The following is a 57671-nucleotide window of genomic DNA, read 5'->3' on the forward strand; positions in this document are numbered from 1 at the left end:
GTGACGATGTCGCGGGCTCGCCGGTGGATCGGGACGAGGTGCTGTCCCAGGCGCCCGCCGCGTCCAGCGGGCAGTTCGAAGTGCCGCCGGTACTCGGCGAGGAAGCCTGAGCCGGCTGTGCCCCGCTCAGCGACTGCCCGATGACCTCGGCTCACGCCATCGCCTCCGAAGTGCGCGTCGGCACCCGCCGGGCAACGGACGTGCTCGAAGACTTCCTCGGCCGCATCGAGGCCCACGACGGCGACGTACACGCCTTCAACACGGTGACGGCCGATCAGGCTCGCGCCGCTGCGGCGGCCATCGATGCAGCAGTCGACCAGGGCCGCGACCCGGGACCGCTGGCGGGCGTCCCCGTCGCCTTCAAAGACAACATGTGCACGCGCGGCGTCGCTACCACCTGCTCGTCGCGGATGCTCGAAGGCTGGCAGCCTCCCTACGACGCCACGGTCGTGCAGGCCATGACGGCCGCCGGTGCCGTGATGATCGGCAAGACCAATCTCGACGAGTTCGCCATGGGCAGCTCCACCGAGCACTCTGCCTTCGGCCCCACGCGCAATCCCTACGACCTCGGCCGGGTGCCGGGCGGCTCCAGCGGCGGCTCGGCCGCGGCGGTGGCCGCTGGCTTCGCGCCCCTGGCGCTGGGCTCCGATACCGGCGGCTCGATCCGCCAGCCTGCATCGCTGTGCGGCATTGTGGGCATCAAGCCCACCTACGGCCGCGTCAGCCGCTACGGGCTCGTGGCCTTCGCCAGCTCGTTCGACCAGATCGGCCCGTTCGCAACCGACGTCGCAGATGCTGCGCTCGCACTCGGGGTGATCAGCGGCCACGATCCCGCCGACAGCACGTCGATCCCCGCAGCCGTGCCCGACTTCGCGGCTGCGCTGGGACGCAGCGTCGAGGACTTGCGCGTGGGTGTCATCAGCGAGCTGACCGGGAGCGGCCGCAATGGTGCTGTGACCGGCGGCCCAGCGCCCCGAGACGCCGCGGGCGACGTGCTGGACGGGATCGACGCGGACGTGACCGAGCGGGTACTCGAGGCGGCAGACGCGCTGGCCGACGCCGGGGCGACCGTCGGCAGGGTCTCGGTGCCTGCGGTTACCTACGGCCTCACCGCGTACTACCTCATCGCGCCGGCGGAGGCCTCGAGCAACCTGGCGCGTTACGACGGCACTCGTTACGGGCTGCGGGTGGACGGCGCTGATGTCGAGGAGATGAACCGCCTGACCCGCCGGGCCGGCTTCGGCGACGAGGTCAAAGCACGCATCATGCTGGGCACGTTCGCCCTCAGCGCCGGCTACTACGACGCCTACTACGGCAAAGCCCAGCGAGTCCGCATGCTGACCCGGCGAGACTTCGACGCCGCTTACGCCGATTTCGACGTGCTGCTGTCGCCCACCTCGCCCTGCGTGGCGTTCCGCTTCGGTGAGCGCGCTGACCCGATGACCATGTACCGGTGCGACACTTGCACCATCCCGTCGAATCTCTCGGGCGACCCGGCCATGTCGGTGCCGTTCGGAACCGGCGCAGAGGGCCTGCCGGTGGGCGTGCAGGTCATGGCCCCCGCCCTGGGCGAAAAGACGATGCTGACGGTGGCCGCTGCACTGGAGCGCGCAGCGCCGCCGCTGCCGAAGCCACCGCTGGCCGAGAGCTCATCGGGCGGCGCAGCATGACAGCGGGCTGGGAGACTGTGGTCGGGCTCGAAGTCCATGTCGAGCTGGCGACCGACACGAAGCTGTTCTCCGCTGCTCCCAGCCGCTTCGGCGACGAGCCGAACACCAACGTCACGCCGGTCTGCTTGGGTCTGCCCGGCTCGCTGCCCGTGCTGAATCGCCGCGCCGTCGAATTGGCCATGGCGGTGGGCCTCGCGCTCAACTGCGAGATCCGGCCGTCGGTGTTTCACCGCAAGAACTACTTCTACCCCGACATGCCAAAGGACTACCAAGTCAGCCAGTACGACCAGCCGATCTGCTCCGACGGCTGGCTCGACGTCCCTGGCGGCAGCCGTGTCGGGATCGAGCGGGCGCACCTGGAAGAGGACGCCGGCAAGACGACGCACCTGGGAGGCGCGGACGGTCGCATCCACGGGGCCGTGGGCGCGCTCGTCGACTACAACCGGGCGGGCACACCGCTGCTGGAGATCGTCTCGCGGCCCGACATCGACTCGGCGGCCGAGGCCAGCGCGTACGTCGAGGAGCTGCGGGCGATCCTGTTGGCGCTCGGCGCATCCGATGCACGGCTGGAAGAGGGCTCGATGCGCGTCGACGCGAACATCAGCGTGCGGCCCGCCGGCTCGGGCGAACTGCGCACCCGCTGCGAGGTCAAGAACCTCAACTCGCTGCGGTCGCTGCGAAACGCCATCGACTACGAGGCCCAGCGCCACATCGAGCTGTATGCCGCGGGCGATGCCCCTATCCAGGAAACGCGCCACTGGTCTGAAGACGGGCGCACGCACTCGCTGCGCTCCAAGGAAGAGGCCGACGACTACCGGTACTTCCCCGAGCCCGACCTCGTGCCGCTGGTGCCCGGCGACGAGTGGATCGCCCAGGTCCGCGCCGCCATGCCCGAACTGCCGGCATCACAGCGGGCACGCCTGCACGAATGCGGCGCAGGGGCCGAAGATGCCCAGGTCATCGTGGGCCGCGGCCTGGCACCGGTGGTGCTGGGCGCTGTGGCCGCCGGTGCTGACGCACGACGGACGGTCACCCACGCAGTGCAGAACCTGGCGCTCGACGGCGCTGAGCTGCTCGATCCCGACGGGCTGGCCTCGCTGGTCCACCTGGAGACCTCGGGTCAGCTCACCGCCACCCAAGCCAAGACCGTCTTGGTGGAGATGTGCACTCGCTCCGTCGCCGCCGTGCACGCTGCCCCGGCCAAGGCTGACGACCCATCCGATTCGGCCAGCGCTGCTGCTCGCGCCCTCGACCCGGCTGCCATAGCAGCGGAACTGGGCTTCGAGGCCATGGCCGACGATGAGCTGGAAGCGCTGGTCGATCAGGCGATCGCGGACAATCCCGAAGCGTGGGAGAAGTTCCGCGCCGGTGAGGCCAAGGTGGCAGGCGTGTTCGTGGGGGCAGTGATGAAGGCCACCCGCGGCCAAGCCGACGGCAAGGCCGTCAACCAGTATCTCGCGCTTCGACGCGACGCGTGAGCCCTCCGTCAGCTTCAAACCCCTAGGCATCGGCCATGTCCCGCCGCACGACGACGATTCGGGCGGCTTCGTTGTCGCGATTGAGACGGAACAACGATGACGGCGGCACATCAGCTGGCAGAGCCACATTCTTCACCAAGCCGCCGACAACAAGACTGTCCGGCCGGTTTCGGCCATGGCCGGCGATTCGACAAGCACGGCGGGCAGACAGCGGGGACGCGCTGTGGACGGTAATCGACGCACTCACCAGGCCCCCGGGCCCGACCGACTTCGACTGACCCGCTCCAAGGCTCGAAGGGTCGCGGACGCAGCCTTGAGGATCTTTAGCCGTCCACCACAGCGATCTCGCGGACGAGGCTTGTGCCGCTGCCGGGCTGGCTCTCCCATTCCCATTCCTCGTGCAACTCCAGCGGGCCGTCATCTGACACGACGATGCGGCTGCGGCAGTGCCCGTTGGCCGTGGTGCCGCTCGTGGTCACGTGCGAGTAACGGAAGTCCAAGCCGTCGCCGTCGCGCCGCCCGACGAGATGACCGAGCCGCACAGTGCCACCCGCATAGCGGGCCCACACGACTCCGTCGGGCTCCTCGTGGTACTCAAAGCGAGTATCCGAACCCACATCGCCCGCAGGATCATTCGAGACACCGGCGAAGATGCGCCCCTCGAGACTCGGTGCAGTACCCATCAGCTCAAGCTGCCCACCGACCAACCCCCGGTAGGTCGGTTGATGCCGGTAGAGGTCCGCGTCCGGTCACCGCCGCGCGTGCCGAGAATCCCTTGGCGTTCCATCACCACGAGCGTGGGATCTTGATGGTGATCTCGGGCACGATGGTTGGCGCGCGACACGGCAGTGCCGACGTTGGCGCTGAGTCCTGCCGCTTAGGCGGCGGCGGTGGCCTCGATCTCGAACATCAGTGGAGGGATCGCGAGCCGTGTGACACCGACCAAGGTCATCGGAGGGGCAGCGTTGATTGGACCAAATCGGCTGCCGAGGACGTCGAAGTTCTGAAGGGACTCGTCCACGTCCGTGGAGTAGATGGTGAGCCGTGTGACGTTGGCGAGGCCCATGTCGGCGGCGCTCAGGACAGCTTCGAGATTGTCGAGCGAGAGCATCATCTGGCCCCGCATATCCCCGGCGTGTTGCGGGTTGCCTTCGGCATCGACCGAGGTCTGGCCTGCGCAGACCAGCTGTCTGCTGGCGCCTTCGATGATCTCGGCCTGGTTGTAGCCGAAGTTCAGCGACCAAGGCCATGGGTTGACTGGTGTTCTGTTCACGCGGCGGACGATAGTCGGGTGCCCATGCATCGATAGGGATCATTTCGTCCTTGAGATCGTCGTTGCATTCCTAGACTCGTTGCAATAATGGACTCTAGTCCGATAATCTCCGGTTGGTGAAAGATCGAGAGTTGGCGGAGCAGGTTCGGGCATTCAACCGGGTCTACACCGAGGCAATCGGGTCGCTCGCGGATCGCCATGAAGGCCTCGACGTCACCCTGGCCCAATCGCGAGTGCTCTACACGGTCAACTCGCTCAATGGCGCCCAGGTCAACCAGATTGCCGAACGACTCGACTTGGATCTCGCGTACACAAGTCGCCTCCTCGGCACACTCGAGGATGAGCAGCTGCTACAGCGGACGATCTCGTCGCAGGACCGACGCCAACGAGACGTCGCTCTCACAGCGAAGGGAAGCCAGCTGCTCGACGAGATCGAGCGACGCTCCAATCAGCGGGCGCTCGACATGGTCGGTCACCTCACACCTAGGCAGGTAACTCGTCTGATCAAGGCGATGGACACCATCGCCTCACTCATCTCAAGAAGAGAAAGTGCCGATGGCCAACCAGATTGAACACTTCCCACCCGAGATCGCAGCACTGCCAGACTTTGAGGGCGCCTTCGACGCCTACCGGCTGACCGCTGATGGCTGCGAGGTGCTGTTCGCCACCTACCCAGCCGGGACGTCCATCGTGACGCACACACATTCGACGAACAACGTCGGCGTCATTACCAAGGGCGCGCTGCTTCTCACCATCGGCGGCCAGACAACCAGGCACGGCGTCGGCGAGTGGTACCACGTCCCCGCCGGAGTCGAGCACGCGGCCCGCTTCGACACCGACAGCGCCGAGATCGAATTCTGGTTCAACACATGACGTCGCCCTGTGACGGGGGCTCCCGCTGCAACCCCGCTATCCATGGTTTCCCTTGGAGGATGCGCCAATAGGCGACCATGCAGCGGTCGTTGTGGTGTCTCGCGTTTGACAGCGAGTGCATTCGCTCGTCAACGACCGAGAGAGGCTGTGGGGATCGTGACACGCGCTGTGGACCCAGAGGTGTCAGATGCGATCCGGGCGGCTCTGGAGCCATTGGTGCCGTTGTCTGATCACAGCCATCCGCTGGGCCGCCGCAAATCTGGCCACCGCACGCCTCATCGACCACCGCAATCGCTGGCAGTGCAACGCACCAACACACCTGCCCGCTCTGGTCCTACTGCGCGAGCGGTGGGCCGTCGGGTTGCCCACGGCGGTCGTATCCTCGCGCGCAGTCTCCGCCAGCGGAGTCTCAGTGATCTGAGGACACAGATGGCCGACATCGCTACCGACGAAATTGCCGATGCGGGCGAGCTGCCGAGTGGTGCTGAGTTCATTCGCTGCGCGCTACAGGTAAACCCGCACCACTACGGCGCGAGCTACCGCAGCGCCCCCAGCGACGGTGACTCCGCGAGCTATGCATCGAAGCTCATCGCCAGTGCACTCGAGCTTGAGATTGGCGCGATTGCAATCACGGATCACAACAGTGTCCGGGATATAGCCGCATTCCAAGCAGCTGCCATTGAATCCGACCTGACGGTGCTCCCCGGATTCGAGATCGAGTCGACAGACGGCATCCACGTCCTTTGCATCTATGACGCAGACACGGACACTGCTCAACTTGAACGCTTCTTGGGTGAGTTCGGCATACGCGAAACGGAACCTTCGAGCGAACCGTGCAGCAAGGACTTTTCGACAATCCTCGCCACAGTGCCCAGTCAGGGCGGAATCGCTGTGGCGGCGCATGCCATCGGCTCGAAGGGTCTCTTTCAAGCCCTCCAAAAGAACGCCCGAGCATTGGCGTGGAGAAACGAGCATCTGCTGGCGATACAGATTCCATCATCCATTGACGAACTCCAAGAGGGGCCACGCGCGATCGTTCGAAACCATGCGCCGGAGTACCAGCGGGCCTACATGGCTGGCAAGCAGCAAGCGATCGCCGTGGTCAACGCGAAGGATGTCGCCCGCATCGAGGACCTGAACGACCCGGGCGCTACGACCCTGATCAAGTTCTCCGGTCGGCCAGGGGTCGAGGGTCTTCGCCAGGCCTTTCTGGACCCAGACTCGCGGATACGCCTAAACACGGATGAGCAACCAGAAGAGCATTCGGAGTTGGTGGCCATCACTTGGGAGGGAGGCGGGTTCCTAGATGGCGGTGCCATCCACTTCAATCCGAATCTCAATGTCCTCATCGGCGGACGGGGCACCGGCAAGTCCACAGTGATCGAGAGTATCCGCTACGTGCTGGATCTGGAGCCAGTGGGCGACGAGGCGCGCAATGCGCATCGAGACATTGTGCGCCAGGTTCTCCGGAGCGGTACCAAGGTCACTCTCGTGGTGCGCTCGTTGCACCCTGCTGAGCGCAGTTACCGCATTGAACGCACAGTGCCCAATCCTGCCATCGTCCGGAATGAGCTCGGGGAGATATCGAACCTGCTCCCCGCAGACGTCTTGCCCCGTGCCGAGGTTTATGGGCAGCACGAGATATCCGAGCTCACCCGGAGCCGGCCCAAGCTGACGCGCCTTCTTCACCGCTTCGTGCGCACCGATGCTGATGCGGACGCACACAAGACGAGCATTCTGCGCGAGCTTCAGTCCTCTCGCAAATCCCTGCTCGACACGCAGGCCGAGATCGAAGACATCCAAGAACGCCTCGCGGCACTCCCTCAGCTCCAAGAAACGCTGGAGCGCTTTCAAGAGGCCGGTCTCGAAGAACGCCTTCGCGACCAGAGTCTGCTGGTTCGAGAGTCACAGATAGTTGAGTCAATACCTGAGCGTTTGCAGCCGCTGCGCGATTCGGTAGCGACACTGCGTCAAGAGCTTCCGCTGGACCGCGCCTTTCTCTCTAAGAAGGCGTTGGCTGATCTGCCCGGCGGCTCGATTCTCGATGGTGCCAACGAGGTGTTGCAGGAGTTGAGCAACGCTCTTGAGGATGCGACCCGCCGAATTGAAAGTGCCTTGAAGACAGCCGACGACCGCATCGAAGCGATCTCGTCGAGATGGATGGAACACAAGTCCGTGATAGATGCGGAGTATCAGGCGATATTGCGTGACCTGCAAAAGTCCGCGATCGACGGCGAAGAGTTCATCCGGTTGCGCGGCAACATCGAAGGCCTTCGGCCACTCGAGGATCGGCAGGTCGCCCTATCGAAGCTGCACGCTGAAGCGCGTCAGCGTCGGCGCAATCTGCTCGACGATTGGGAAGGCGTTAAGGCCAGCCAGTTCCGTGACCTGTCCCGCGCCGCAAAGCGCGTGAACAAGAAGCTGCGCGGCTTTGTCAAGGTAGAGGTCAGGGCGGCGGGCGACCGAGATCCTCTAGCGGACTTGCTCAGGGATGAGGTCGGTGGCCGATTGACGGAGGCGATCAGGCAGCTTGAGTCGATGGATCAGTTGTCGTTGCCAGATTTCGTTGCACGATGCCGAAATGGCGCTGCCGAATTGGTCACGCACTACGGCCTCACGAGAACGCAAGCCGAGAATTTGGCTCGTGCTGGCGAGAGCACCTTCATGAAGATTGAGGAACTAGAGCTACCGCCGACGACGGATCTCTTTCTGAATACATCCGGTGATCAGCGCGACGAGGTCTGGCAATCGCTTGACCAGCTGTCGAAGGGCCAGAAGGCCACCGCAGTCCTGTTGTTGTTGCTGCTGGATTCCGATGCTCCGCTAATTGTCGATCAGCCCGAGGATGACCTCGATAACCGCTTCATCAGCGAGGTGATCGTCGAGAAAATGCGAGAGAGCAAGCGGCGGCGCCAATTCGTCTTCTCCACTCACAACGCGAATATCCCGGTGCTCGGCGACGCAGAACTCATTTTGGGCCTCGATGCAACTGGCGAGGCCGACGATGTGGAAGATGTTGGTCATGCGTTCATCGACCCCGAGCACATGGGATCCATTGACTCCTCACCAGTTCGGACGCTGGTTGAGGAGATCCTCGAGGGGGGCAAGGACGCCTTCGAGCGCCGTCGCCGCAAGTACGGCTTTTGAGCGTGGACGATGAACCGGACGGACTTGCTACAGCTGATTGCAGGCGGCGAGAACTCACGCGTCGAATTCAAACGGGACGATATTCCGCCTGAGCGAATGGCCTCGAGGCTTGCGGGGCTCCTGAATCTCGATGGTGGACATGTGCTCCTTGGGATTGAGGATGACAGATCGATCTCGGGACTGTCTCGAGCGACTGTGAAGGCAGAAGAGTGGGTCATGCAGGTCGCAAGCGATCACCTTCAACCCTCGGTCATTCCAACGTGGGAGGTTGTCGAGCCCCAGGACGGCCTCGCGGTCGGCATCGTGACTGTGCCTGCCAACGCGCCCGACAAGCCATACAAGGCCAAACAAGGCTCGCACTGGGTTACCAAGGTTCGTGTCGGCACGACAACGCGCGATGCGACGCGAGAAGAAGAACAGCGGTTGTACCAGCAGTCCGGTGGTCTGCGGTATGGCCTGAAGCCGGTGCCAGGAACCTCGCTCGAAGATCTCGACACACGGAGGCTGCAGGACTACTTCGCACGTGTTCTGTCTGACAGTGACCATCCTGTGCCTGGCTCAGAGCCGTGGGCCCAACTGCTCTGCAACCTTGAGTTGGCCACTAAGTCACATGGGCAGACCCTCGCGACGGTGGACGGCATGCTGCTTTTTGGGCTACGTGTCGGCCGGTTTCTTCCTCAATCCGGAATTCGGGCTGTGTGCTACGACGGACCCGCACCTGACTATGCAGTTCGAGCAGATGAGAAGATCACCGGTTCGCTAGTTCCTCTGCGGAGTGAGGAAGGAACGCTGTTGGAGACAGGCGTCGTCGACCGGGCATGGGACTTTGTGCGACGAAACACTGGGGTCTCGGCAGCATTGCAGGGTGCCCAGAGTGTCCAGCGGTGGGATTACCCGGAGTCAGCGCTTCGTGAGGTTCTCGTGAATTCCGTGGTTCACCGCGACTACAGCATCTTGGGCACGGACATTATGTTGAGCATTTTTTCCGACCGTCTCGAAGTTCAGAGCCCTGGCCGACTTCCGAACACGGTGACTGTCAGTGGCATGCGGGCGGGCGCACGCTACGCGCGCAATCAAGTTCTCGTGAATTTCATGCGCGACTACCGCTACGTCGATGCCCGCGGCATGGGGATACGTAACAAGGTCATGCCCGTCATGGCATCGCACAACGGCTCCGAGCCGGATCTGATTGAAGAAGAGCACCGATTCACGGTGTGTCTCTGGAAGTAGCGGGGCGCTCAGTCCTCGCCGGTACGCAACCAGGCGTCGCCCCGGAAGCGGATCCACTGCGGCGCTGCTCGGAAGAACATGAACAGGGTGAGCGCCACCCACAGCCAGCCGATGCCCAGATCCAGGATGCGCACCGCGCCGCCGACGATCGCGAAGCCCGCCGCGGCACCGGCCATCGCCCGTGCCAGGAAGCCCAAGTCGCCCGCGCCGATGAAGATGCCGTCGAAGGCGAAAGCTGCGGCATTGACGGGCTGCGCGACGGCCACGAACAGCAGGATGAAGCCGCTGAGCGCGACGACAGCAGGGTCGTTGCTGAAGATCGACGCCAGCGGTCCGCGCAGCAGCACGAGAAACAGCCCGAACACAGCGCTGAGCTGGATGCTCATGCCGATCATGCGGACGCTGGCCGCGCGAGCCACGTCGGGGCGGCTGGCACCGAGTTCCTTGGCCACCATGGCCTGACCCGCGATCGCCACTGCGTCGAGGGCGAGCGAGAAGAACGACCAGATCTGTACGCCGACTTCGTGCGATGCCACCTCGGTGGTGCCGATACGGGAAGCGAACACTGCAGCCAGCACGAACGCGCCCCGCAGCGACGCCGTGCGCACGAACATCTGGGCGCCGACACGGGCGTAACGCCACGCCGCGGCCCCAACGAGCCGCAGCCTCGCGCCGACCGCCCGAACGTGACGATGGACAGCGACAGCGAAGGCCAGTGCGGCACCCCACTGCGCGATGACCGTCGACCATGCCGCGCCGGCGATGCCCATGTCGAGCTCGAATACCAGAACGAGCTCGATTCCCAGGTTCCCTGCCGCTGAAGCCACCGCGATCACGAGGGGTGTGACCGTGTCCTGGGTGCCCCGCAGGTAGCCCGTGGCCGCCATGCCCGCCAGCAACGCGGTAAAGCCGATGAGGCTGATCCTCAGGTACGTAAGCGCGTGATCAGCGACTTCGGGGGTCGGGTCGAACACGCCGACGAGATAGCCCGAGCCGGCCCACATGCCCAGGCTGAACACCACGCCCAACCCGATCGACAGCCACATGCCGGCGATGCCCTGTTCGGCTGCTCGACGCAGCGATCCGGCGCCCACCAGCCGGCCGACGAGGCCGGTTGTGCCGTAGGCGAGGAAGATCAGAATTGCGTGAGCACTGAGCAGGATGGCGGAGGCGATCGCAAGCCCGGCGAGTTCGGGCGTGCCGAGCCTCCCGACGATCGCCCTGTCGGTGAGCACATACAGCGGCTCGGCGATCAGCGCCCCGAACGCCGGCACCGCGAGCAGCAGGATCTCACGGTCGTAGACCGTGCGTCGAAACACGGCTACGTCCCGGATCCGGCAGGTGCTGCGTGCGTCATCCGGTCAGGCGCCACACGCCGATTTCCATGTCGATCACGTAGAGCTCGCCCGCTGCGTCGACCGCGAACCCGACCGGTCGGGGCGTGCTCACGCCTAGGTGCCAGACGTCGTCGGGCTGCGTGTCGGGCGCCACCTCCGCTGCGTAGATGTCGCCGCCGCACAGATCGGCGAAGACATAGCGGCCGGCCAACCAGTCGAGTTGGCCGCCCCGGTAGACGTGGCCCCCGATGACGGCGCACAGACCCCGCCCATGCCGGTACTCCAGATCGGGCGGCCGGTGGTTGGCGAGCTCGTCGCCCACGAATCGCCGGCTGCCTTCGTAGGCATTCCAGCCCAGGTTGGCGCCGCCCTCATCGAGGCCGAGCATCGTGACTTCTTCCATGCACTGCTGTCCGACATCGGAGATCCACAGAGTGCTGGTCGCCTCGTCGAGCGACATGCGGAACGGGTTGCGCGCCCCGTAGGCCCAGATGTGCGGATCGCTGCCGGGTCCGAGGTCGGGGTTGCCGGGCGCCGGTATCAAGCGCCAGTCGCCTGGATCGGCGCTGTTGCCTCCTTCGACGGCGAATCGCAGCACAGCCCCGAGCGGGGTGGCGAGATTCTGACCGTGATGGCGCGGATCGCCGAGGCCGCCGCCGTCACCGAACGACACGTAGAGCAGCCCATCCGGATCGAACAGCAGGTCACCGCCGTTGTGCTGTGCATTGGTCTGCTTCACCTCCAGCACATCGGCGTACAGGTTCTCCAGCGTCGTTCGATCCGCGCTCGGCGTGAGCACGGTGAGCACGCTCGACCCGTGGCGGTCGGTGCGGTTGATCCACAGCCGCCCGTCGGGGCCCAGCGTCATGCCCACCAAGCCTTGGTCGTGCTCGGCCGCCGTGTTCGAGGAGAAATCGGCAACGGGTTCCGCGCTGATGACCGCACCGAAGTCGCGGCCGGCTTGCGCTGCGAAGTTGGGTGCAAATCGCCAGATGCGTCCCCTGCGATCGCCCACGAAACCGCCGCCTGCTGCACCGGCGCTGTCGAAGACCATCACCGTCGCCTCAGCCAGATCGATATACGGCACCAGCGTCACGGAACGCCCGGGTGCCGCCTCTCTCAGCGGTGTTGCGCTCAATTCGGTCAGCCCCTGCGGACAGGGTGTGTTTGATGCGATGTACTCGGGCGTCTGCGTCAGCGGCAAGGTGGTCGCAGGCTCGCTTGTCGCAGCGCTGCCCGCGCCGTCTGGACTGCCGATGGCGGGGCTGGCGCCCTCGTCGATCCCGATGTCAGAACACCCCACTGCCAGCGCCCCGGCAGCGATGGCCGCAGCGCAGGTGGCAATGCTGAACAGCCGTCCACCCCGCACCCGGCCAATGTACGCCCGCCCACCGGCGCCGCCTCTGAGGTTGTGGCCGCCGGAACGGCACGACAGAATGTGCCGGTGAGCGCGTCAGCACGCCGAACCGGCTGCCCGGCCGAGCCTGCGAGGCGCGGCGCGACAGGAGGGGTACTCATCTAGGCGAGCCGTTTCGTCCGCGCTCGCCCTGCCTCCCGCTCGGGGGGCTTTTTTGTTTCAGGAGAATCTTCATGGAGCTCACAGGCGCTCAGGCACTGATGCGAAGCCTGGAGATGAGTGGCGTCGAAGTCATGTTCGGCCTGCCCGGCGGGGCAATCCTCCCGGTCTACGACCCCGTGCTCGACTCACCGATCCGCCACGTCCTCGTGCGCCATGAACAAGGCGCCGGCCATATGGCGCAGGGCTACGCGCACGTCACGGGCAAGCCGGGCGTGGCGATGGTCACGAGCGGGCCTGCAGCCACGAACATCGTGACACCGCTGTGCGACGCCTTCATGGACTCGATCCCGATGGTTGTCGTGACCGGCCAGGTCGCCATGTCGGCCATCGGCTCCGACGCCTTCCAGGAGTGCGACACCACCGGCATCACCATGGCGGTGACCAAGCACAACTACCTCGTGACCGACCCGGCCGACATCCCGCGCATCGTGGCCGAGGCATTTCACATCGCCACGACCGGGCGTCCGGGCCCGGTGCTGATCGACCTGCCCAAGGACGTCAGCAACGCGACGATGGACTGGTACTGGCCAGACGGCGTCGACCTGCCCGGCTACCGGCCCCGCCGCGAGATCGACCCGGCCGCCATTGCCGAAGCTGCCCGGCTCATCCGCACGGCGGAGCGTCCGGTCATCTACGCCGGCGGGGGACTGCTGAAGGCCCGAGCAGCGGAAGCGCTGCGGGAGCTCGCCGAGATGTGCGAGATCCACGTGGTGACCACCTTGATGGCGCGCGGCGTGTTCCCCGACCGCCACCCGCTCTGCCTCGGGATGCCGGGCATGCATGGCAACTACACCGCAGTGACGGCGATGCAGCAGGCCGACCTGCTGATCAACCTCGGAGCGCGCTTCGATGACCGGGTCACAGGCAACCCCGCGCATTTCGCCCCGGGTGCCAAGGTCATTCACGTCGATATCGACCCGGCCGAGCACGGCAAGGTGCGGGTGCCTGATGTGCCGATCGCCGGAGATGCCAAGGTGGCGATCGAAGCGCTGATCGAAGTGCTGCGCCCCGGCGACGGCAGCGCCGTCACCGATGCGATGGCGGATCGATCTGTGTGGAAGTCGACAGTCTCAGGCTGGCAGGAGCAGTACCCCCTGAGCTATGACCAACCGTCGAGCGGCCACCCGCTCAAGCCGCAGTTCGTGGTGGAGCAGCTGCGTGATCACACGCCCGACGACACGATCGTCGTGGCGGGCGTGGGCCAGCACCAGATGTGGGCCAGCCAGTTCTGGCAGTTCGACCACCCCTACACCTGGGTGAACTCAGGCGGTCTGGGGACCATGGGATTCGCCGTGCCTGCGGCCATCGGGGCCAAGGTGGGCCGACCGGATCGAACGGTGTGGGCAATCGATGGTGACGGCTGTTTCCAGATGACCGCACAGGAGTTGATCTCCGCCAGTGCAGAGAACATCCCCGTGAAGGTGGGCATCCTCAACAACGCTTACTTGGGCATGGTTCGCCAGTGGCAGGAGCTCTTTTACGCCGAGCGCTACAGCGAGGTGTATCTCAGCGCCGACCACCCCGATTACGTCGGCTGGGCCGAGGCGATGGGCTGCGTCGGCATCCGGGTGGAATCAGCGGAGGAAGTCGTTCCTGCCATCACCAAGGCGAACGCTGTCAACGACCGTCCGGTGGTGATCGACTTCCGCGTCGACACCGAGGAGAAGGTGTATCCGATGGTGCCGGCCGGAGGTTCCAACGACGACATCATCCTCGGTCCCGAGGGCGACGCCGACGCGGCCTTGAAGGGCAGCGCACCGTCGTGAGCGGCGCGCAATGTGGCAGGCCGTCGTGAGCGGCCCGCAGGGCACGAACCTGTCCCCTGAGGAGTCGGCGGTGGTGAGCCTGCCGCAGGAACCCGACCTGCACATCTTTGCGGCCATCGTGGAGAACAAGTTCGGCGTTCTTGCGCGGATCGCCGGGCTGTTCAGCCGGCGTGGCTTCAACATTTTCTCGCTGGCAGTGGCCCCGACGGCTGATCCGTCCTACAGCCGCATCACGATCGTGGTCGATGTCCACAACACCGATGTCAACCAGATCGCCAAGCAGCTCGACAAGCTCGTCAACGTCATCAACATCAGCGAGCTGCACCCGTCCGATTCGCTCGAACGGGAGCTGATGCTGGCCCGCGTGGGTGCCGTCGATCTCGAGGCGGTCGTCGATGTGATCTCCGAATACGGCGGGGAAGTGCTCGATCACGCCGATGGCGAGGCCATTGTGAGCGTGAGCGCCCATCCAGACCGGCTCGATCGATGCGAGCGTCAGCTGCGTCCGTTCGGCCTGCACGTGCTGCAGCGCACCGGCCGCATCGCGCTGCGTGCGCTCGATGCCGATGAGCCCGCCGTCGGCATGACCGCCTGAGACTGGCAGACTCCCGCCAACGCTGACTCCGAGAGGAACTACCAGGATGCCCGCGACCATCTATTACGAAGAAGACGCAGACCTCAGCCAGCTCGCTGGCCGCACTGTGGCGGTCATGGGCTATGGCTCGCAGGGTCACGCTCACGCCCTGAACTTGCGCGACAGCGGTGTGGACGTCGTGGTGGGGCTGCGGGAAGGCTCGTCGTCTCGTGCCAAGGCCGAGGCCGAGGGCCTGCGCGTCGCCGATGTCGCAGGCGCCGCCGCCGAGGCCGACATCATCATGATGGCGCTGCCAGATACCGACCAGGCCGGCATCTACGAGGATTCGATCGCGCCGAATCTGCAACCGGGCAATGCCGTTGCCTTCTCGCATGGATTCAACATCCACTTCGGCCAGATCAGCCCGCCTGCCGACGTGGACGTGTGGATGATCGCCCCCAAGGGACCGGGCCACAACGTGCGGCGCACCTACGTCGAGGGCGGCGGCGTTCCGGCGCTCGTGGCGATTCACCAGGACGCCAGCGGACGTGCGCTGGCCGACGCGCTGGCCTATGCAAAGGGCATCGGCGGCACACGGGGTGGCGTGCTCACCACCACGTTTGCCGAGGAAACCGAGACCGACCTGTTCGGCGAGCAGGTGGTGCTCTGCGGCGGCCTCACCGAGCTGATCCGGGCCGGTTACGAGACGCTGGTGGAGGCGGGCTACCAGCCCGAGTCGGCCTACTTCGAGACGCTGCACGAGGTGAAGTTGATCGTCGACTTCATCTACGAGGCCGGCATCTCGGGCATGCGCTACTCCATCTCGACAACAGCCGAGTACGGCGACATGACCCGTGGCGCGCGCATCATCACCGACGAGACACGAGCGGAGATGAAGCGCATCTTGGCGGAGATCCAGGACGGCAGCTTCGCCCGGGAGTGGATCGACGAGAACCGCAACGGGCTGCCCAACTACCGCCGGATGGTCGAGGAAGGCAAGCAGCACCCCATCGAGCAGGTTGGTGCGGAGTTGCGGGCGATGATGCCGTGGATCACCGCGGGCCGCCAGGATGTCACCGCGGCCTCGGGCGGCGCTGTCTCCTGAGCCTCTGAGCATCTCGCGCTCGACGGCGCGCCCAGTTCGGGGCACCTGAGACGCAGCAGCGCAGTGGCAGAATCGGGGCGTGGTCGACGTTGTCGTAACGCCGGTGCGGGTGCCCGCTGCGGGTGACCTGCTCGTGGCGACGCCGCGTCTGGTGGATCCCAACTTCGATCGCACGGTCGTGTTCGTGATCGAGCACCAGGAAGCGGGAACGTTGGGCGTGGTCATCAACCGCGTGTCGGATATCTCGTGCGTCGCCGCGGTTCCGCGCTGGGCATCACATTTCGCCGAGGAGGCGGCCGTCGGGCTCGGCGGGCCGGTGGAGCCGCAGGGTCTGCTGGCGCTCGGTGCAACGATGGATCCCGCGGCCGGCGAATCACTGCCGACCCGAGGCTCGGGCGCCGAGTCGTCCGAGGCCGGCGGCGTGTGGCGCACCGTCAACGGGACGGTCGGGCTGGTCGACCTCACCGCCGATCCGGCCGAACTGGACTCCGCAGTCGTTGCCGTCCGGATTTATGGCGGGCACGCGGGGTGGGGGCCCGGCCAGTTGCGAGGCGAGCTGCAGTCGGGCTGCTGGTGGGTGTTCGACTCGATGCCTGGCGACCTGACTGCCGATGCCACCACGCTCTGGTACGACGTGCTGGCGCGCCAGTCGCCGCCCGCCCGGCTGCTGGCCCACTATCCCGACGACCCCGCGCAGAATTAGCGCGCCGGCACGCTTTGTGTGGCGAGTACTGACCGCAGTGCGCTGCGGACTCCGTGCAGCAGCGCGCTAGGTTCGCGCTCGAATCTGTCGACTGCATCCACGACGGCGGAGGCCATTGATGAGCGATTACGGCGAGCCCCCATCCCACGATGGAAACCGACGGACTGGCTGGGCGGAACTCGGATCCGGCGAGACCGTCGAGTTGGCCCGAATCGGCGCGCGATTCGGCGCTCGTGTGCTCGACGCGATCATCGTGGGGGTGGTTTTTTTCGTCCTGATCCTGGTGTTCGCCTCAGCGTCGAGCTCCGGTGACGCGGCTGACTTCTCGGGCTTCGATGTGACGGGCATCCTTCTCGGCCTCGTCGTCGGTATCGGCTACGAGGTGGTGCAGATCGCGCTGTGGGGCCGGACCTTGGGCAAGCGGATAGTCGGCATCAGGGTGATCCACGCTGCACATGGCGGCCTGCCCGGCTGGGGCAAGGCATTCGGTCGATGGGCCATTCCCGGACTGCTCGCGCTCATTCCCTTGGTGGGCTGGCTCCTGTCGATCCTCTGCTACGTCAGTGCCACGTGGGATCGCGTCTACCAAGGCTGGCACGACAAGGCCGCAGGCACCCTCGTCACTCGTAACTGAGCAGCGGCTCTACGGGCTTTCGGCTGGGTTGGTTGTTGCGGAGCTAGAGCCGCTCCACGATGTAGTCGATGCATGCGGTCAGCGCCTCGGCATCGGCCGGATCGATCGCAGGGAATGCAGCGATGCGGAGCTGGTTGCGGCCCAGCTTGCGGTAGCCCTCGGTATCGATGATGTCGTTGGCGCGCAGTGCGGCCGCAATGTCGTCAGCGCTGGCGCCCTCGAAGTCGATGGTGCACACGACGGGAGAGCGCATGGCCTCGTCCGCGACGAACGGCGCAGCGAAGTCGCGTTCTGCCGCCCAGCCGTACACGGCACCGCTGGATGCGGCCGAGCGGGACGCAGCCCAGCCGAGCCCGCCGCCGTCGAGCATCCACTCTGCGGTCTCGAGCGTCAGCAGGATCGTGGCAAGCGCCGGGGTGTTGTAGGTCTGATCCTGGCGAGAATTGCGGGCGGCGATTGCCAAATCGAGCGTGGCGGGCTTGTAGCGACCCGAAGCATCGATCCGCTCGATCCGCTCAATGGCTGCCGGCGAGCACAGTGCGATGAATAGCCCGCCATCGGCCGCGAACGCCTTCTGTGGAGCGAAATAGTAGCAGTCGACATCGCGGGGATCCCATGTCATCGCTCCGGCCGCCGAGGTGGCGTCGACCATGACCAGTGCCGGCGGCACGCCTTGCCGGCACGGGTCCAGTTGCGGCTGCGTCAGCGGCATCGCCACGCCGGTCGACGTTTCGTTGTGCGTCAGCGCATACACGTCGACCTCAGCGGGATCCGCCGCCGCGGGCACGGGGTGGCTGCCGTACGGCGCTGTGATGACCACCGGGTCGTCTAGGTGCGGGGCGGCAGCAGTGACTGCCGAGAACTTCTCTGAGAACTCGCCGAAGGTCAGGTGCTGGGTGCGCCGCTCGATCAGAGAGAAAGCCGCTGCGTCCCAGAAGCCGGTGCTGCCGCCGTTGCCCAGCACCACCTCCCAGCCGTCGCTGAGTCCGAACAGCTCGGTCATGGCTGCGCGCAGCCGACCCACCACTGATCGCACTCCAGTGCGACGATGCGACGTGCCCATGTAGTCGAGTGCACGAGCCTCGAGCGCCTTGACGGCCTCGGGTCGAACCTTGGACGGGCCGGAGCCAAAACGCCCGTCGGCAGGCCGCAGTTCTGCGGGAATCGAAATCGATGGGGGAGTGCCAGCCATTGGCTGCCACTATTGCGCCCGGCCGTGCTGCCGACAACCACATTTTCGCAACAAGTTGCCGATGGTGGCGCAACGTGACTTGGCGGCGAGACTGTCGGGCGTTCGCGGCAGCGCGTCGAGCAGACGGGAGACGCCCAATGAGCAATCGAGTTTCCACAGCGCTGGCGGGCATCGCGCCGTCGGCAACCCTGGCGGTGGATGCCAAGGCCAAGGCGCTGCGGGCGGCGGGGGAGAACGTGATCGGCTTCGGCGCCGGCGAGCCCGACTTCCCGACCCCTCCCCACATCGTGGACGCAGCGGTCGCCGCTTGCCGCGACTCTGCCAATCACCGCTATTCGCCCGCCGGGGGGCAACCCGCGCTGAAAGCCGCTCTGGCAGCCAAGACCAAGCGAGACAGCGGTCTCGACTGGGATGCCAGCCAGTTCCTGGTCACCAATGGTGGCAAGCAAGCCGTCTACAACACCATGGCTGCGCTGGTGGACCCAGGCGACGAAGTGCTGCTGCCTGCGCCCTACTGGACGACGTATCCCGAAGCGATCCGCGTCTTCGGAGGCGTCCCGGTGGAGGTGTTCGCCGGCATCGAGTCGGGCTTCAGGGTCAGTGTCGAACAGCTCGAAGCGGCGCGAACCGACCGCACCAAGGCCTTGCTGTTCGTCTCGCCGTCGAACCCGACCGGAGCCATCTACCCGCACGACGAGATCGTGGCGATCGGCCAGTGGGCCGTCGAGCACGGACTGTGGGTGATCACCGACGAGATCTACGAGCACCTGACCTACGGCGACGCCGAGCACCACTCGCTTCCCGTGCTGGTGCCCGAGATCGCCGACCGCTGTGTCGTGCTCAACGGCGTAGCCAAGACCTACGCCATGACGGGCTGGCGGGTCGGGTGGATGGCCGGGCCGTCAGACGTGATCGCTGCCGCCACCAACCTGCAGAGCCATGCCACGTCCAACGTCTGCAACGTGGCTCAAGCCGCCGCTCTCGCTGCCGTGTCGGGCGACCTCGAGGCGGTCGCGATGATGCGCTCGGCGTTCGACGTGCGGCGCCAACGCATCACCGAGATGCTCAACTCGATCGAGGGCGTGGACTGTCCCGAGCCCGAAGGCGCGTTCTACGCATTCCCCAACATGGAAGGGCTGCTGGGGCGCCGTTACGGCGGCACAGAAGTCACGACCACGCTCGAATTGGCGGCGGCCGTGCTCGAGCACGCGAAGGTGGCCTTCGTGCCCGGCGAGGCCTTCGGCGCCCCCGGCTACGCGCGCTTCTCGTTCGCTCTCGGGCTCGACGACCTGGCCGAAGGCATCAGCCGCATCGCAGACCTGGTCGGGTGACATGGCACGGGTCCTGGTCGCCGAGACGTTGGCCGATGCCGGTCTCGACCTGCTGCGCGCTGCCGGCCACGACGTCGACATCCGTTCGGGGCTCAGCGCCGACGAGCTGCGCGACGCCGTCGCCGGGGCACAGGCACTGGTCATCCGCTCGGCGACTCAGGTCGATGCTGATCTCCTGGCAGCCGGCGATTCGCTCGTCGTCGTGGGGCGTGCCGGCGTAGGGCTCGACAACGTCGATGTGGCCGCTGCAACCGAGCGCGGCGTGCTCGTGTGCAACGCGCCGTCCAGCAACGTGGTGTCTGCGGCAGAGATGACCGTGGCGCTCATGCTGGCGCTGGCTCGCCATGTGCCTCAAGCACACCAAGCACTCGCGGACGGCCGCTGGGAGCGCAGCCGCTGGGGCGGCATGGAGATCTACCGCAAAACGATTGGAATCCTGGGCCTCGGCCGAGTCGGCCGCCTCGTCGCCCAGCGGATCGCCCCGTTCGATGTGGAGCTCATCTCCTACGACCCCTATGTGAGCGCGGAATCAGGCCGAGCCGCCGATGTCGAGATGGTGGAGCTCCCCGAACTGCTGGGGCGTTCGGACATCATCACGCTGCACATGCCCGCCACGCCGGAGACGGCCGGGCTGCTGGGAGCCGAGAACCTGGCCAAGTGCCGGCCGCACGCGTTGATCGTCAACACCGCGCGGGGTGGCATTCTCGACGAGGCGGCGGCGGCCGCTGCGTTGGACGCCGGCAGGCTCGGCGGCGTGGCGGTAGACGTCTACGCGACCGAACCGGCGACCGAGTCGCCGCTCTTCGGCCGACCCGATGTTGTGGCCACCCCGCACCTCGGTGCCAGCACCTCAGAGGCGCAAGACCGCGCCGGCACCCAGATCGCCGAACAGGTCAACCTGGCCCTAGCCGGTGACCCCGTGCCCTACGCCGTCAACGCCTAGCAGTCCAGCGGCCGCCTCTCCCACGTCCCCACGATCGCGGACGGGTGAGCTTCAGCGCAGGGCCGCGACTGCGGCTGCGTCGGGATGGTGAAGGTAGCGCTCGGGGATGTCGAAGCGGAAAATGCGGGCGCTGTTGAGGCCCAGGATCTTGGCCCGCTCACCGTCGTCGAGGTGGCTCATCGTGCGCTCGATGGCTTGGGCCGAATAGGGCCATGAGCCCTCGTGGTGCGGGAAATCGTTCGCCCACAGGAAGTTGTCGACCAAGCCGTGCTCTCGGGCCAGGTCCAGGCCGGCGGGATCCTCCTGGAAGCTCGCGAAGCCCTGCCGCTTGAAGTACTCGCTGGGCAGCATCTCGAGCTTCGGCCGTACCCACATGTGGTGCTTGAGGTACGCCTCGTCCATCGCGGTCAGCATCCACGGCACCCAGCCGATGCCGGCCTCGATCGAGCCGAACTGCAGCTTCGGGTGCCGCTCGGCAACGCCCGAGGCGCAGATGTTGACCAGCGGCTCCATGGTGGGCGCCAGCGAGTGCACGGCGTAGTTGATGACGGCGCCGCCTTGGCTGCGTGAGGTGCGCGGGTCACGCCCAGTCGAGACGTGGAACGTGACCGGCAGCTCGACATCGTCGATGCAGTCCCACAGCGGCTCCATCTCGCGCAGGTTGTAGTTGAGGTCGTCCACGTCGGGCGGGCCGAACACCGGCTTGGCCGGCAGGCTCAAGCCCTTGAACCCGAGCGCTGCGCAACGCTGGATCTCCGCGATGGCCTTGTCGAGTGTTGCGGGAGCGATGCAGGCCATCGGGGCCAGCCGGTCGTTGTAGTCGGCGAACTCCTCCCAGGCCCATTCGTTGTAGGCCCGGCACATGGCGTGGCTGAAGTCGGCGTCGGGCGTGGCCCAGATGCTCAGGCCCTTGTTCGGAAACAGGACCTCGGCGTCGCAGCCGTCCAGCGCCAGGTCAGCCAGCCGGGCCGCGGGGCTGCGCCCAGACTGGTTGCGCAGCTTCTCGTGGCCTTCGAAGGGCTTCGTCCAGTTGAGCTTGGCCGGGCGGAAGCCCTCAGCCTTCTGGAAGAACTGCTCCTCTGTGCCTTTGCTGGCTTCGCCAGCGGCACCGCCGCCCTCACCCTTGGCACCCTTGCCGTGCACGTCCATCGCCTTAGTGACGGCAATGGTCGGCAGCCGGTGGTGGTACGCCGGGTCGATGCGGTCATACAGAAACGTGCTCGGCTCCTGCACATGACCGTCGGCGGAGCACATGAAGAACTTGTCGTCTGCATCGGGCCGGGCCGAGCGCAGCCACCCCTCGTTGCCCGGCGTCTCCAGTCGCCACACGTTGTTGACATCAGGTTCAGGAATGGTGATCGCCATGTGAGGACTCCGGGATAGGAACTCGGGAGCGGCTTCGGGCAGCGCTGGCAGGTTGCCACAACGAGTTTGGCATGCAACCGCCGCCGCTCACCCGGCGGCACCGACTTCAGCTGCGCTCGTGCAGCCGCGACTCAAGCCAGTCGGGAGCGAGGGCGCCCTTGTGGGATATGAGGCTGATGGCCCAGCGGGATGGTGGCTGGGTGGGGTCCGTGGCGTAGGGGGTCATCGAGGTGCGTTTGCCGACGGCTTCGATCAGGTAGGCGGTTGCGTCGGCGGCTTCTCTGGCGGTCGTGTCGCTTGCGCCGGCGGCGGGCGCTGCTGGCACCAAGCCCTTGAGCCGGGCGACTCCTTCGGGCAGATCGGCGAGCAACGCCTCGATGAGGGGCATGGGAACTGGTGCGTCGAGCACGACGGTCTGCGATTCGAAGAGCTCCTCCACGACGTGCCATCTGGAAGCAGCGGCCCCCTCGGGCGCCGGTCGCTCACGGGTGTCGAGCGCGTCACTAGCCGAACGGGGGCCGAGCAGCACATCGATGGGTACGGCAGCTCGACTCGCGCGCACCACGGTGGCGCCGGCCGCGAGCCCTGCCAGCCAGTCGCACAGGTCGTCGGCCTTGTCGGCATCGTTGAGCAAGTCGATCTTGTTGACCACAAGCAGGTCTGCAGCCGCGAGCTGCATCCGCACGGTGTCAGCCACCCAGCGGTCGTTGGCTTGGCGGCGAACCTGCTCGGCATCTGCCATCACCACCACGGCGTCCAGTCGCAGCCCAGGCGTGTAGCCATATGCCGCTATCTGGGTTGGGTCGGCCACACCGCTGGCCTCGATCAGCAGGCGATCTGGAAGCGTGCCCGCTGAGCGGATCTGCATGAGTGCGGCAGCGAATCCGTCGGCGAGCGTGCAGCAGATGCAGCCGTTGGCCAACGTCAGCTTGTCGCTGTCGGCTGCCACGATCAGGTCTTCGTCGATGGAGATCTCGCCGAAGTCGTTGACGATCACTGCGATGCGCTCGTCGGTCGAGCGCAGCACATGGTTCACCAGCGTCGTCTTGCCAGCGCCGAGATACCCGCCGACAACGGTGACCGCAATCGTGTGCGCGTTCATCTCCCGCCCATCTTGCCCCTGCCTGCGACACTCTGGCGCGACGGCACGTTCCCTCCGCCGGAGCGATCCCTACGCGTCGCTGATCTCAGCAGGCTGCAGCACGCCGCCCAGCACGGTGCCCCACACCCCGATGTCGCGCAGCGCCATCGGGTCGACGGTGAGCGGGTCGTCCTCCAGCACGGCGAAGTCGGCCAGCTTGCCGGCCTCGATGCTGCCGAACTCGGCGTCCATCTTGATCTGCCGGGCGGCCTCGATGGTGATAGCCCGCAGCGCGTCCGGCACGCCGATTCGCTCGTCAGGTCCCAGCACCTGGCCCGACGCCGTCACCCGGTTGACCGCGCACCACGCGGTGTGCAGATGGCCCAGCGGCGTGATCGGCGAATCCGAGTGGATCGAGAAGCTGACGCCGCTGGCCAGGGCCGTGCCGCAGGCATCCATCCGCGCCGCACGCTCGGGCCCCACGGTCACGTCCCGGTGCTGGTCGCCCCAGTAGTAGATGTGGTTCGAGAAGATGTTGGCGCACATGCCCAGGGCTGCCATGCGGCGGTACTGGTCGGGCGTGGTGAGCTGGCAGTGCTGCACCGTGTGGCGGTGATCCCAGCGGGGATAGCGCTCCAGCACCTGCTCGACGGCTTCGACGAACGCTTCGGTGGCCTCGTCGCCGTTGCAGTGACAGTGCACGGTCAGACCGGCTCGGTGGTACGGCTCCACCAGGTCGGCCATCTGGTCGGGCGCCGTGAGCCACATGCCGTTGCCGATGTGTCCCGGTGGCGGCTTGTAGTAGTGCGGCCAGCTGATCCGGGCGGTAAAGCCCTGGATCGAGCCGTCCAGGATCAGCTTGACGATGCCGAAGCGCAGCTTGTCGGTCTGCTCGCTCTTCAGCTGCACGCACAGCTCGGCCAGCTCTGCCGGGTCGGCCGTGGCCCCGAACAGGTTCGACATCGCCACCATGACCCGCGCCGGATATGTCGGGTCGCTGGTCACCTTCTTCCAGTTGCCGAGTTGTTCAGGATCCCAGAGCTGTGTGGTGCCCAAGTCGGTCAGCAGCGTGTGCCCTGCATTGCGTGCCTCGTTGGCGTAGCGCCAGCGGGCCTGCTCGCTGCGGTTGGCCTTCATCATGTCGGCGAACGCTTCGCCGGCCAGCATCATCCCGGCGGGCTCGTGAAGCTCGCCGTTCGGCAGCCCGTCGCCGCCCCGAGCCACGCCGGGGCTGGTCGCCGTCTCGTCGATGCCGCAACGCTCCATGAGCGCCGAGTTGATCGTGGCGAGATGCCCGCTGGCATGCAGTATCAGCGTCGGCCGGTCGCCGGTCACCGTGTCGAGGTGGCGTGCCACGAGCCGCTCGCCCGGGAAGTAGATGGGGTCGAGTCCCCAGGCCAGCAGTGTCTGGGAATCGTCGCTCATATCCGCTGCGGCCTTGCCCAGCCGTTCGAGCACATCGTCGATCGAGGTGCAACCCGGCCACAGCAGTCCCTGGGGGTCGCGCCGGTCGAAGTAGCCGACGTAGGTGGAGTTCCACAGCCCGCCCGACATCACATGGCAGTGGGCCTCGATGAACCCGGGCATGATCACGTGGTTGGCAAAGCAATCGTCGATGCGGTGCTCGCCCCACGACGCCAGCTCGTCGGTGGTGCCGACGCCCAGGATGCGATCGCCCGCCACCGCCACTGCCTCGCCGAAAGGGAATGCGGGGTTGATGGTGATGACCCGGCGAGCCGGGTAGATCACGAACGGTTGGTCCGTCCCCATCAGTCGTGCTCCTCTTGCGCCACGCTGTGCTGGTCGCTCGTCGCTTGCGCGACGCTGTGCTGGTCGCTCGTCGCTTGCGCGACGAGGTGTCCCGGCTCCACCTCGACCAGGGTCACGGGGTCGGGGGCGGTGCCGGCTTCGAAGACCGGGCTGGGCACCTCGTCGGTCTGCACCGATCGGTCGGTCCGGCGGCGAGCCGGATCGGCGATCGGCACTGCGTCGAGCAACCGCTTGGTGTAGTCGTGCATGGGGTTCTCGAAGATGGCGCGGCGCGGACCCAGCTCGACGATCTGGCCGAGGTACATCACGCCCACACGGTGAGCGATTCGCTCCACCACGGCGAGGTCGTGGCTGATGAACAGGTACGACAGTCCCATCTCTTCCTGCAGATCCATCATCAGGTTGATGACCTGCGCTTGGATCGAGACGTCCAGCGCGGACACCGCTTCATCGGCGATCACCAGCTCAGGCCGCAGCGCCAGGGCTCGGGCGATGCAGATGCGCTGCCGCTGACCTCCGGAGAATTGGTGCGGGTACTGCCGCATGTCGTCGGGCGACATGCCGACCCGTCGCAGGAGATCGGCGACCACGTCATTGATCTCACGCTTGGGCACGGCTCGATGGATCTCGAGCGGCTCGGCGATCGCCTTGCCCACGGTGCGGCGGGGATCCAGGCTGGCGAAGGGGTCCTGGAAGACGATCTGCGCCTTGCGCCGGTGGGGCCGCAGCGCCCGGGGCCCGAGGCTCGTGATGTCGGTGCCGTCGAGCCTGATGGTGCCGCTGGTCGGATTGAGCAGGCGGATGATCAGGTACGCCAGCGTCGATTTGCCACAGCCGCTCTCGCCGACCACCGCCAGCGTCTCGCCTCGGTCGATATGCAGGCTGACCTGCTCCACGGCGTGCACGCGGGCGCCATGACTGGCCGGGAAATGCTTGGTGAGCGCTTCGACCTCGACGATCGGCTCGGCCTCTGCGGCACCGTGCTCCATCACGAGTCCGATTCCCCGTCGCTGTCGGCCCCGGCAGCCGCAGCAGCCGCCAGTGCGTCGGGATCGATCAGGTCGAAGCGCTGCGGGGCATCGACGCCGGCCATCGACCCGAGGCGTGGCACCGCCGCCAGCAGCGACTGCGTATAGGGCTCGCTGGGCCGCTCGAAGATGTCCGAGACATGACCACGCTCCACCAGTCGCGACTGCTGCATCACCACCACCTCGTCGGCGATCTCGGCCACCACGCCCATGTCGTGGGTGATGATCAGCACGGCTGCGCCGGTCTCGCGCTGCATTTCAGCGATCAGGGCGAGAATCTGCGCCTGGATCGTCACGTCGAGCGCAGTGGTGGGCTCGTCTGCGATCAGGATCGCCGGGTCGCAGGCGAGCGCCATGGCGATCATCACCCGCTGGCGCATCCCGCCCGACATTTCGTGGGGGTACTGGTCGATCCGGCGCGCAGCGTCGGGAATCCGCACCCGGCTCAGCATCTCCAAGGTGCGCTCGCGGGCCTCGCTGCGGCTCAGGCCGCGGTGCAGCCTGAGCGCCTCGCCGATCTGGCTGCCGACGGTGTAGACGGGGTTGAGGCTGGTCAGCGGTTCCTGGAAGATCATCGAGATGCGATCACCCCGGATCGATCGCATCTGTGGTTCGGGCAGCTGCAGCAAGTCGTCGGCGCTGCCGTCGTCGTGACGGAACAGCACCTCGCCGCTGCGTATCTCCGCCCGGGTACCGATCTCGATGAGACGCATGATCGACAGCGCCGTCACCGACTTGCCCGAGCCCGACTCGCCGACCACCGCCAGCGTCCCGCCGTCGTGCAGGTCGAACGACACGTCGTTCACGGCGATGAACTCGTCGAAGGCGACGGTGAGGCCCCGCACCTGCAGCCGCGGCGACGCACCGGTGCCGCCGGCACCGTTCGCCGCTGCGCCCTCGCCTGGCGTGGCGTCGCCGTTCGCCGCCGTGCTCATCGCTCAGCGTCCCCGCAGCTTGGGGTTGTAGGCATCCTGCAGCCCGTCGCCGATGAGGCTGAAGCTCAGCACCGTGAAGAAGATTGCCAGGCCGGGAAAGGTCACCGACCACCACGCAGTCAGGAAGTTCCCCCGGTTCAGCCCGATCATCAAGCCCCAGCTCGTGTTGTTGGGATCGCCGAGGCCCAGGAACGCCAGCCCCGCCTCGAACAGGATCGCCGTGCCCATGATGAGCGTGGCCGACACGATGAGCGGCGGCAGCGCATTGGGGAACACCACCTTGCGAATGATGCGCCAGTCCGTCGCTCCCACCGCTCGGGCTGCCCGCACGAATTCCAGGTTCTTCAGTCTCAGGAACTCCGCACGAGTGATGCGAGCGATCCCCGGCCACGCCACTACGCCGATGGCGAACGAGATCGTCCACGTCGACGGCTCGAACAGCGCCACGAGCACCATCGCGAACAGCAGCGCAGGCAGCACCTGGAAGAACTCGGTGAAGCGCATGAGGGCGCTGTCGAGCCAGCCGCCGTAATAGCCGGCGAGCGCGCCGATGCTGATGCCGATCACCAGCACCATCGCAGCCGCCATGGCGGCCACCGTCATGCTGGTCGTGCCGCCCCCGATCACCCCGGCCAGCACGTCACGTCCCAAATAGTCGGTGCCCAAGCGGGCCTCGGCCAGCTCTCCGGGACCAGTGAGCGGGATGGCCACGATGTCCTTGGGATCGTTGTCGTAGATCCGCGGCCCGGCGACCGTCATGAAGACGATCCCGATGAGCATCACCACACCGGCCACTGCCGCCTTGTTGCGCACGAACAACCGCAGTGTTTCGCGACCTGGGCGACCCGCTCCGCCTTCGCCGCCGGCGCCCAGGCCGGGTGCGACGGGCAGATCGGCGGCGGCCACCTCGCCACGTCCCATCGCGTCAGACATTGGAACGCTCCCGCAGCCGGATGCGCGGGTCGATGATCGTGTACAGCAGATCGGTCAGCAGGTTGGCCACGATGACCATCACCGACGACACCATCAGTACGCCGAGCAGCACCGAGGTGTCCCGACGGAGAATCGAGTCGAACGCCAATCGGCCAAGCCCGGGCCAGTTGAACACGGTCTCGACGAGCAGCGCCCCCGACAGCAGCGCTCCGAACTGCAGTCCCACCACAGTCACCACAGGGATGACGGCGTTGCGCAGCGCGTGCTTGTATACGACTCGACGCTCGTTCAACCCCTTGGCCCGCGCTGTGCGCACATAGTCCGACTCCAGCACTTCCAGCATGGACGCTCGGGACAGCCGGCTGTACTGCGCCAGGTAGATGAGGCCGAGGGTGAGCGCGGGCAGCACCAGGTGCTCGCCTACGTCGAGCACATTCGCGAGCAGGCCCTCGCCGTAGTTCACGTCGTGCCATCCCTGCACGGGCAGCAGCTTCCAGGCGGAGGCGAACAGGATCACCAGCATGATCCCGGTCCAGAAGACCGGCATCGAGAAGCCCACCAGCGCCAGCACCGTCGCCCCGTGACTGATGGGGCTCTCCGGACGCCGCGCGGTGGCGATGCCCACCATCGTTCCCGCCGCCACGGCGAACGCCAGCGCGGTTCCCACCAGCAGCACCGTGGGCCAGAGGCGCTGGAGGATCAGCGACGTCACCGACTGGTTGAAGAAGTACGAGTCGCCCAGGTCGCCAGTGGCAACCCGGCCGACGTACGACGCGAGCTGCACGATGAACGGTCGGTCGAGCCCGTACTGTGCCCGGATCTCCTCGAGCAGCTCGGGATCGCCGGCGCCGCTCTCGCCCACGATCACCGTGGCGGGATCGCCTGGCGTGATGTGGATCAGCAAGAAGTTGAGGCACATCACTGCCAGGATCAGCCCGAGTGCTTGGGCGATCCTGGCAGTGATGGACCTCAGCATGCTCCGTCCTTGGTGAGCGAGATTCCGACGGTCACCTCGGTGTTGCCGGAATGGTGCTCAGTTGCCGCTACTCGTCCAGCCAGACCTCGTGCATGGGCGACATCTGCCCCCAGATGTTGTTGGTGGGCGGGTTCATGACCGCCGGGTTGTAGGCCTGCCAGAACGAGGGCGTATTCAGGAAGAAGATCGGCATGTCTTCGGCCACGATCTCTTGGAACTCGGCATACAACTCGGCACGCTTGCCAATGTCGAACTCCTGGCCGGCCGCGTTGAGCAGCGCGTCGACATCGGGGTTGCAGTAGCCCGTGTTGTTCGTCCAGATCACGCCCACCCGGTTGTCGCACAGATAGGTGCGGTGCACGCCGATGACCGGATCGCCCCAGTTCCAGACCTGGTTGATGGTCATCTGGTACTCCCCGGCGGCGACTCGTTGCGCCCAGGTCGGGAAGTCGGGTGACACGCTGAGCTCAACCTCGATGCCGGCTTCTTCGAGTTGCTGCTGCACGTACTCGGCTTGCACCACGAATGCCGGCGGGATGTAGTCGATGGAGAGCTGCAGCTCTCCTGGGCCGTAGCCAGCTTCAGCCAACAACGCCTTCGCTCGATCAATGTCCTTGTCGTAGTGGTTCACGTTCGGGTTATGGAACGGGCTGGCGGCCGCAATGCCGGTCGGCACGGGGAATGTGATCCCCTGGTCGATGACCTCGGAGAGGAAGTCGCGATCGATCGCGTAGGCAATCGCCTGCCGCACCCGCTTGTCCGAGAGCGCCGGGTCGTTCACGTTCATCTCCAGCCAGTTGATCTGGCCGATGGCTTCGTGGCCCTTGGCACTCACCTCGACGTCGGGGTTGTCCATCAGACGCAGCACGTTCGCCGATGGGCCCAGCGTCGACGACAGGTGGGTCGTACCGTTCTCGAGCCCGAGCACGATGGCTGTGCTTTCAGGTGTGATCTCCATCACGATCTCGTCCAGGCACGGCGTGCCCTCGATGAAGAAGTCGTCGAAGCGCTCCATCCGGATGATCGTGCCCGGCTCGTACTCGGTCAGCCGGAACGGGCCCGAGCCCACGAAGTCCTCGCTGTTGCGCGGGTGGGTCGGCATCTCCTGGCCGTCATCGAAGATGTGCTTGGGGATGATCGGCAGCAGGCCGGGCGACATTGCCAGCAGGATCGCAGGGTGCGGCTGGCTCAGGTTGATGACCGCGGTGTGGTCGTCTGGCGTGTCCACGTTGGTCACCGGTGCGTACATCGTCTTGAACGGGTGATGTGCCTGGACGGTCTGGATTGAGAACGCCACGTCGGCCGATGTGATCGGCATGCCGTCGTGGAATACGGCGTCTTCGACCAGATACAGCGTCACCGAGAGGCCGTCATCGGCGACGTCCCAGTCGTGAGCCAGGTACGGCATGGGGTTGTACTCGGCGTCGTACAGCAGCGGGCTCGCATTGAGCTGTGTGCCGGGCACGGCGGTCGCATAGCCCGACTGCACGGTGCCGTTCAGGTGCCTGGGCACCTGTGTGCTGCCGATGATGAGCGTCCCGCCCACGTTCTGCCCGTGATTGCAGGCAGCAGCGGCCATGTCGTCATCGGACATGTCGTCGTCCATGTCACCGCTGTCGTCGGACATGTCGTCGTCGGACATGTCGTCGTCGGCCATGTCGTCGTCGGCCATGTCGTCGTCGGCCATGTCATCGCCGGCATCGCCGCCCGAGTCTGCTGCGGCGGTGGTTGCCGGCGCAGCGTCATCGCCGTCGTCGCTGCTGCACGCAGCAGCGACCAGTGCAAACACCGCCAGCAGCGCAACCAGCAGCTGGCCCAATCGGCGCTGCCTGCCGCGTGTCGTCGTGATCCTCATGAGGATGTCTCCCTCCCTGGAGGCACCCACCGGTCACACGACGACGGGTGCAGTTTTTGGCTAGGCCCTGCGAGAGCCCGCGCTACCGTAACCGACGATGTCGTTGCCATCGACAGCGACACGCACGATCCTCGGTGTGCGGCACTGTGGTGTCAGCAAGGTGGTCGGCCGATGAAGGTCCACTGGTTCTTGCCAACGGGAGGCGACTCTCGCGACGTGCTCCCCGACGAGCCGGGCGCGCACTGGCGGCCGCCGTCGATGGACTATCTCGCCCAGATCGCGACCGCCTGCGATCAGCTCGGCTATGAGGGGATGCTCACGCCGTGCGGCACGATGTGCGAGGACGCCTGGCTCTCCACCATTGCTCTTGCGCCGCTGACCAAGCGCGTCAAGTTCCTCGTTGCGTTCCGGCCGGGCTTCCTGTCGCCCACGCTGGCGGCGCAGATGGCCTCGACCTACCAGCGGCTGTCGGGCGGGCGGCTGCTCATCAACATCGTCACCGGTGCCGAGCCGCGTGAGCTGAATCGCTTCGGCGACTGGCTCGACAAAGACACCCGCTACGCGCGAACTGGTGAGTTCCTGCGCATCGTGCGGGAGGCGTGGTCGGGCGAGCCGTTCGACTTCGAGGGCGACTTCTACAAGGTTGCCGCTGCCACTACCCGCGAGGCGCCCGATCCGCTCCCGGCGATCTACTTCGGCGGGGCGTCACCTGCGGCAGAGCAGATCGCAGCGCAGCACGTTGACGTCTACTTGGCGTGGGGCGAGCCGCCCGACATGGTCACCGAGCGGCTGGACCGCATGCGTGCGCGAGCCGCTGAGCACGATCGCACGCTGCGTTATGGCATCCGCTTTCACGTCATCACCCGGCCCGACGCGGCCGACGCCTGGGCCGTGGCCGACGACATGCTGGCGCACATGAGCCCCGAGGCCATCGCCGCTGCCCAGGCCGACTTCGCCACGACGATGTCGGAGGGACAGCGCCGCATGGCCCGACTGCACGCCGAGGGTACGGGTCGACTCGAGATCCACCCGAATGTGTGGTCGGGCATCGGACTCGTCCGCGGCGGCGCCGGCACGGCGCTGGTCGGCAGCTACAGCGAGGTTGCAGACCGAATCGCCGAATACCACGCGCTGGGCTTCGACGAGTTCATCCTGTCGGGCTACCCGCACCTCGAAGAGGCGTACTGGTTCGGCGAGGGCGTCATGCCGATCCTGCGTGATCGCGGGTTGCTCGAACCGCTCGCGCAGGGCTCCGAGAGCGCCCTGGTCTCGTCGTTCCGCTGAGCTGCAGATGCCAGACAGACCACGAGAAGAATCCGGCTCATCAGGCGAGCACCCTCCGCTGCGCCTGGGCCTGCTGCGCTGCGACGATCCGGTCCCCGAGCTGAGATCGATCTGCGGCACCTATTCGGACATGTTCGCCGACGTGATTGCCCGGGTCGATCCGAGCGTGCAGATGGACACGTACAGCCTCCCCGATGACGAGTGGCCCGACGACCTCGACGCCTACGACGGCTGGATGACCACCGGAACCCGTGCCTCGGTGTACGACGATGCGCCGTGGATCAGCCGGTTTGCCGACTTCGTGCGGCAGCTGCACGCTGAGCGTCGCAAGATGTTCGGCGTCTGCTTCGGGCACCAGATGATCGCCCACGCGCTGGGCGGCACGGTGCAGCGGGCCTCGCACGGCTGGACGGTGGGCGCCAACGTCTGGAAGGTCCACGAGCGCCGCCCCTGGATGGACCCTCCCGCCGACGAGATCCGCCTGATCCACAGCCACCAGGACCAAGTCCTGACGCTGCCTCCCGGAGGGGTGGTGCTGGCGGGCGCCGATCGGTGCCCGGTGGCCATGCTCGCGGTGGGCGAGCACCTCGTCGGGCTGCAGGGCCACCCGGAGTTCCAGCCCGAGTTCGTAGGTCCGCTGTATGAGAGCCGCACTGAGCTGCTGGGCGCCGATGCCGTTGCCGAAGCCAAGGCCAGCCTGGCGGTACCGTGCAACCAGGAACTTGTCGCCGGCTGGATGCTGCGCTTCTTCGCCGGATCGCACGAGGTCAACCTGAGCGAATTCGGGTTGTTCGACCCGGCGGTGCAGCAGTGCCCGCACGCCTACTACGCCAAGATGCGCGAATCGGCGCCGGTATTCGAGGCGGCGGCCGGCGGTGCCGCACTGCATCTGGTCACCAGGTACGACGACGTGCTGGAAGTGGTGCGGGATCCTGAGACGTTCTCCTCTCGCTTTGACGTCGGCGGCCGGGGCAACGCTGAGCTGGCTCGGCGCACCAGGGAGCTCTACGAGACCGAGGGCGGTTACGACCGGGTCGGCACGATGCTCACGGTGGATCCTCCCGAGCACACCCGCTTCCGCCGTCTCGTCAGCAAAGCGTTCACTCCCAAGGTGGTCAACGACCTCGAACCCGCCGTGCGCGAGATAGCTGCAGCGCTCATCGATCAGATGCTCGCTGCGACCGCCGGCGGCGGCTCGATCGACGTCGTCGAAGCGTTCGCTGTGCCGCTCCCGGTGGCGGTCATCGCTCGGGCGCTCAACGTTCCCGACGACCGACTTGCCGACTTCAAGCGATGGAGCGACGCCTCGATCGCCGGCATCGGCACCAACATCTCCATCGAGGAACGTCTCGACGCCGAGCGCGAGGTCATCGAGTTCCAGAAGTACTTTGCCGAACAGCTCGAACGTCGCCGCGCCGAGCCGCAGGACGATCTGCTGACGAACCTGCTGAACGCCCGCATCGACCGCGATGGCGATGACGTCGCCGACGAAGCGGTGTCGACGGAACCGCTCACGATTGCCGAGATGCTCAGCATCATCCAGCAGCTGCTCGTGGCCGGCAACGAGACCACCACCAAGATGCTCACCGAGATGCTGCGGCTGCTGGCCGAGCACCCCGCCGAGTGGGAGGCGCTGCGAGCAGATCCGTCACAAGCCCCGGCATTTGTGGAGGAGACCCTTCGACTGTCGACGCCGACGCAGGGGATGTTCCGTGTCGTGAAGAACGACACCCAGCTCGCCGGCGTCGACCTTCCCGCCGGCGCTCACGTGGTGGTGATGTTCAGCTCGGCCAACCGGGACCGATCAGTCTTTGAGGACTCAGACTCCTTCTGCCCGATGCGCGACGGCGTGTCGAACCACCTCGCGTTCGGCCGGGGCATCCACTTCTGTCTGGGTGCGGCGCTGGCACGGCTGGAGGGACGAGTCGCGGCCGAAGAGCTGGCGCAGCGGCTGCGTTCCTTCACGCTCTCCGCGTCGAACGACTTCGAATATCACCCCAGCTTCTTGCTGAGAGGCCTCAAGCGGCTCGAAATCCAGCCAGAACCTGCTTGAGCCACCCGGCAATCGGGACTACGTCGTGGGCAGCCACGCAGGCCGGGCCTGCTCGAAGCTGTCGATCTCCGATGCGCTGCGCAGCGTGATGCCGATGTCGTCGAGACCCTCGAGGAAGCGCTCCTGCGTGGCGTCGTCCATGGGAAACGGTTCTTCGATGCCCGCAGCGGGTGCACTGAGCAGGCGCCGCTCGACGTCGACCGTCACCACCAGGTCGGGGTCGGCGGCCACAGCGGCCCGGAGTCGGGCGGCGGTCTCTTCGGACACCTGCACCGGCACCAGCCCGTTCTTGGTGGAGTTGTTGCGGAAGATGTCTCCGAAGCGAGGGGAGACCACCGCCACGAAGCCGTAGTCCATCAGTGCCCACACGGCGTGCTCGCGCGACGACCCCGTGCCGAAGTTCGACCCGGCGACCAGCACCGTGGCACCCGCAAAGCGCTCGTCGTTCAGCACGAAATCGCGCTCGTCGCGCCACTCGCTGAACAGTCCCTTGCCGAAGCCGGTGCGCTCGACACGCTTCAGCCAGTCGCTGGGAATGATCTGGTCGGTGTCCACGTCGGAGCGATCGAGGGGCACAGCCCGCCCCTCATGGACTCGTACTGGCTCCATCGTCTTCTTCCTCCTGGATCAGCATTTTCTTCCCGCTCATGTTCCCGATGTCCATGTGATTGGGCTCACGGGCCGCTCGGGCCGCGGCTTCGCCTACCGGCTCAGCCTCCGTCAGCCCAGGTCGTCGGGCGTGACGAAGCGACCGGCGATGGCTGTTGCCGCTGCCACCTCCGGCGAGCACAGGTGTGTGCGGCCGCCGCGGCCCTGCCGGCCCTCGAAGTTGCGATTCGACGTCGACGCCGAGCGCTCGCCGGGCGAGAGCTTGTCGGGATTCATTGCCAGGCACATCGAGCAGCCGGGCTCTCGCCAGTCGAATCCGGCCTCAACGAAGACCGCATCGAGCCCCTCGGCCTCGGCCTGTGCCTTGACGGCGAACGAGCCGGGCACGACCAAGGTGCGGACGCCGTCCGCCACCGTGCGGCCGCGGGCCACCGCCGCAGCAGCCCGCAGATCTTCAATGCGCGAGTTCGTGCAACTGCCGATGAACACCGTGTCGACCTGCACATCCGACAACCGGGTGCCCGCGGTGAGCCCCATGTAGTCCAACGCCCGCTGGGCGGTCGTCGCCTCCACCGGGTCGTCAAAATCGCCCGGGCCCGGCACGTTGCCGTCGATGGGAATGACGTGTGCGGGGTTGGTGCCCCACGTGACGTGCGGCCGCAGCGAGGTGCCGTCGATGGTCACCGAGCGGTCGAAAGCCGCGCCCTCGTCGGTGACAAGCGAGCGCCAGTCGGCCACTGCGGCCTCCCAGGCGGATCCGGCCGGGGCGTGCGGGCGACCTGCCAGATATTCGAAGGTGGTCTCGTCGGGTGCCACCATGCCCGCCTTGGCGCCCGCCTCGATGGACATGTTGCAGACGGTCATCCGTCCTTCCATCGACAGCGCTTCGATGGCCGAGCCGCGGTACTCGATGATGTGACCGATGCCGCCACCGGTGCCGATGCGTCCGATGATCGCCAGCACGATGTCCTTGGCGGTCACGCCCGCAGGCGCATCGCCGTCGACGCGGACTTCCATGGTGGACGGCCGCGCCTGCGGCAGCGTCTGGCTCGCCAGCACGTGCTCCACCTCGGAGGTGCCGATGCCGAAGGCCAGGGCGCCGAATGCGCCGTGCGTCGAGGTGTGGCTGTCACCGCAGACCACGGTCATGCCGGGCAGCGTGAGGCCCTGCTCGGGGCCGATGACGTGCACGATGCCTTGGCCCGGATCGCCCATCGGGTACAGCGTGATGTCGAACTCGTCGCAGTTCGCCCGCAGCACCTCCACCTGCTTGGCCGAGATCGGGTCGGCAATGGGCAGATGCAGATCGGCGGTGGGGACGTTGTGGTCCTCGGTCGCCACGGTCAGGTCCGGGCGGCGCACGGTGCGCCCCGACATGCGCAGGCCGTCAAAGGCTTGCGGAGAGGTGACCTCATGGATGAGGTGCAGGTCGATATAGAGCAGATCGGGCTGCCCGCCGCCGGTGCGGACGACATGGCGGTCCCAGACCTTCTCGCTGAGGGTGCGCGCACCCGTCGCGGCGGAACTTGTCACGTCCTCACTATGGACCCTGCAGGCCCGTCATTCCAACGCAATGGTCTGGAGGGCCCCGGCGCTCAGGCTTCGATGGCGACGACTTCGATGCTGAGCTGGTTGCCGTTCGCCTCGTAGGAGACCGTCTGACCCGCCTGCGCGCCCTCGAGCGCCTGGCCCAAGGGCGAACCCGGCGACACCACTTCGATGCCCGTCCGGCGTTCCTCGATCGAGCCGAACAGGTACTGCTCGACCTCGTCGTCGCCCTGGAAGCGGATGGACACCACGTGGCCCGGCGCCACGACGCTGTCGTCCGATCTGTCTTCCGAATCGACGACGATCTCGCAGTTCTCCAAGATCGACTTCAGCCGCATGATGCGGCCTTCCATCTTTCCCTGCTCTTCCTTGGCGGCGTGGTAGTCGCCGTTCTCCGAGAGATCCCCCAGCAACCGGGCTGTCTCGATTTGGGCTGCGATATCGATGCGGCCTCGCCCGGTCAGATCGATGAGCTCGGCCTGGAGTCGATCGCGGGTCTCCGCTGAGATGTGGTGGATCTCGGGCACCCCGCGAGGTTACCGAGGGCTTCTGTTGGCACACTCTCTGTGCCTTTCGAGGGAGGGGACATCACAGTGACGCATCGCATCGCAGTCGTCGGCGGAGACGGAATCGGACCCGAGGTGATCTCGGTTGCGCTCGATGTGATTGCTGCCGCCGGGGCCGGCATCTCGACGACCGAATTCGAACTGGGCGGGCATCGCTACCTGCGCGACGGCACGGTGCTCGATGACGAGATCCTCGAAGAACTGCGCACATTCGACGCCATCCTGCTCGGTGCCGTAGGCACGCCCGAGGTGCCCCCCGGCGTCATCGAGCGGGGCCTGCTGCTGAAGGCTCGCTTCGATCTGGATCTCTACGTGAACCTGCGGCCTTTCACCCTGCCCGACGGCCACAGCTTCACCGTGATCCGCGAGAACACCGAAGGCACCTATGCGGGCGAGGGCGGGTTCCTGCGCAAGGGCACGCCGCACGAGATCGCCACCCAAGGATCGGTCAATACCCGCATGGGAGCCGAGCGCGCCATCCGGTACGGCTTCGAGCTGGCCCGCGCACGCGAGCGCCGTCACCTGACGCTGGTCCACAAGACCAACGTGCTGACGTTCTCGGGCGACTTGTGGGAGCGCACGTTCAACGAGGTGGCTGAGGAGTATCCCGACGTCGAGACTGCCTACAACCACGTCGACGCGGCCTGCATCCACTTCGTCACCGATCCCCATCGCTACGAGGTGATCGTCACCGACAATCTCTTCGGCGACATCCTCACCGACCTCGGCGGCGCCGTGGCGGGCGGCATCGGGCTCGCCGCTTCCGCCAACCTCAACCCGGACCGCACGGGACCGTCGCTGTTCGAGCCGGTGCACGGGTCGGCGCCCGACATCGCCGGCAAGGGCCTGGCCAACCCCACGGCTGCGGTGCTGTCGGCGGTGCTCATGCTGGAGTTCCTGGGCGAGGCCGAGTGCGCGGAACGCGTGCGAGCTGCGTGCGAAGCCGTCATTGCCGACGACACCGTGCCCGACGTGGGCACCGACGAGATCGCCAAGGCGATCCTGTCCGGCGTCGAGCAGGGGTGATGCAGCGATGAACACCTCCGACCCTGCGGACGCGAGCACTGAACCCGGATCATCGGCTCCGCTCATCCGTGAGGGAGTGCGCGACCCCGCGTGGCCCGAGCGAGTCGAGATCTTCGATACGACGCTGCGCGACGGCGTCCAGTTCGAGGGCATCTCGGTGTCGCCAGACGACAAGCTCAAGGTGGCTCGCCAGCTCGATGCGCTCGGCATCCACTGGATCGAAGGCGGCTGGCCCGGTTCGAACCCGAAGGACGAAGAGTTCTTCACCCGGGCGGCCACCGAGCTGCAGCTCCAGCACGCCAGGCTGGTGGCCTTCGGTTCCACGCGCCGGCCCCGTGGCCGCGTCGACGACGACCAGACTCTGGCAGCACTCGTTGCGGCTGGCACGTCCACGGTGTGCATCGTGGGCAAGTCGTGGGACTACCACGTCACCGAGGCGCTCCGGCAGCCGCTCAGCGAAGGCGTTGCCATGGTCGGCGATTCCGTCGAGTTCCTGAAGGGGGAAGGCTTGCGTGTTTTCTTCGACGCGGAGCATTTCTTCGACGGCTACAAACGCAATCCGGAGTTCGCGCTGCAGGTGCTCGAAGCAGCGGCCATCAACGGTGCCGACTGCCTGGTGCTGTGCGACACCAATGGCGGCTCGCTGCCCCATGAGGTGGAGACGATTGTGCGCGAGGTGGTCGCGCACTTCGATGGTGTCCAGATCGGTATGCACACTCAGAACGACACTGGTTGTGCTGTCGCGAATGCCGTTGCGGGTGTCGTCGCCGGCGCGACGCACGTGCAAGGAACCGTCAATGGCTACGGGGAGCGCACGGGCAACTGCGACAACACCGTGCTGGTTCCGAACCTGACGCTCAAGATGGGCATCGAGACGGTGCCACGCGAGTGCCTGTCGCGCTTCACCTCCGTGGCACATCACGTGGCCGAGCTGGTGAACATGCCGCCTCAGAACCAGCAGCCGTATGTGGGTGCCTCAGCGTTCGCCCACAAGGCGGGCCTGCACACCAGCGCCATCGCGCGACGCCCCGACAGCTACGAGCATGTCGACCCGGCGGCCGTCGGCAACAGCACACGCTTCCTGCTCGGCGACCTGTCGGGTCGGGCGTCGGTGGAGCTGAAAGCCGCCGAGCTCGGCATCGAGATCGACAAGGCCGCCATGGCCGACGTGGTCGATGAGCTGAAGCGGCTCGAGCACGCCGGATATCACTTCGAGGTGGCCGACGCCTCGCTGGAGATGCTGCTGCGTCGGGCCGCCGGCCAGACCTTCGACTTCTTCAAGGTCGAGTCGTTCAAGGTGCTGGTGGAGCGCGGCCGGGAGGCCGAGTTCGACACGGAGGCGACGCTGCGCATCGTCGTCGACGGTGACCGGCGGGTGACGGTGGGCGAGGGCGACGGTCCGGTGAACGCACTCGACAACGCCTTCCGGCAAGCCGTGCGAGACGACTACCCGGAACTCGATGCAGTTCGGCTGACCGACTACAAGGTCCGGGTGCTGGATGCCGACCGTGGCACCGAGGCGGTCACGCGGGTGCTCATCGACTCCACCGACGGCGAGACCGTCTGGACCACTATCGGCGTCTCGGAGAACATCATCGAATCGTCGTGGCTGGCTCTGCGCGATTCGGTCATCTACGCGCTCATGCGTCATCGCCTAGGCACACCGTCTCGCTGACAAGCCATTGCTTCCCGCTCTTGTTCCCCGTGCTCATGTGATCGGGCTCACGGGCCGCTCGGGCCACGGCTTCGCCCTGCGCTTTCCGCTCTAGTTCGCTGCGCTCACCGGCCGCTCTGGCCTGGGGCTCAGCCTCTAGGCTGCGCGGCAATGGCTGCACCACGACACGTCCGGGTCGAACCGCTTTCAGTAGTGCGTTCGTACTCCTCGCCCGAAGTGACGCCCCGGCGCTGGAAGGCCGCCCGTCCCGGCGATCTGGCCGGGGGTCAACCCACAGGTGCGCTGAGGGGACACCAAGGACCCGACCAGGGGTATGCCTACGGACTGGTCCATCTCTTCGACGACCGGGTGTACCTCACCGAGAACGAGGATCGTGACGACGTCGACGCTGGCTGCGTGGCCGTAGCGCTCAAGCGTGCGTCGATCTTCGGACGTGCGCCGGTGGTGTGGGATCTCGAAGCGGGTTACCTGGCGTTTGGCTTCCTCGACCAGCATCCGCCTGCGGAGCTGGTGGCGCGTCGCACACCGCTGTTCGAGGGCGCAGCAGAGGCACACCACTACAAGCATGTGCGCGAACTGGTCGCTCGCGTCCCGACCGAAGTGCTCGCCCTTGCGCCGTCGGCGATCAGGCACCGGTATGAAACAGATCCCCTGTCACTGACGCGAGATTGAGAAACCCATGGTCCAGATGACGAACGCCCCGACCGCTGATCCGCCTCGTAGTGCGACCGCCGCCATGCAGCCGGACCGCGAGCTCTTGCGGCTGCATCGCCGGGCCTGCACCGACTTTGCCGCCAGAATGCGGTTGCCTGCCTGGGAGCACATGGGCATGGGGTTGGCCGCGCCGCTCAGCGACTACACCGTGGCCGACCTGCTGGAGCGAGCAGTCAACGGCAATCTCGCGGCCGCGGCCGAGATGGCCGGGCAGCCTGCGCCGCCGCCGGTCCAGATCCCGACGCCCGCAGCCGGCATCGGCCTGGGTTTCGGCACCGGTGTGCAGGATCGCCCGGATCCCACTCAGCCCGTCGTCGAGAGCGTCCGCACGGTGCTGTCGATGGCAGCCAGTCTGGACGCTGGCGCGGGATTCAGCCCCAGGCTGCGCGACCTCTTGTGGACGCGCGTCACCGAGCTGACGGTGCTGGGATACGACCTGCAGCAGGCCATCAGTGCCGGCGCGGGCCTCGACGAGCTCCTGGTGGATCGCATACTCGCTGCGGCCCCCGCCGTTACGGTCTGGCCGGGGCTCGAGGTGCTCCCGGTCGACCTGTCCACCCCGCCGCTGCAACGGCTGCTGGCGATGGCGGGCAGGCCGGTGGGCCGCTGGGTCGATGCGAGCGACCCGAACTGCAGCACCGGTCAGTGCTGAGCGGCGCCCCTCGGCTGCGATTCGCTCCTGCCCCCACCGGGCTGCCGCACCTCGGCACCGCGCGCACGGCGCTGTTCAACTGGCTATATGCCCGCCACTGCGGCGGGACGATGGTGCTTCGCATCGAGGACACGAACGCGGAACTCGCCACAGCCGCACACATCGATCAGATCCTGGAAACGCTCGAATGGCTCGGGCTCGACTTCGACGGCGAACCGGTCTTCCAGAGCCAGCGCGGCACCCTCTACGACGCCGCAGTCGACCGCTGGCTCGACGAGGGACGTGCGTATGTCGACGACGGTGCGGTGCGGTTCGCTGTTCCCGACGACGGCGTGACGGCCTTCGACGACATCGTGCGGGGCCGCGTCGAGTTTCCGAATGCGTCGATCGACGATTTCGTCGTCCGTCGCAGCGACGGCAGCGCGACCTTCTTCGTCGCGAACGCCGTCGACGATCTCGATCTGGGCATCACGCACGTGGTGCGAGGCGAAGACCTGCTGAATACGACGCCGAAGGTGGTGCTGCTGCGGACTGCGCTCGGCGCGACCGATATGCCGACCTTCGCCCACCTGCCGCTCATCGTCAACAAGCAGCGAAAGAAGCTCTCCAAGCGGCGCGACGACGTGTCGCTCATCAGCTATCGCGACCAGGGTGTGCTGCCCGAGGCCATGGTGAATTACCTGGCACTGCTGGGGTGGGGACCTCCCGACGACATCGAGGTGCGTCCGCTCAGCGAGATTGTTGACTTGTTCGATCTGGCTGATGTCAATGCGGCGCCGGCCATGTTCGACGTCGACAAGCTCACGGCGATCAACGGCACCTACGTGCGGGCGCTCGACGATGCTGGCTTCGCCGCTGCAGTCGAGCCGTGGGTGCGGGCGGAACCGTGGGGCGCTGATCTTGATGCGGCGGACTTGAGCACGGTCGCACCGCTCATCCGCGAACGCACCCGCCTGCTCGGCGACGCTCCCGGGCGCATCGCCTTCCTCTTCGCCGAACCTCAGATCGACTCCGACGACTGGGCCGCGGCGATGACGGCACTGGCGAGCGACATCCTCGATCGCGCGCGCACCGCGTTCTCCGAGACGGAGTGGAATGCCGCGACGCTGCACGCCGAGCTGCGCGCGATCGGCGAGAGCTTCGGCTTGAAGCTGGGCAAGGCGCAAGCCCCGGTTCGCGTCGCCACCACGGGCCGCGCCGTCGGCCCCCCGCTGTTCGAATCGCTCGCGCTGCTCGGCCGCGAAACCACGCTCGCGCGCCTCGACACCGCGCTGGCGAAGCTCGCAAGCGCAGCAGACTCCGGGGAATAATCAAGGCCACCGAAAGAGCCGCAGCGCTAGCCTGTTCTCGCCCTCGGGGATGGTGTAATTGGCAACACAACTGGTTCTGGTCCAGTCATTGGGGGTTCGAGTCCTCCTCCCCGAACCAGACCGGCGGCGGCATGTCCCCACGCATCAGGCGCATGCCGCGGTCGGCAAACATCCACGTCCTCGGCATCCCGGGCACGATTTGCACCATCCGTCGATTTGTGTCCTAGCATCACCCGCTGGCCCGGCCCGCGAGAGGCTCCACGCGGAAACTCACGCTGCTGGGCCGACCTGATAACTTGCCTGCGGCCGGTCACCTGATCGGCGAGGACCGGAGGGGGTTCAGCGCGTGGCGTTGCTCGAAGTCCAAGACATCTCCGTGCAGTTCGGCGGTATCCGTGCGCTCGACGATTTGTCGTTCACTCTGGACGAGGGACAGATCCTCGGACTCATCGGCCCGAACGGTGCGGGCAAGACCACGCTGTTCAACGTGGTCAGCCGGATCTACGACCCGACGACCGGCTCGGTGACATTCGACGGGCACGATCTGCTGGCGATGCCTGCGCACCAGATCAGCCGCGTCGGCGTCTACCGCACATTTCAGAACCTGGCCCTCTGGCGCGGCATGACCGTGATCGAGAACGTGATGGTGGGCGACCACACCAACACGAAGGCCAACTTCTTCACCGCTGCGTTCCGCCTCGGCACCCGCAATGAAGAGAAGGACCTGCGGCGGAGGGCCTGGGAAGCCCTTGAGGAGCTCGGCCTCGAGGAGTACGCATACCACCCGGCTGCCGGCCTGCCGTTCGGCACGCTGAAGCGCATTGAGCTCGCACGGGCCCTGATTTCCAATCCGCGCCTCATCATGCTGGATGAGCCGGCGTCAGGCCTGACACACCAAGAGGTCGACTCGCTCGCGCAAGATGTCAAGGACATCCGCGACCGGCACAACCTGTCAGTCCTGTTGGTGGAGCATCACATGCGCATGGTGCTCAACATCAGCGAGCACCTGGTGGTGCTCAATTTCGGCCGCAAGATCGCCGACGGTCACCCCGATGTCGTGCGCAACGACCCGGAGGTCATCGAGGCGTACCTGGGGAGTTCTTCATGACAGACATGATGCTGAAGGCCGAGGACCTCCACGCGCGCTACGGCGCCGTCGAGGTGCTCCGCGGCCTCGATTTCGAAGTTCCCGACGGCAACGTCGTGGTGATTCTCGGCGCCAACGGCGCCGGCAAGACCACGACACTGCGGGCGCTGTGCAACATGTGCACAACGACCGGCACGGTCACGATGGAAGGCGACGACATCTCCCGTGCCAAGACCGCCGACATCGTGCGGCGCGGTGTCGCCCACGTGCCACAGGGCCGGGGGACATTCCCCGAGCTCTCGGTGATGGACAACCTCAAGATCGGTGCCTACACCCGCAAGGACAACGAGGTCGGCGCCGATGTCGACCGCTGGTTCGAGATCTTTCCCCGGCTCGAGGAGCGCCGCGATCAGCTCGCCGGCTCGCTCTCGGGTGGCGAGCAGCAGATGCTCGCCGTCGCCCGGGCGCTGATGTGCCGGCCGAGGCTGCTGCTGCTCGACGAGCCGTCGCTGGGATTGGCGCCGCTTATCATCGAAGACCTCTTCGAGCGCTTCGCTCAGCTCAACAAAGAGACCGGGCTGACGATGCTGCTCGTCGAGCAGAACGCCAACCTGGCACTGGACATGGCCGACTACGGCTACGTGATCGAGAGCGGCGAGATCGCTCTGCATGGACCAGCCGATCAGCTCAAGAACGATCCTGCAGTGCAGGAAGCGTACTTGGGCGCCTGATTCGTAGGTACGGGGGCAGACCGTGAACTGGAACTTCGAGATCCTCCCGGATTTCATTTTCAACGGCCTACGCGACGGCGCCGTCTACGCCGCCGCCGCGTTGGCGCTGGTGCTGATCTTCAAGGCCACCACGCTGATCAACTTCGCCACTGGCGAGTTGGCGATGCTCGGTGCGTTCTTCGTCTATGTGCTCAACATCGAGCAGGGCCTCTGGCTCTGGCTCTCGATCGCCATAGCGATGCTCATCAGCGCCGCGATCGGCGCGGCCGTCGAGCGAGCACTCGTCAGACCGTTCGACCCCGCCGACCACTTGCCTGTGGTGCTCATCACCCTAGGTTTGTTCCTCATCATCAACGCCGTTGCGGGTGATGTTTGGAACTACCAGGTCCGGCGGGTGAACGATCCCTTCGGGCAATTCCCGAGCTGGGTGCCCAACGGCAGCGAGCTCAAGACCTCCAGCGAAGGAACCATCGCGTGCCTCGAGAATGCCGACGGCGTTCTTGCCGAGGTAGCGACTGGCACCGCCGGCGCCGAGATGTGCGAGATGGTGGGCCGCACCTTCTTCGAGGTCATCGGGGCCCGCCTGCACTACCGCACGATCGGCACCTGGATTGCACTGGCGCTCGCGCTGATTGCACTTGCAGTCATTCTTGGCAAGACGAAGGCTGGCCTGGCCTTCCGGGCCGTGTCGTCCAATACCGAGTCGGCACGGCTGGTCGGCGTCAACACCGGCCGCACGCTGGGATTCGGCTGGGCGCTGGCCTCGGTGTTCGGCACGCTCTCTGCCGCCCTCGTGGCACCGGCGCTGGGCGGCGTCAACCCCAACATGATGCTGACGATCCTGATCTACGCCCTGGCCGGCGCCGCCCTCGGCGGCCTCGACAGCCTCGGCGGCGCCGTCATCGGCGGCTTGGTCGTGGGCCTCATCAAATCGGTATTGGTCTCATGGTTCGGCGTGGTCGTGCTCGGCCAGGCCTATTTCTCGATCTTGCAGCTGGCCATGGCGTTCCTGCTGATCTTGATCGTGCTGTTGTTCCGTCCAGCGGGTCTCTTCGGAACCCGCCGTATCGAGCGCGTCTAGCTCAACGACCCAAGGGGAGTTGCTGAGGTATGAGTTCACCACTGCTCATCGTTTCCAGGGGCAGCACACAGCACCGCCAGTGGCGGTTCCTGAGCTGGGGCTATGCCGTGGCGCTGGCGATCCTGGTGCCACTGGTCCTGCAGCCGTTCGAGATCGGCAAGATGAACCGCGCGCTGGTCCTCATGGTGGCCGTGCTGGCGGTCAACCTGGTCGTTGGCTTCAACGGCATGCTCGCGCTCGGGCACTCGGCGTTCATGGGCATCGGTGCATTCGTTGCCGCGTCGATGGTCCAGGACGAGCTCTGGGACTACTGGATGATCATCCCGGTCGTCGTGATCGTGGGGTTCGCCATCGGCATCATCGTTGGCCTGCCTGCGCTGCGTGTGCGAGGTCTCTACCTAGCCTTGGTCACCATCGCTCAGGCGGCGGTGTTCCCAACGCTGGTGAACATCGACGAACTCGGCATTGCACGCCGTACCGGCGGCCCGAATGGCCGAGACGTCATCGAGGAAGTCGATCGGCAGGAGAGCGGCTTCTCCAGCTTCTTCGAGTGGCTGCCCGGTGTCGACGGTGCGCGTGGCGCGAATGCCTACCGCTACTGGATCCTGCTGATCATGACAGCGATCGTCATTGCGCTGGTTCGCAACATCATGCGCAGCCGGCCTGGCAGGGCGGTGCTTGCGATTCGCGACAGCGAGGCTGGCGCTGCGGTGTACGGCGTGAACCTGCCGATGTACAAGACAGTGAACTTCGCTCTGAGCGCCTCGCTGGGTTCATTGGCGGGCCTCATGTGGTGCCTCGACAAGGGCTTCGTGGCCGGCCAGGACTTCACGTTCCTGCTGGCAGTCGACCTCATCATCGGCTTGGTGATCGGCGGTGTCGGCACGCTGCAAGGCTCGATATTCGGCGGCTTGTTCGTGGTATGGGTGCGAGATCTCACGAAGAGAATCTCCATCCCGTTGGGCTTCTACACACTCGACGGCGATGGCCCGCTCTCCGCGGCCATCTTCGGCCTCATCCTCATCCTGTTCACTTTCTTCGCCCCGGGCGGTATCGCCTCGATGGTCACGGCGATACAGAAGAGGATTATCCAGGTCGTCCCGCTGACGCCGTCTGGCGACCCCATCACCCCGCTGGAGGATCTCGACCCCGGTCCATCCTCCACCCGAGCTACGTGGGCGCTGAGATTCGCCATCGCCGGCCCGGTGCTGCTGGTGATCGGCTGGGTGCTGATGAACGTCGACAACCTCATCGTCGGCACGCTGGCATTCGCTCTGCGCTTTGCCATCGTGGTGCTCGCGCCGGTCATCATCTTCGTCTCGATGAACGAGCTCCGGGCCGCGAAAGCCGGCCGGCGCGGCGAGAACGCCGCTGCAGTGAGTTCGCAGGCCAAGACAGCGGGCGTCCTCGGTGTGCTGAGCTTCGCCTACATCCAGGCGTTCGCCCTGAACATCGCGCTGCGAGCCCACCACGTCGGACACCTCGCCCGCGAATCGGTCGCGGTGAATCCCGACGGCAAGACAGTGCCGGCTATCCCGCTGGTCAATGAGGCGGCGAAGGCGAAGGATTTTGTCGGCACGTCGGGCGAATTCTGCGGCACCTCGCCCACGGGCGAGATCAGCGACATGTCGGTCAGCGAGCTGTGCAACGTGGCATCCGATGCCATCGATGCCTCCGAGACACCGGTGGGCTTCTGGCTCATCGGCTGGCCGACGCAGAGCATGCTGTCGCTGGTGCTGAGCATCATCGTCATCGTGGCGACGGTCATTGTCGGCCTGCGCTACTTCGTGTTCGCCGATGAGAAGGCCGAGACGGCTCCCGAGCCAGCGCCTGAAGACGTCGGCGCCTCTGCGTAGATGTAGAGCGACGCCGAGTCTCCCGCCTCCACTGGAGCGCTGGGGCTCGGCCGACATTGCTGAAGGCTGAGCAGTAGCGATGGATGTAGTACTGCTGCTGCAGCGAATCTTCGATGCCCTGTTCAACAGCGCTATCTACTCCTCGCTGGCACTGGCGCTGGTCATCATCTTTCGATCCACTGGGCTGCTGAACTTTGCCCAGGGCGAGATGGCCACCTTCTCGGCTTACATCGCCTTCGTTCTGCTCGCCGGCGCGGCACCAGGTGTCACCGGCGGCGGGCTGGCGTCATGGATCGGAGCACCGCTCGTGACGCCGCTGGCGATCGGCGGCGCGGTCGTCATCGGCATCGCGGCCGGCGCAGCGACCGAACGCGTGCTGATACGGCCGTTACGAAACGCGCCGGAGCTAGCGCTCGTCAACGTGACGATCGGCATCCTGCTGGCTCTGAACTCGTTGATGGGCCAATGGTGGGGTACCGGACCGCGTGTCTTCCCGCCGTTCTTCCCGTCGAGTCCCGGTGATCACTTCGCGATCGCAGGTGCCCGCCTGCGCTTCTCCACCGTCGGGGCGTGGCTGGTGCTGTTCGCGCTGCTGACCGTGCTGGCGCTGTTGTTGCGTTACACGAGGGCCGGTCTCGCCTTCCGTGCGGTGTCGATCGATTCGGAATCGGCCGCGTTGAACGGCATTCGCGTGGGTCCGACACTGATGTACGGCTGGGCGCTGGCGGCGGGCCTCGGTGCCATAGCGGCAAACATGAGCGCGAATTCGGTGCTCCTCGAGCCCACCATGATGGTGCGGGTACTCGTGTACGCCTTTGCCGCGGCGACGCTCGGCGGGCTCGACTCGCCCAAGGGAGCGCTGGTCGGTGGTGTGGTCATCGGCCTGAGCCAGACGCTGATCCCGGCTTATGTGCCGTTCATTGGCTTCGAGCTCAGCGTGCTGCCCGCGCTGGTCGCCATGGTGGTGGTGCTGATCGTGCGCCCGGCTGGCCTGTTCGGCACCCAGCGGATCGAGCGGGTGTGAGCGACGACAACTGGCCCTCGCCGATGCCGCGCCCAGGCGACGATGACGACCCGGGTACCGAAGCAAGCGTGTTCGCTGTCTTCGCCCCGCCCGACGACCCAGCCGCCGAGACGCCCGTCAGAACGTCGCCCGACGCTGGCGAGCCCGCCGAAACCGCAACACCGCCCGAAGCTGGTGAGCCGTCTGGATCAGAGGCGCTGGGCGCCGAGTCATCCGGCGCAGGGCTGAGCGTGCGCAGCGGCCCGCCGGCGGCATCCGGCGTTGGCACAGCGGTGCTCGGCGCCGGAGGCGCGGATCGTGACGTGGGTTTGCCGCGGCGGATCGGTCCGCTCAGCTGGATCGGCGCCGTATTGCTGGGCGTGTGGCTGGTGGCGATGCCACTGACCAGCTCGGTGACCGAACTGCGGCAGAACACCCAGATCATCGTCATGGTTCTCGCCGTGCTGGGCGTCAATATCGCCACGGGCTACGGCGGCATGATCAGCCTCGGCCATGGAGTCTTCGTGGCCGTCGGCGCGTTCGCCGCCGCCTATGCAGTCGATGATCTGGCGTTGCCGTGGGTCCTCTCGATCCTGGCCGGAGCCGCGTTCGCAGGCGTCATCGGCGCATTGGTCGGTCTGCCAGCGCTCCGCATCAAGGGCATCCACCTTGCATTGGTGACGCTCGGGCTGGCCATCGTGTTCCAGCCGCTCGCCAAGCGAGTGCCGGCATTCTCCGGCGGCGTCAGCGGCCGGGCTGTCGGCGCCGAGTTGGTGCCGCCGTCGTGGTTCGGCACCAGTCGCTGGGCCGAGGGGCTGTACCACTACCTGATCTGCCTCGTGGTGGTGGGGTTGGCGATGTGGCTGACGCACAACATCATCAACAGCCGACCCGGCCGCGCCATGCGTGCGGTGCGCGACAACGACACGGCATCGGCCGTGTACGGGGTGAATCTGGTGGCCTCGAGGGTCAGCACGTTCGCGGTGAGTGCATCGCTGGCAGGCCTCGCAGGCGCCCTCGGCATCGTCCTGGTGCCGTTTGCCTCGCAGGAGTCGTACCCGTTCCAGGAGTCGCTGGTGCTGTATGCCACCGCCGTGCTCGGCGGCCTGGGCTCGCTGTGGGGTTCCGTGCTGGGAGTCGCGATCCGGGAGGTCTTCTCGAGGATCGGCGAACTTCTCGGCGATGTAAGCGGGCTGGGCCCGCTCGGGGAGCTCCTGCGCCTGCTCGACGAAGAGCAGTTCGTGTTCGGTGTGCTGCTGGTGGCCCTGACGTTCGTGTTCCCGCGTGGTCTCATTGGCATGTTCAACCGCCGCCGGGACGATCAGGTGCCTCAGACAGATCGAAACTGAGCGCCTCTGCGGCGCGGTATCGGGTCGGAGAATCGAAATCGTTGCAGAATTGACATAACCCGCCCGGTGACCAGCCACAGGACGCGAACTAGCGTCTCGATGGACCGGTTGGGGCGTCTGTGCGATTCCGCTGCCGGTTCGTGCTTTTGCAACCAATTGGGGAGACACAACATGACGAAGCGTCGAATGTGGCGCTTGCTAGCTCTGCTCTTCGCGTTCTCGCTCGTAGCCGCTGCGTGCGGTGGCGGCGATGACGACGCAGACGCTGACGCTGGCGAGACAGAGACCGAAACCACGGCCGCGCCGAGTGAAGACGAGGCGATGGACGAGGAAGAGGAGATGGCCGAGGAAGAAGACGAGGGCGCCACTGGCGCTCTCGGCGGTGCCGCGGCCGAGGAGGACATCGAAGCTGCAGTTGCCGGCGAGACCGACGACGACGAGATGATGGACGATGAGGAGATGATGGAAGAGGAGGAGATGATGTTTGATCGCTCCACCCTCGAAGGCATCTTCGAAGAGGCCGCTGCCCGTCGCGCCAAGGCAGTTGCGAACCTGACCGAGAAGATCGAGTCGGGCGAGTACGGCGTCGGCGACGACGGCATCCTGCGTGGCCCTGCCGGCTTCGAGATCGACATGAACGCCTGCCCCGACGACTGGTCGGACACCACGGGCATCACCGACTCGCAGATTCGTATCGGCCACACCACGGCTCAGTCGGGCAACCTTGCCGCGTACGGCAACATCGCGTATGGCTGGGAGAACTACTTCAACTGGATCAACGACAACGACCCGATCATGGTCGGCGGCTCGCCGCGTGACCTGACGTTGATCATCAAGGACGACGCCTACGTCGCCGCTCAGACGATCGAGTTCGTGGACGAGCTGATCGAGGCGGAGAACGTGTTCTCGATTCTGACCTTGGGCTCGCCGAACACCCTCGCGGTGTACGACAAGATCAACGAAGAGTGCATCCCGCACCCGTTCGTGATGACCGGCCACCCGGCCTGGGGCGACCCGGTGAACCATCCGTGGACCACCATCATGCAGATGTCGTACTCCACCGAGTCGATCCTGTGGGGCGCGTGGATCCGGGAGAATCTCGCGGACATGCTGCCAGTGAAGGTTGCCGGTCTGGTGATGGACAACGACTTCGGTCTGGCCTACGAGCTGGGCTTCGAGGAGTGGGCGCACGCCAACACCGATGTGGTGAGCGAGTACCTGCCGGTGCGTCACGACCCTGCGGCCCCCACGCTGACCAACGAGGTCACGACGATCCTGGCCTTCGAGCCCGACGTGTTCATCTCGATGACGGCGGGCAACCCCTGCTTGCTGGCCATCCAGGAAGCCGGCCAGAGCGGTCTGACCGATGACATCAAGGCCAAGGGCGGCGTGCTGTTCACGCCGTCGGTGTGCGCTGGCATCGAGGCATACATGAAGCCGGCGGGTGAAGCCGCTGACGGCTGGTGGATCATCGGCGGCGGGTCGAAGGACTCCACTGACCCGCAGTTCATTGACGAGCCGTTCATAGCGTTTGTGAACGACAACCTTGAAGCAGCGGGCCTGGATCCTGCAGTGTCGCTGTACGCCATCGGCTACACCTACGGCTACCCCTACGGTGAAGCGCTGCGCATTGCCGCGGATCTGCCGGGCGGTCTGACTCGTTCGAACTTCATCCTGGCGGTGCGGTCGATCGACATCTACCACCCGATGATCCTCGACGGCATCGCCACCCAGCTCAACGGCAACGCTGACGCGTACTTCGTCGAGGGCTCGCAGTTCAGCCGGTTCGACGCCACCGGGCAGACATGGGACATCATCGGCGATGTCGTGGATGTCAACGGCCGTTCCTCGAACTGCGCCTGGGACAAGGACAACGGCGGCTGCCGCTAGGCAATCGCCACCAGGAGCCAGAGGCACCGCCTCTGACTCCTGACAGACCGAAATGGTCAAAGGAGAGGGCCGGCGGGCAACAGCCCGCTGGCCCTCTCGCGTCTGCGTCGACGTACGTTTGGCTGCATGGGCTCCCCCAAACGCATAGGTCGGCAGCTGGCGAATTGCCTGTTTGAGGTTGCCGACAGGTAGCTGGCGTGGTGAGATGAGGGCAATTGACAATCGATCAGCGCGCCGTACATTGGTGTAGGCATGCGAGCGACACAACGACGTACGGCTCGCCGTGGGGACTGCGAAACGCAGTCTTTGCGTTCCGGCCGACGCAAGCGGCCGCTGATGACTGGCGCCTCGGCGATCGTGTTTATCGCGCTCGGGTGGAGCCTCCTACGACCGCGGCTGGAAGAAGACACCGGTCTCGCACGCGAGGAGGTCGCTGTCGTCTTCTGTCTCGTTTTGACGGCGCTTCTTCTTGTGTTGCTTGCGGTCGGGAGAGTAGGCAAGTGGGCGAGGCGCAGGCGAGGTGGAACTCATTCTGTCGCTGATGTGCTGTACGACGACTCATATCCAGTAGATCGCAGGACGTAACTGCTGCGCTCACTGCCCCAGCGCCGAACGCTGCCAACACGCCTGCTTCGTCACGTCAGGCTGCCCATGACAGGCCCACTGACCGCGATCGCTGGTTGCGGTGTGCACGAGGTGATTCAGCAAACGGTCGCGGGACTGCCAGACGCTCCCTTGTCAAAGGACTCGCTTGGCTACGAGGCGGGGTCGCGCATTTCGGCGATTCGGTCGCGCAGGGCTGGTGCCCTTTTGCGCAGGTGAAGGAGGGCGTCGTCGCGGCGGCTCTCGTAGTCGGGGTCGTTCGGCAGTGTGCCGGGCCGTTCGAGCAGGCGCACGATTTCATTCAGGGCACGAGGCGGGTGGCTGTGCCCGAACCGCTGGCAGTAGTAGCCCGCGCCGGCCTCGAGGCTGCACGCTCCGGACTGGTCCATTGTCGCGATGTCTAGGTAGTCGCGTAGCTTCGGGCGGAATCTGATCACATCGAGTTTGGCGGCCATTAGGTCGGCTATGGAGCCGACCTCCATGTCCTCGATAGTCGTGCGCGGCGCAACCCATCGCATGTCTGGCGGCTGTACATCATCGGACGGCAGTGCCCGGAAGATGTCGACCCGCACGCCGTCGACGTAGCCGTGGAACATGTTGTCGGCTACTTCGTCGGTCTCCACGTGCGAGGCTGCCCGCTGGAGTCGCTTCTCTATCGCCCGCCCGGAGAACTTCCGCAGCGTGACTACGTCGAGATCCTCGGAGACCCGGTGCCGCAGGTGGATGGCCACCGCGGTGCCTCCCATCAGCACGCCGCCGACACTGTTGGCGCACTCAGCGACGTACGGCCATGCCTGCCGCAGGCGTGTCGGCAAGACATCGGCCCATGCGTCGATCTCGCTCACGCTGCGACCGCTCGGCGGGTGATCTCTTGATCGAGCAGTTCGGCTAGCCAGTCGGTTTCAAATCCTCGCAGTGTGCGGCATTCGCGCAGCGCGGGTGTCGGCAGGTTCGCGAGCGCCCAGGCTCTAGCGGACGCGTCATGCCCACCGATCAGCGTCTCGGCGATATGCAGGCCGTGCTGGGAGATTCTGAGCGTGTCGGCCGATGCGCCCGACCAGAAGTTGCGCCAAAAGCGGCGAGGCACGCGGTCGGGGATCTCCTCGACTGGGCGAGTCGGCCGGTCACGAAGGTACGACAGCGCATGCATGCAGCCGTCTGACCATGACAGTGACCACACGATTGCGCGGCGCAGCTCGTATCCATGGTGGATGCTGGTTTTGGCGGCTTCGACCCAGCCGCGTTCCTCGAGGCGGGCGAGGCACCGCAGTGTCTGTGCATAGGACACGCCGGCAAGCTCCGTGAGTTTCGCTGCGGTCGCTCCGAACGGCCGGGCCCGCAAGGCGTTCAGGACCGCCTTGGCCCCGTCGCTCAGCGACCCGAGCGGGCTCTCTTCGGCACGCAGCGTGGCCGGTAAGGGATCAATCTGCCACGGGTCGGTCGCAGGCTGATGCCGATGGCGTGGACTCATCATGTGCCGCACCCGCTCCGACCGCGAGCCGTCGCGCACCGGCGCCATCACCGCAGCGATCTTGCGAGCGGTGACCAGTGAGACATCGATCGCCGCAGCGATGCGGGGCGCCGAGAGCCCGTCCATGCTCGCCACAGCAATCCAGTCCGACGGCGTCAGCTTCGTGGAGTGCAGCGCGGTGCCTGTCGTAACCCTGAACCGTGTTCGGCAGCTGCCGCAACGCCAAGTGGTCCACTCAACCCGGACGGGCTTGTCCCGTATCTCGGCGCCCTCGCTGTCGCATCGAGGGCAAAGCGGGCTGTCCCGCCATCTCGCCTTGACCAGCAGTTCTTCAGACTGATCCAGATCGGCGAATGCCACACAACCATGATATCGCTGCGCTGGCAGTTTCCTTTCCTATGCGAATTGATTGCCGAACATCAGCGAGTGACTCAACCGAACGAAGCGACTCAGTGGCCGTCGACGATGGCTTTGACGCCCTCGACGACGCGCTGCATGTTGGCGCGCAGCACGTCGCGGCGCCGGTTCAGCACTCGCTGCTCCTTGGCGGGGTCGCGCAGGGCCATGGGCACGGTGCCGTTGTTCTCCTGGCCGATCAGCATCGAGAACCGCAGCCGGCTGCCGCCGCCCTGCTCGGCGAGGTCGAAGCGCCATACCGCACCGGGGTTCTCGGTGTCGGTGACGCGCCATTCGAACGCCGTGCGCTCCTCCCACGCAGTGACGATGCAGTCGGTCTCCCAGTCGAAGACGTCGGGGATGGAGTTTCGGCCGCGGAACGTCGAGCCCACACCCGGATCTTCCTCCGAGGTCCATTCGGCGCCCTGGAACTCCTCGGAGAACTGCGCCGGCATGTTGATGTCGGTGATGACCTCCCACACGGCGCGCGGTCGGGCATCGGTGTCGATCTCGGCTACCACGCCCTGCCCGTCGGTCACCCGGGCGGTGCCGTCGTCGCTGGGCCGCTGGCGGGTGAATCCCCACTGGTCGAAGTAGGTGATCTCGCTCGCTGGCCGGCGGGGTGCAGGCGAGAAGTCGGTTCCCTTGGTGTAGGCCACCGGGAAGCACACCAGCGTGGTGAGGCCCGGCGGCATGCCCAGCAGCTCGGCCACCTCGTCGGACTTGTTGTTGAGCATGGTGGCGTAGGCGGTGCCGAGGCCCCGGGAGCGCAGCGCCAGGTTGAAGCTCCAGGCGGAGGGGATGGCGCTGTCGAACAGCCCCGGCCGGCCGCTGTCGTCGTGGACGCCCCAGATCGCCAGCATGACGAGGGCAGGGGCCTTCGCGTAGTTCTCCACGAGGTAGGCGCTAGAGCTGACGATGTGCTCTTTGGGGTGGCCGGTGCCGTCGAGCCGCCCGCGGGCGTTGATGAAGATGGTGCCGACCTCTGCGTAGAGCTCGCCGAGCCGGTCCTTGAGGTCTTGGTCGCGGATCACGATCCAGCGGCGGCTGGCATCGTTGCCGCCCGTCGGGGCCTGCTCGGCGAGGTCGATGCACTCGAAGATGAGCTCGTCGCTGACCCAGCGGTCGAAGTCGAGCCGCTTGCGCACGGCCCGGGCGGTGGTCAGCAGGCGATCCACGTGATCGAGATCGAAACCGGCCTCGGAGATGCGTTCTCCGGAATCAGAATTCTGCATTTCGGTACCCTAAGTCGCCGCTGCACGGCGGTGCCGAGCCCCCGTATCCCGTGGCCGAACCCGAGGAGGGCGCAGTGCAGTTGACCGACGAGCAGCAGCAGATCCGCGATGTTGCAAGAGCCTTCGCGCAGCGCGAGATAGCGCCGTTCGCTGCTGAGTGGGACCGCGCCGGCGGAGCGCCGCGCGAGCTCTACGCCAAGATGGCCGATGTCGGGCTGATGGGGGTGATGATCGACCCGTGCTGGGGCGGCGCGGGCGCCGACTTCGTGTCGTACGCGCTGGCCATCGAGGAAGTCTCGGCTGCCGACGGCGGCATCAGCAACATGATGGCGGCGAACAACTCGCCGGTCGCCGTGGCGATCCAGCAGTCGGGCACCGATCAGCAGAAACGTGACTACCTCACCAAGCTCACCAGCGGCGAGTGGCTGGGCTGCATCCACCTCACCGAGCCTCACACGGGCTCGGACGCCGCGGCCATCCGCACCCGGGCCACCCGGGACGGCGACGAGTACGTCCTGAACGGCCACAAGGCGTTCATCACCGCGGGCTCGACCGCCGATGTGGCGATGATCGTGGCGGTGACCGATCCGGGCGCCGGCAAGCGGGGCATGACCACGTTCATCACGCCCACCGACAACCCCGGCTACCGCGTGATCGCCAAGGAGGACAAGCTCGGCCACCGCACCAACGACACGTGCCAGGTGGTCTTTGAGGACATGCGCGTGCCCGCAAGCGATGTCCTCGGCGAGATCGGGCGGGGGCTCGGCATCGCGCTGGGCAACCTGTCGCTGGGCCGCATCGGCGCCGCGGCCCAAGCCACCGGCGGCGCACGGGCTGCGTTCAAGGCCGCACATTCCTATGCACAAGAGCGCGAGACCTTCGGGCGCCCCATCGTCGAGCACCAGGCGATCTCGTTCACGCTCGCCGAGATGGCCACCCAGATCGAAGCGGCACGCCAGCTCTACCTGCACGCGGCGCAGATGCGCGATCAGGGCCTCGAGTGCGCCCGCGAGGCTTCGATGGCGAAGCTGTTCGCGTCGGAGATGGCCGAGCGGGTGGCGTCGAAGGCCATCCAGATCCACGGCGGGTACGGCTTCCTGAATGACTATCCCGTCGAGAAGATCTACCGCGACGTGCGGGTGTACCAGATCTACGAGGGCACCTCGGAGGTCCAGAAGCTGCTGATCAGCCGCATGCTCGACGGCGTCGAGGGCTAGCAGCCCGACCGGGGGCGCGGCGGCCGGAGCCGCTGCTACTCGATGCCGAGCTGGCGGCCGGCCCGCCAGGCGTCGGCCACGTCGCACATGCGGGTGTAGCTCACGCCCAGGTCGGTCATCTGGTCGATCCAGCGCTCCATCTCATACAGGCGCCCGCCGCGTCCGATGGCCTGCGGATGGAACGTGACCGTGCACACGCCGTGCTGCACCTCGCTGGCCATCCACTTCACATCCGACAGGAACGTGTCGAACATGGTGCCGGGGTTCTCCAGCCCGGTCAGGATCGTGTTCTTGAACGTCACGAACTCGAGGTGGACGTAGTCGTCGAGGTGCCAGCTGAATGGCAGCTCCACGAGGTCGACCTGCTCGCCGAACTCCATCGGCCCGTCCAGCGGGAACTGGTCGCCGGTGCGCAGCCAGTACGGCGCGTAGTCGTGGCCCATCAGCGACGAGTCGTAGCTGAGGCCGTATTCCATCAGCAGGTCGATGGTCCACGGGTTGATGTCTCCCGAGGGTGCCCGGTAGCCCTTCGGCGGAGCGCCGGTGAGCGACTCGATCTGCGCGAAGGTGCGCTCGAGGATGGCTCGCTCCTCATCCTCGCTGAGCCGGGGGTTGTACTCATGGGCGTAGCCGTGCAGCCCCACCTCGCAGCCGGCGTCGACCACCATGCGGGCGGCGTCGGGGTAGGTGTCGATGGAGTGGCCCGGGATGAAGAACGTGCTCGGGATGTCGTGGCGGGCGAGCAGCTTGAGGATCCTCGGCACGGCCACGGCACCGAACTCGCCGCGTGAGATGGGCGTCGGCGTGGTCTGGCGGCGGGCTATCCACAGCGACGGTCCGTCGAAGTCGAAGGTCAGGCAGACGTACCCCGCCGGATTGTCAGGTATCGCCCCGTTGCTGGCGCCGTTGTCCATCGTGATTCCCCCTTCGTGGTGCCGCCGCAGCGGCCGCTCACGCTTGCCGTTCTAGCCCAACCAGCCCGACCATGGCGCAGCAGACGGCTACCATAGGCTCGGCCGGCGTATGCGAAAGCTGATCTGCGCAGCGGTCGCCGTGAGCGTGCTCGCCGCGGCCTGCTCGACCTCGGCGGACCCGGACGATGGCTCTGCACCGACTGAGCCTCCAGCGACGTCGTCGACCTTGGCGGCCGATTCGGCAGACAGCGCCGCTGCCACCGAGTCCGCCGCTGACGACATGGGACCGCCCGACACCACGCCTTCCGACACGGCACCGCCGCCGACCACCCAGCCGTTCTTTCCGGGCACCGAGGACGGTCGGCCGTTCCTGGAGCTGACGCTGACCGAGAAGATCCACGAGTTCCTGGAGCTGCCGAACACCGCATTCGCCGCGAACATCGCCGGCGAGATGGGCCTGACCGGCGACCAGCGGTGGGTGCCCTGGGTCATGGACATCATGCGCACCGCCGGTTCTCGCAACGTCTCCGATACGTCGATGGGGGCGCTGGAGCGGCTGACGGGCATCGAGAGCTCAGGCGACTTCAACACCGACTACGTGCGCTACGGCTCGTGGTACCGCA

Annotated in this window: 48 protein-coding genes, 1 tRNA gene and 1 pseudogene (2 of these 50 only partly in view); 31 read left to right on the top strand and 19 right to left on the bottom strand. The window is 66.2% G+C overall.

The window, feature by feature from the left end:
• The 3 genes in view from gatC to gatB are tightly spaced (at most 30 nt apart) and all read left to right on the top strand, a layout consistent with a single transcriptional unit that may run on beyond the window.
• Nucleotides 1–110: the end of an Asp-tRNA(Asn)/Glu-tRNA(Gln) amidotransferase subunit GatC gene (gene gatC, locus ACOQPE_RS08965; RefSeq protein WP_420608582.1), read on the top strand. It extends 202 nt beyond the left edge of the window; the window shows 110 of its 312 coding nt (coding positions 203–312); its start codon lies beyond the left edge, outside the window; its stop codon occupies nt 108–110.
• 30 nt (nt 111–140) lie between these two features.
• Nucleotides 141–1670, top strand: coding sequence for an amidase family protein (locus tag ACOQPE_RS08970; RefSeq protein WP_420608583.1), 1530 nt, complete (start codon nt 141–143; stop codon nt 1668–1670).
• The gene (gene gatB / locus ACOQPE_RS08975) at nt 1667–3148 is read left to right on the top strand and encodes an Asp-tRNA(Asn)/Glu-tRNA(Gln) amidotransferase subunit GatB (RefSeq protein ID WP_420608584.1); all 1482 of its coding nucleotides are present in this window, start codon (nt 1667–1669) and stop codon (nt 3146–3148) included. Before ACOQPE_RS08970 ends, gatB begins: the two co-directional genes overlap by 4 nt.
• 323 nt (nt 3149–3471) lie before the next feature.
• Here the strand turns inward: gatB and ACOQPE_RS08980 are convergent, their stop codons facing one another.
• Nucleotides 3472–3831: a hypothetical protein gene (locus ACOQPE_RS08980; RefSeq protein WP_420608585.1), complete on the bottom strand. Its 360-nt coding sequence runs from the start codon at nt 3829–3831 to the stop codon at nt 3472–3474.
• Between the two features lie 194 nt (nt 3832–4025).
• Nucleotides 4026–4421 carry a RidA family protein gene (locus ACOQPE_RS08985; protein ID WP_420608586.1) on the bottom strand — a complete coding sequence of 132 codons (396 nt, stop codon included), beginning with the start codon at nt 4419–4421 and terminating at the stop codon, nt 4026–4028.
• A gap of 116 nt (nt 4422–4537) precedes the next feature.
• Here ACOQPE_RS08985 and ACOQPE_RS08990 point away from each other — a divergent pair, with 116 nt between their 5' ends.
• The 4 genes from ACOQPE_RS08990 to ACOQPE_RS09005 all read left to right on the top strand — a co-directional run bounded on the left by ACOQPE_RS08990 (nt 4538) and on the right by ACOQPE_RS09005 (nt 9671).
• Nucleotides 4538–4993 (top strand): MarR family winged helix-turn-helix transcriptional regulator, encoded by a 456-nt coding sequence (locus ACOQPE_RS08990; RefSeq protein ID WP_420608587.1) that lies wholly within the window; start codon nt 4538–4540, stop codon nt 4991–4993.
• On the top strand, nt 4977–5294 hold the full coding sequence (locus tag ACOQPE_RS08995; protein WP_420608588.1) for a cupin domain-containing protein: 318 nt from the start codon (nt 4977–4979) through the stop codon (nt 5292–5294). Before ACOQPE_RS08990 ends, ACOQPE_RS08995 begins: the two co-directional genes overlap by 17 nt.
• Before the next feature lie 429 nt (nt 5295–5723).
• The gene (locus tag ACOQPE_RS09000; protein WP_420608589.1) at nt 5724–8441 is read left to right on the top strand and encodes a TrlF family AAA-like ATPase; all 2718 of its coding nucleotides are present in this window, start codon (nt 5724–5726) and stop codon (nt 8439–8441) included.
• A gap of 9 nt (nt 8442–8450) precedes the next feature.
• The gene (locus ACOQPE_RS09005) at nt 8451–9671 is read left to right on the top strand and encodes an ATP-binding protein (protein WP_420608590.1); all 1221 of its coding nucleotides are present in this window, start codon (nt 8451–8453) and stop codon (nt 9669–9671) included.
• Nucleotides 9672–9679: 8 nt separating this feature from the next.
• On the opposite strand, the gene ACOQPE_RS09010 is transcribed toward ACOQPE_RS09005, so the two are convergent.
• A complete protein-coding gene (locus tag ACOQPE_RS09010) occupies nt 9680–10990 on the bottom strand; it encodes an MATE family efflux transporter (RefSeq protein WP_420608591.1) in 1311 nt (436 codons plus the stop codon).
• Nucleotides 10991–11024: 34 nt separating this feature from the next.
• Complete coding sequence (locus ACOQPE_RS09015) at nt 11025–12377, bottom strand: PQQ-dependent sugar dehydrogenase (RefSeq protein WP_420608592.1); 1353 nt, start codon at nt 12375–12377, stop codon at nt 11025–11027.
• 221 nt (nt 12378–12598) lie between these two features.
• Here ACOQPE_RS09015 and ACOQPE_RS09020 point away from each other — a divergent pair, with 221 nt between their 5' ends.
• The 5 genes from ACOQPE_RS09020 to ACOQPE_RS09040 all read left to right on the top strand — a co-directional run bounded on the left by ACOQPE_RS09020 (nt 12599) and on the right by ACOQPE_RS09040 (nt 17369).
• The gene (locus ACOQPE_RS09020; protein WP_420608593.1) at nt 12599–14353 is read left to right on the top strand and encodes an acetolactate synthase large subunit; all 1755 of its coding nucleotides are present in this window, start codon (nt 12599–12601) and stop codon (nt 14351–14353) included.
• Between the two features lie 25 nt (nt 14354–14378).
• Nucleotides 14379–14948, top strand: coding sequence for an acetolactate synthase small subunit (gene ilvN / locus ACOQPE_RS09025; RefSeq protein WP_420608594.1), 570 nt, complete (start codon nt 14379–14381; stop codon nt 14946–14948).
• 46 nt (nt 14949–14994) lie between these two features.
• Nucleotides 14995–16032 carry a ketol-acid reductoisomerase gene (gene ilvC, locus ACOQPE_RS09030; RefSeq protein WP_420608595.1) on the top strand — a complete coding sequence of 346 codons (1038 nt, stop codon included), beginning with the start codon at nt 14995–14997 and terminating at the stop codon, nt 16030–16032.
• Nucleotides 16033–16111: 79 nt separating this feature from the next.
• On the top strand, nt 16112–16735 hold the full coding sequence (locus tag ACOQPE_RS09035; protein WP_420608596.1) for a YqgE/AlgH family protein: 624 nt from the start codon (nt 16112–16114) through the stop codon (nt 16733–16735).
• 118 nt (nt 16736–16853) lie between these two features.
• Nucleotides 16854–17369, top strand: a complete 516-nt coding sequence (locus ACOQPE_RS09040) for an RDD family protein (protein WP_420608597.1) — start codon at nt 16854–16856, stop codon at nt 17367–17369.
• 43 nt (nt 17370–17412) lie between these two features.
• Here ACOQPE_RS09040 and serC read toward each other — a convergent pair whose 3' ends face one another.
• On the bottom strand, nt 17413–18561 hold the full coding sequence (gene serC, locus ACOQPE_RS09045; protein ID WP_420608598.1) for a phosphoserine transaminase: 1149 nt from the start codon (nt 18559–18561) through the stop codon (nt 17413–17415).
• Nucleotides 18562–18698: 137 nt separating this feature from the next.
• Here serC and ACOQPE_RS09050 point away from each other — a divergent pair, with 137 nt between their 5' ends.
• A complete protein-coding gene (locus ACOQPE_RS09050; RefSeq protein WP_420608599.1) occupies nt 18699–19892 on the top strand; it encodes a pyridoxal phosphate-dependent aminotransferase in 1194 nt (397 codons plus the stop codon).
• A 1-nt stretch (nt 19893) separates the two neighbouring features.
• Entirely contained in the window at nt 19894–20835 is a 942-nt protein-coding gene (locus ACOQPE_RS09055) for a hydroxyacid dehydrogenase (protein ID WP_420608600.1), read from the top strand.
• 51 nt (nt 20836–20886) lie between these two features.
• On the opposite strand, the gene ACOQPE_RS09060 is transcribed toward ACOQPE_RS09055, so the two are convergent.
• From ACOQPE_RS09060 to ACOQPE_RS09090, 7 genes and pseudogenes are all read right to left on the bottom strand, one after another.
• On the bottom strand, nt 20887–22200 hold the full coding sequence (locus ACOQPE_RS09060; RefSeq protein WP_420608601.1) for an amidohydrolase family protein: 1314 nt from the start codon (nt 22198–22200) through the stop codon (nt 20887–20889).
• A gap of 106 nt (nt 22201–22306) precedes the next feature.
• Complete coding sequence (locus tag ACOQPE_RS09065) at nt 22307–23302, bottom strand: CobW family GTP-binding protein (protein ID WP_420608602.1); 996 nt, start codon at nt 23300–23302, stop codon at nt 22307–22309.
• A gap of 69 nt (nt 23303–23371) precedes the next feature.
• Nucleotides 23372–25051 carry an amidohydrolase gene (locus tag ACOQPE_RS09070; RefSeq protein WP_420608603.1) on the bottom strand — a complete coding sequence of 560 codons (1680 nt, stop codon included), beginning with the start codon at nt 25049–25051 and terminating at the stop codon, nt 23372–23374.
• Nucleotides 25051–27014: pseudogene (locus tag ACOQPE_RS09075) on the bottom strand (dipeptide ABC transporter ATP-binding protein). The gene ACOQPE_RS09070 and the pseudogene ACOQPE_RS09075 overlap by 1 nt, the downstream one beginning before the upstream one ends.
• A 3-nt stretch (nt 27015–27017) precedes the next feature.
• Nucleotides 27018–27947 (bottom strand): ABC transporter permease, encoded by a 930-nt coding sequence (locus ACOQPE_RS09080; RefSeq protein WP_420608604.1) that lies wholly within the window; start codon nt 27945–27947, stop codon nt 27018–27020.
• On the bottom strand, nt 27940–28923 hold the full coding sequence (locus tag ACOQPE_RS09085; RefSeq protein ID WP_420608605.1) for an ABC transporter permease: 984 nt from the start codon (nt 28921–28923) through the stop codon (nt 27940–27942). Before ACOQPE_RS09085 ends, ACOQPE_RS09080 begins: the two co-directional genes overlap by 8 nt.
• 67 nt (nt 28924–28990) lie before the next feature.
• Nucleotides 28991–30778, bottom strand: coding sequence for an ABC transporter substrate-binding protein (locus tag ACOQPE_RS09090; protein WP_420608606.1), 1788 nt, complete (start codon nt 30776–30778; stop codon nt 28991–28993).
• Nucleotides 30779–30949: 171 nt separating this feature from the next.
• Here ACOQPE_RS09090 and ACOQPE_RS09095 point away from each other — a divergent pair, with 171 nt between their 5' ends.
• The gene (locus tag ACOQPE_RS09095) at nt 30950–32062 is read left to right on the top strand and encodes an LLM class flavin-dependent oxidoreductase (protein WP_420608607.1); all 1113 of its coding nucleotides are present in this window, start codon (nt 30950–30952) and stop codon (nt 32060–32062) included.
• Nucleotides 32063–32069: 7 nt separating this feature from the next.
• Nucleotides 32070–34115 (top strand): cytochrome P450, encoded by a 2046-nt coding sequence (locus tag ACOQPE_RS09100; protein ID WP_420608608.1) that lies wholly within the window; start codon nt 32070–32072, stop codon nt 34113–34115.
• A gap of 18 nt (nt 34116–34133) precedes the next feature.
• On the opposite strand, the gene leuD is transcribed toward ACOQPE_RS09100, so the two are convergent.
• The 3 genes from leuD to ACOQPE_RS09115 form a co-directional block, all read right to left on the bottom strand.
• A complete protein-coding gene (leuD, locus tag ACOQPE_RS09105; protein WP_420608609.1) occupies nt 34134–34724 on the bottom strand; it encodes a 3-isopropylmalate dehydratase small subunit in 591 nt (196 codons plus the stop codon).
• Nucleotides 34725–34835: 111 nt separating this feature from the next.
• The gene (gene leuC, locus ACOQPE_RS09110; protein ID WP_420608610.1) at nt 34836–36257 is read right to left on the bottom strand and encodes a 3-isopropylmalate dehydratase large subunit; all 1422 of its coding nucleotides are present in this window, start codon (nt 36255–36257) and stop codon (nt 34836–34838) included.
• Nucleotides 36258–36319: 62 nt separating this feature from the next.
• Nucleotides 36320–36799, bottom strand: a complete 480-nt coding sequence (locus tag ACOQPE_RS09115) for a GreA/GreB family elongation factor (RefSeq protein ID WP_420608611.1) — start codon at nt 36797–36799, stop codon at nt 36320–36322.
• A 66-nt stretch (nt 36800–36865) separates the two neighbouring features.
• Here ACOQPE_RS09115 and ACOQPE_RS09120 point away from each other — a divergent pair, with 66 nt between their 5' ends.
• The 13 genes from ACOQPE_RS09120 to ACOQPE_RS09180 all read left to right on the top strand — a co-directional run bounded on the left by ACOQPE_RS09120 (nt 36866) and on the right by ACOQPE_RS09180 (nt 51212).
• The gene (locus ACOQPE_RS09120; protein ID WP_420608612.1) at nt 36866–37864 is read left to right on the top strand and encodes a 3-isopropylmalate dehydrogenase; all 999 of its coding nucleotides are present in this window, start codon (nt 36866–36868) and stop codon (nt 37862–37864) included.
• A gap of 7 nt (nt 37865–37871) precedes the next feature.
• Entirely contained in the window at nt 37872–39539 is a 1668-nt protein-coding gene (gene cimA, locus ACOQPE_RS09125; protein ID WP_420608613.1) for a citramalate synthase, read from the top strand.
• Nucleotides 39540–39689: 150 nt separating this feature from the next.
• Nucleotides 39690–40211 (top strand): hypothetical protein, encoded by a 522-nt coding sequence (locus ACOQPE_RS09130; protein WP_420608614.1) that lies wholly within the window; start codon nt 39690–39692, stop codon nt 40209–40211.
• 7 nt (nt 40212–40218) lie between these two features.
• On the top strand, nt 40219–40905 hold the full coding sequence (locus ACOQPE_RS09135) for a hypothetical protein (protein ID WP_420608615.1): 687 nt from the start codon (nt 40219–40221) through the stop codon (nt 40903–40905).
• A complete protein-coding gene (locus tag ACOQPE_RS09140; protein ID WP_420608616.1) occupies nt 40899–42215 on the top strand; it encodes a glutamate--tRNA ligase in 1317 nt (438 codons plus the stop codon). The genes ACOQPE_RS09135 and ACOQPE_RS09140 overlap by 7 nt, the downstream gene beginning before the upstream one ends.
• Nucleotides 42216–42258: 43 nt before the next feature.
• Nucleotides 42259–42333, top strand: a tRNA-Gln gene (locus ACOQPE_RS09145).
• Nucleotides 42334–42561: 228 nt separating this feature from the next.
• Nucleotides 42562–43323: an ABC transporter ATP-binding protein gene (locus ACOQPE_RS09150; protein WP_420608617.1), complete on the top strand. Its 762-nt coding sequence runs from the start codon at nt 42562–42564 to the stop codon at nt 43321–43323.
• Complete coding sequence (locus ACOQPE_RS09155; protein ID WP_323672601.1) at nt 43320–44033, top strand: ABC transporter ATP-binding protein; 714 nt, start codon at nt 43320–43322, stop codon at nt 44031–44033. The genes ACOQPE_RS09150 and ACOQPE_RS09155 overlap by 4 nt, the downstream gene beginning before the upstream one ends.
• Nucleotides 44034–44055: 22 nt before the next feature.
• Entirely contained in the window at nt 44056–45114 is a 1059-nt protein-coding gene (locus tag ACOQPE_RS09160; protein WP_420608618.1) for a branched-chain amino acid ABC transporter permease, read from the top strand.
• Nucleotides 45115–45143: 29 nt separating this feature from the next.
• The gene (locus tag ACOQPE_RS09165; protein WP_420608619.1) at nt 45144–46970 is read left to right on the top strand and encodes a branched-chain amino acid ABC transporter permease; all 1827 of its coding nucleotides are present in this window, start codon (nt 45144–45146) and stop codon (nt 46968–46970) included.
• A 79-nt stretch (nt 46971–47049) separates the two neighbouring features.
• Nucleotides 47050–47994 (top strand): branched-chain amino acid ABC transporter permease, encoded by a 945-nt coding sequence (locus tag ACOQPE_RS09170; protein ID WP_420608620.1) that lies wholly within the window; start codon nt 47050–47052, stop codon nt 47992–47994.
• The gene (locus tag ACOQPE_RS09175) at nt 47991–49322 is read left to right on the top strand and encodes a branched-chain amino acid ABC transporter permease (RefSeq protein ID WP_420608621.1); all 1332 of its coding nucleotides are present in this window, start codon (nt 47991–47993) and stop codon (nt 49320–49322) included. The genes ACOQPE_RS09170 and ACOQPE_RS09175 overlap by 4 nt, the downstream gene beginning before the upstream one ends.
• Before the next feature lie 171 nt (nt 49323–49493).
• Entirely contained in the window at nt 49494–51212 is a 1719-nt protein-coding gene (locus tag ACOQPE_RS09180; RefSeq protein WP_420608622.1) for an ABC transporter substrate-binding protein, read from the top strand.
• Between the two features lie 755 nt (nt 51213–51967).
• Here the strand turns inward: ACOQPE_RS09180 and ACOQPE_RS09185 are convergent.
• The 3 genes from ACOQPE_RS09185 to ACOQPE_RS09195 form a co-directional block, all read right to left on the bottom strand.
• Nucleotides 51968–52660: a nucleotidyl transferase AbiEii/AbiGii toxin family protein gene (locus ACOQPE_RS09185; protein WP_420608623.1), complete on the bottom strand. Its 693-nt coding sequence runs from the start codon at nt 52658–52660 to the stop codon at nt 51968–51970.
• On the bottom strand, nt 52657–53412 hold the full coding sequence (locus ACOQPE_RS09190) for a helix-turn-helix domain-containing protein (protein WP_420608624.1): 756 nt from the start codon (nt 53410–53412) through the stop codon (nt 52657–52659). Before ACOQPE_RS09190 ends, ACOQPE_RS09185 begins: the two co-directional genes overlap by 4 nt.
• Nucleotides 53413–53735: 323 nt before the next feature.
• Nucleotides 53736–54917 (bottom strand): nitroreductase family protein, encoded by a 1182-nt coding sequence (locus ACOQPE_RS09195; RefSeq protein WP_420608625.1) that lies wholly within the window; start codon nt 54915–54917, stop codon nt 53736–53738.
• A 74-nt stretch (nt 54918–54991) separates the two neighbouring features.
• Here ACOQPE_RS09195 and ACOQPE_RS09200 point away from each other — a divergent pair, with 74 nt between their 5' ends.
• On the top strand, nt 54992–56134 hold the full coding sequence (locus ACOQPE_RS09200; RefSeq protein WP_420608626.1) for an acyl-CoA dehydrogenase family protein: 1143 nt from the start codon (nt 54992–54994) through the stop codon (nt 56132–56134).
• Nucleotides 56135–56169: 35 nt separating this feature from the next.
• Here ACOQPE_RS09200 and ACOQPE_RS09205 read toward each other — a convergent pair whose 3' ends face one another.
• Nucleotides 56170–57048: a polysaccharide deacetylase family protein gene (locus tag ACOQPE_RS09205; protein WP_420608627.1), complete on the bottom strand. Its 879-nt coding sequence runs from the start codon at nt 57046–57048 to the stop codon at nt 56170–56172.
• A gap of 109 nt (nt 57049–57157) precedes the next feature.
• On the opposite strand from ACOQPE_RS09205, the gene ACOQPE_RS09210 reads away from it, so the two are divergent.
• Nucleotides 57158–57671, top strand: partial view of a DUF3179 domain-containing (seleno)protein gene (locus tag ACOQPE_RS09210; protein ID WP_420608628.1) — the start only. Its footprint extends 1100 nt past the window's final position; 514 of the gene's 1614 nt are visible here — the first part of the coding sequence; it begins with the start codon at nt 57158–57160; the stop codon falls past the right edge of the window.

This window comes from Candidatus Poriferisodalis sp. (assembly GCF_965219595.1).
In the GTDB taxonomy this organism is placed as follows: domain Bacteria; phylum Actinomycetota; class Acidimicrobiia; order Acidimicrobiales; family Poriferisodalaceae; genus Poriferisodalis.

Excerpts from the sequence above, each read along its gene's own strand:
- ACOQPE_RS08970 (WP_420608583.1), top strand. The coding sequence starts at position 141 with ATGACCTCGGCTCACGCCATCGCCTCCGAAGTGCGCGTCGGCACCCGC.
- gatB (WP_420608584.1), top strand. The coding sequence starts at position 1,667 with ATGACAGCGGGCTGGGAGACTGTGGTCGGGCTCGAAGTCCATGTCGAG.
- ACOQPE_RS08980 (WP_420608585.1), bottom strand. The coding sequence starts at position 3,831 with ATGGGTACTGCACCGAGTCTCGAGGGGCGCATCTTCGCCGGTGTCTCG.
- ACOQPE_RS08995 (WP_420608588.1), top strand. The coding sequence starts at position 4,977 with ATGGCCAACCAGATTGAACACTTCCCACCCGAGATCGCAGCACTGCCA.
- ACOQPE_RS09000 (WP_420608589.1), top strand. The coding sequence starts at position 5,724 with ATGGCCGACATCGCTACCGACGAAATTGCCGATGCGGGCGAGCTGCCG.
- ACOQPE_RS09005 (WP_420608590.1), top strand. The coding sequence starts at position 8,451 with ATGAACCGGACGGACTTGCTACAGCTGATTGCAGGCGGCGAGAACTCA.
- ACOQPE_RS09020 (WP_420608593.1), top strand. The coding sequence starts at position 12,599 with ATGGAGCTCACAGGCGCTCAGGCACTGATGCGAAGCCTGGAGATGAGT.
- ilvC (WP_420608595.1), top strand. The coding sequence starts at position 14,995 with ATGCCCGCGACCATCTATTACGAAGAAGACGCAGACCTCAGCCAGCTC.
- ACOQPE_RS09040 (WP_420608597.1), top strand. The coding sequence starts at position 16,854 with ATGAGCGATTACGGCGAGCCCCCATCCCACGATGGAAACCGACGGACT.
- serC (WP_420608598.1), bottom strand. The coding sequence starts at position 18,561 with ATGGCTGGCACTCCCCCATCGATTTCGATTCCCGCAGAACTGCGGCCT.
- ACOQPE_RS09050 (WP_420608599.1), top strand. The coding sequence starts at position 18,699 with ATGAGCAATCGAGTTTCCACAGCGCTGGCGGGCATCGCGCCGTCGGCA.
- ACOQPE_RS09055 (WP_420608600.1), top strand. The coding sequence starts at position 19,894 with ATGGCACGGGTCCTGGTCGCCGAGACGTTGGCCGATGCCGGTCTCGAC.
- ACOQPE_RS09060 (WP_420608601.1), bottom strand. The coding sequence starts at position 22,200 with ATGGCGATCACCATTCCTGAACCTGATGTCAACAACGTGTGGCGACTG.
- ACOQPE_RS09065 (WP_420608602.1), bottom strand. The coding sequence starts at position 23,302 with ATGAACGCGCACACGATTGCGGTCACCGTTGTCGGCGGGTATCTCGGC.
- ACOQPE_RS09070 (WP_420608603.1), bottom strand. The coding sequence starts at position 25,051 with ATGGGGACGGACCAACCGTTCGTGATCTACCCGGCTCGCCGGGTCATC.
- ACOQPE_RS09080 (WP_420608604.1), bottom strand. The coding sequence starts at position 27,947 with ATGTCTGACGCGATGGGACGTGGCGAGGTGGCCGCCGCCGATCTGCCC.
- ACOQPE_RS09085 (WP_420608605.1), bottom strand. The coding sequence starts at position 28,923 with ATGCTGAGGTCCATCACTGCCAGGATCGCCCAAGCACTCGGGCTGATC.
- ACOQPE_RS09090 (WP_420608606.1), bottom strand. The coding sequence starts at position 30,778 with ATGAGGATCACGACGACACGCGGCAGGCAGCGCCGATTGGGCCAGCTG.
- ACOQPE_RS09095 (WP_420608607.1), top strand. The coding sequence starts at position 30,950 with ATGAAGGTCCACTGGTTCTTGCCAACGGGAGGCGACTCTCGCGACGTG.
- ACOQPE_RS09100 (WP_420608608.1), top strand. The coding sequence starts at position 32,070 with ATGCCAGACAGACCACGAGAAGAATCCGGCTCATCAGGCGAGCACCCT.
- leuD (WP_420608609.1), bottom strand. The coding sequence starts at position 34,724 with ATGGAGCCAGTACGAGTCCATGAGGGGCGGGCTGTGCCCCTCGATCGC.
- cimA (WP_420608613.1), top strand. The coding sequence starts at position 37,872 with ATGAACACCTCCGACCCTGCGGACGCGAGCACTGAACCCGGATCATCG.
- ACOQPE_RS09130 (WP_420608614.1), top strand. The coding sequence starts at position 39,690 with ATGGCTGCACCACGACACGTCCGGGTCGAACCGCTTTCAGTAGTGCGT.
- ACOQPE_RS09135 (WP_420608615.1), top strand. The coding sequence starts at position 40,219 with ATGGTCCAGATGACGAACGCCCCGACCGCTGATCCGCCTCGTAGTGCG.
- ACOQPE_RS09155 (WP_323672601.1), top strand. The coding sequence starts at position 43,320 with ATGACAGACATGATGCTGAAGGCCGAGGACCTCCACGCGCGCTACGGC.
- ACOQPE_RS09165 (WP_420608619.1), top strand. The coding sequence starts at position 45,144 with ATGAGTTCACCACTGCTCATCGTTTCCAGGGGCAGCACACAGCACCGC.
- ACOQPE_RS09170 (WP_420608620.1), top strand. The coding sequence starts at position 47,050 with ATGGATGTAGTACTGCTGCTGCAGCGAATCTTCGATGCCCTGTTCAAC.
- ACOQPE_RS09180 (WP_420608622.1), top strand. The coding sequence starts at position 49,494 with ATGACGAAGCGTCGAATGTGGCGCTTGCTAGCTCTGCTCTTCGCGTTC.
- ACOQPE_RS09190 (WP_420608624.1), bottom strand. The coding sequence starts at position 53,412 with ATGGACGGGCTCTCGGCGCCCCGCATCGCTGCGGCGATCGATGTCTCA.
- ACOQPE_RS09195 (WP_420608625.1), bottom strand. The coding sequence starts at position 54,917 with ATGCAGAATTCTGATTCCGGAGAACGCATCTCCGAGGCCGGTTTCGAT.
- ACOQPE_RS09205 (WP_420608627.1), bottom strand. The coding sequence starts at position 57,048 with ATGGACAACGGCGCCAGCAACGGGGCGATACCTGACAATCCGGCGGGG.